The organism is Pelomonas sp. Root1444 (assembly GCF_001426885.1).
Lineage (GTDB): Bacteria > Pseudomonadota > Gammaproteobacteria > Burkholderiales > Burkholderiaceae_C > Pelomonas.
The window spans coordinates 1,321,850-1,375,519 of sequence record NZ_LMFP01000028.1 but is presented as its reverse complement, the minus strand read 5'-3'; the positions used below and the strand labels follow the sequence as shown (position 1 = coordinate 1,375,519).

General features: G+C 69.4%; 59 protein-coding genes (2 of these 59 only partly in view). 25 read left to right on the top strand and 34 right to left on the bottom strand.

Going from position 1 to position 53,670, the window contains the following annotated elements:
- The 5 genes from ASD35_RS23880 to ASD35_RS23860 form a co-directional block, all read right to left on the bottom strand.
- On the bottom strand, window positions 1-102 hold the 5' end (the start) of the coding sequence (locus tag ASD35_RS23880; protein WP_056877394.1) for an EAL and HDOD domain-containing protein. It extends 1,080 nt beyond the left edge of the window; 102 of the gene's 1,182 nt are visible here — the first part of the coding sequence; the start codon lies at window positions 100-102; its stop codon lies beyond the left edge, outside the window.
- A 106-nt stretch (window positions 103-208) separates the two neighbouring features.
- On the bottom strand, window positions 209-1,423 hold the full coding sequence (gene flgL / locus ASD35_RS23875; RefSeq protein ID WP_056877393.1) for a flagellar hook-associated protein FlgL: 1,215 nt from the start codon (window positions 1,421-1,423) through the stop codon (window positions 209-211).
- A 17-nt stretch (window positions 1,424-1,440) separates the two neighbouring features.
- On the bottom strand, window positions 1,441-3,423 hold the full coding sequence (gene flgK / locus ASD35_RS23870) for a flagellar hook-associated protein FlgK (RefSeq protein ID WP_056877392.1): 1,983 nt from the start codon (window positions 3,421-3,423) through the stop codon (window positions 1,441-1,443).
- 11 nt (window positions 3,424-3,434) lie between these two features.
- Complete coding sequence (gene flgJ / locus ASD35_RS23865) at window positions 3,435-4,307, bottom strand: flagellar assembly peptidoglycan hydrolase FlgJ (RefSeq protein WP_056877391.1); 873 nt, start codon at window positions 4,305-4,307, stop codon at window positions 3,435-3,437.
- Window positions 4,307-5,413, bottom strand: coding sequence for a flagellar basal body P-ring protein FlgI (locus ASD35_RS23860; protein WP_056877390.1), 1,107 nt, complete (start codon window positions 5,411-5,413; stop codon window positions 4,307-4,309). Before ASD35_RS23860 ends, flgJ begins: the two co-directional genes overlap by 1 nt.
- 306 nt (window positions 5,414-5,719) lie before the next feature.
- Between ASD35_RS23860 and ASD35_RS23855 the strand changes: the two genes are divergently transcribed.
- From ASD35_RS23855 to ASD35_RS23840, 4 genes are all read left to right on the top strand, one after another.
- Window positions 5,720-6,121 (top strand): hypothetical protein, encoded by a 402-nt coding sequence (locus ASD35_RS23855; RefSeq protein ID WP_056877389.1) that lies wholly within the window; start codon window positions 5,720-5,722, stop codon window positions 6,119-6,121.
- A gap of 204 nt (window positions 6,122-6,325) precedes the next feature.
- Window positions 6,326-7,417: a glycosyltransferase gene (locus tag ASD35_RS23850; protein WP_082580386.1), complete on the top strand. Its 1,092-nt coding sequence runs from the start codon at window positions 6,326-6,328 to the stop codon at window positions 7,415-7,417.
- On the top strand, window positions 7,417-8,340 hold the full coding sequence (locus ASD35_RS23845; protein WP_056877387.1) for a hypothetical protein: 924 nt from the start codon (window positions 7,417-7,419) through the stop codon (window positions 8,338-8,340). Before ASD35_RS23850 ends, ASD35_RS23845 begins: the two co-directional genes overlap by 1 nt.
- Window positions 8,341-8,483: 143 nt before the next feature.
- Entirely contained in the window at window positions 8,484-9,749 is a 1,266-nt protein-coding gene (locus tag ASD35_RS23840) for an amidohydrolase (RefSeq protein ID WP_056877386.1), read from the top strand.
- Window positions 9,750-9,933: 184 nt separating this feature from the next.
- Here ASD35_RS23840 and ASD35_RS23835 read toward each other — a convergent pair whose 3' ends face one another.
- The 8 genes from ASD35_RS23835 to flgB all read right to left on the bottom strand — a co-directional run bounded on the left by ASD35_RS23835 (window position 9,934) and on the right by flgB (window position 15,838).
- Window positions 9,934-10,368 (bottom strand): hypothetical protein, encoded by a 435-nt coding sequence (locus tag ASD35_RS23835; protein WP_056877385.1) that lies wholly within the window; start codon window positions 10,366-10,368, stop codon window positions 9,934-9,936.
- A 264-nt stretch (window positions 10,369-10,632) separates the two neighbouring features.
- Entirely contained in the window at window positions 10,633-11,310 is a 678-nt protein-coding gene (locus ASD35_RS23830) for a flagellar basal body L-ring protein FlgH (protein ID WP_056877384.1), read from the bottom strand.
- Window positions 11,311-11,321: 11 nt separating this feature from the next.
- The gene (gene flgG / locus ASD35_RS23825) at window positions 11,322-12,104 is read right to left on the bottom strand and encodes a flagellar basal-body rod protein FlgG (protein WP_056877383.1); all 783 of its coding nucleotides are present in this window, start codon (window positions 12,102-12,104) and stop codon (window positions 11,322-11,324) included.
- 12 nt (window positions 12,105-12,116) lie between these two features.
- Window positions 12,117-12,848, bottom strand: coding sequence for a flagellar basal-body rod protein FlgF (flgF, locus tag ASD35_RS23820; protein WP_056877382.1), 732 nt, complete (start codon window positions 12,846-12,848; stop codon window positions 12,117-12,119).
- A 22-nt stretch (window positions 12,849-12,870) separates the two neighbouring features.
- Window positions 12,871-14,187 carry a flagellar hook protein FlgE gene (gene flgE / locus ASD35_RS23815; RefSeq protein WP_056877381.1) on the bottom strand — a complete coding sequence of 439 codons (1,317 nt, stop codon included), beginning with the start codon at window positions 14,185-14,187 and terminating at the stop codon, window positions 12,871-12,873.
- A 34-nt stretch (window positions 14,188-14,221) separates the two neighbouring features.
- The gene (locus ASD35_RS23810) at window positions 14,222-14,863 is read right to left on the bottom strand and encodes a flagellar hook assembly protein FlgD (protein ID WP_056877380.1); all 642 of its coding nucleotides are present in this window, start codon (window positions 14,861-14,863) and stop codon (window positions 14,222-14,224) included.
- 131 nt (window positions 14,864-14,994) lie between these two features.
- Window positions 14,995-15,411 (bottom strand): flagellar basal body rod protein FlgC, encoded by a 417-nt coding sequence (gene flgC, locus ASD35_RS23805; RefSeq protein ID WP_056877379.1) that lies wholly within the window; start codon window positions 15,409-15,411, stop codon window positions 14,995-14,997.
- Window positions 15,412-15,424: 13 nt separating this feature from the next.
- Window positions 15,425-15,838 carry a flagellar basal body rod protein FlgB gene (gene flgB, locus ASD35_RS23800; RefSeq protein WP_056877378.1) on the bottom strand — a complete coding sequence of 138 codons (414 nt, stop codon included), beginning with the start codon at window positions 15,836-15,838 and terminating at the stop codon, window positions 15,425-15,427.
- 215 nt (window positions 15,839-16,053) lie between these two features.
- Between flgB and flgA the strand changes: the two genes are divergently transcribed.
- From flgA to ASD35_RS23785, 3 genes are all read left to right on the top strand, one after another.
- Window positions 16,054-16,686, top strand: coding sequence for a flagellar basal body P-ring formation chaperone FlgA (gene flgA / locus ASD35_RS23795; protein ID WP_235538436.1), 633 nt, complete (start codon window positions 16,054-16,056; stop codon window positions 16,684-16,686).
- Window positions 16,687-16,824: 138 nt separating this feature from the next.
- Window positions 16,825-17,154 (top strand): flagellar biosynthesis anti-sigma factor FlgM, encoded by a 330-nt coding sequence (flgM, locus tag ASD35_RS23790; RefSeq protein ID WP_056877376.1) that lies wholly within the window; start codon window positions 16,825-16,827, stop codon window positions 17,152-17,154.
- 4 nt (window positions 17,155-17,158) lie between these two features.
- A complete protein-coding gene (locus tag ASD35_RS23785; protein WP_056877375.1) occupies window positions 17,159-17,548 on the top strand; it encodes a hypothetical protein in 390 nt (129 codons plus the stop codon).
- A 57-nt stretch (window positions 17,549-17,605) separates the two neighbouring features.
- Here ASD35_RS23785 and ASD35_RS23780 read toward each other — a convergent pair whose 3' ends face one another.
- From ASD35_RS23780 to ASD35_RS23760, 5 genes are all read right to left on the bottom strand, one after another.
- Entirely contained in the window at window positions 17,606-18,379 is a 774-nt protein-coding gene (locus ASD35_RS23780) for an SDR family NAD(P)-dependent oxidoreductase (protein WP_056877508.1), read from the bottom strand.
- A 128-nt stretch (window positions 18,380-18,507) separates the two neighbouring features.
- A complete protein-coding gene (locus tag ASD35_RS23775) occupies window positions 18,508-19,092 on the bottom strand; it encodes a TetR/AcrR family transcriptional regulator (RefSeq protein ID WP_056877374.1) in 585 nt (194 codons plus the stop codon).
- A 169-nt stretch (window positions 19,093-19,261) separates the two neighbouring features.
- Complete coding sequence (locus tag ASD35_RS23770) at window positions 19,262-19,693, bottom strand: DUF1841 family protein (protein ID WP_056877373.1); 432 nt, start codon at window positions 19,691-19,693, stop codon at window positions 19,262-19,264.
- Window positions 19,694-19,856: 163 nt separating this feature from the next.
- Window positions 19,857-21,704 carry a glutathione-regulated potassium-efflux system protein KefC gene (gene kefC / locus ASD35_RS23765; protein ID WP_056877372.1) on the bottom strand — a complete coding sequence of 616 codons (1,848 nt, stop codon included), beginning with the start codon at window positions 21,702-21,704 and terminating at the stop codon, window positions 19,857-19,859.
- The gene (locus ASD35_RS23760) at window positions 21,701-22,351 is read right to left on the bottom strand and encodes an NAD(P)H-dependent oxidoreductase (RefSeq protein WP_082580385.1); all 651 of its coding nucleotides are present in this window, start codon (window positions 22,349-22,351) and stop codon (window positions 21,701-21,703) included. The genes kefC and ASD35_RS23760 overlap by 4 nt, the downstream gene beginning before the upstream one ends.
- 50 nt (window positions 22,352-22,401) lie before the next feature.
- Between ASD35_RS23760 and ASD35_RS23755 the strand changes: the two genes are divergently transcribed.
- Together ASD35_RS23755 and ASD35_RS23750 are read left to right on the top strand one after the other, a co-directional pair.
- Window positions 22,402-22,857: a MaoC family dehydratase gene (locus tag ASD35_RS23755; protein WP_056877371.1), complete on the top strand. Its 456-nt coding sequence runs from the start codon at window positions 22,402-22,404 to the stop codon at window positions 22,855-22,857.
- A gap of 54 nt (window positions 22,858-22,911) precedes the next feature.
- On the top strand, window positions 22,912-23,817 hold the full coding sequence (locus ASD35_RS23750; RefSeq protein WP_056877370.1) for a DUF808 domain-containing protein: 906 nt from the start codon (window positions 22,912-22,914) through the stop codon (window positions 23,815-23,817).
- 10 nt (window positions 23,818-23,827) lie between these two features.
- On the opposite strand, the gene ASD35_RS23745 is transcribed toward ASD35_RS23750, so the two are convergent.
- The 5 genes from ASD35_RS23745 to ASD35_RS23725 all read right to left on the bottom strand — a co-directional run bounded on the left by ASD35_RS23745 (window position 23,828) and on the right by ASD35_RS23725 (window position 28,005).
- Window positions 23,828-24,673, bottom strand: coding sequence for a ScpA family protein (locus tag ASD35_RS23745; protein WP_056877369.1), 846 nt, complete (start codon window positions 24,671-24,673; stop codon window positions 23,828-23,830).
- 6 nt (window positions 24,674-24,679) lie between these two features.
- Complete coding sequence (locus tag ASD35_RS23740) at window positions 24,680-24,883, bottom strand: DUF3460 family protein (protein WP_056877368.1); 204 nt, start codon at window positions 24,881-24,883, stop codon at window positions 24,680-24,682.
- 28 nt (window positions 24,884-24,911) lie between these two features.
- Window positions 24,912-25,655: a YoaK family protein gene (locus ASD35_RS23735; protein ID WP_056877367.1), complete on the bottom strand. Its 744-nt coding sequence runs from the start codon at window positions 25,653-25,655 to the stop codon at window positions 24,912-24,914.
- A gap of 58 nt (window positions 25,656-25,713) precedes the next feature.
- Window positions 25,714-27,759: a methionine--tRNA ligase gene (metG, locus tag ASD35_RS23730; RefSeq protein ID WP_056877366.1), complete on the bottom strand. Its 2,046-nt coding sequence runs from the start codon at window positions 27,757-27,759 to the stop codon at window positions 25,714-25,716.
- 63 nt (window positions 27,760-27,822) lie between these two features.
- The gene (locus tag ASD35_RS23725; protein ID WP_056877365.1) at window positions 27,823-28,005 is read right to left on the bottom strand and encodes a hypothetical protein; all 183 of its coding nucleotides are present in this window, start codon (window positions 28,003-28,005) and stop codon (window positions 27,823-27,825) included.
- Between the two features lie 604 nt (window positions 28,006-28,609).
- On the opposite strand from ASD35_RS23725, the gene minC reads away from it, so the two are divergent.
- Genes minC through minE form a run of 3 tightly spaced genes read left to right on the top strand, consistent with a single transcriptional unit; the run spans window position 28,610 to window position 30,553 of the window.
- Window positions 28,610-29,437 carry a septum site-determining protein MinC gene (minC, locus tag ASD35_RS23720; protein ID WP_235538435.1) on the top strand — a complete coding sequence of 276 codons (828 nt, stop codon included), beginning with the start codon at window positions 28,610-28,612 and terminating at the stop codon, window positions 29,435-29,437.
- A gap of 23 nt (window positions 29,438-29,460) precedes the next feature.
- Entirely contained in the window at window positions 29,461-30,276 is an 816-nt protein-coding gene (minD, locus tag ASD35_RS23715; RefSeq protein ID WP_056877363.1) for a septum site-determining protein MinD, read from the top strand.
- Window positions 30,277-30,289: 13 nt separating this feature from the next.
- Window positions 30,290-30,553, top strand: a complete 264-nt coding sequence (gene minE / locus ASD35_RS23710) for a cell division topological specificity factor MinE (protein ID WP_056877362.1) — start codon at window positions 30,290-30,292, stop codon at window positions 30,551-30,553.
- Here minE and ASD35_RS23705 read toward each other — a convergent pair.
- On the bottom strand, window positions 30,550-30,792 hold the full coding sequence (locus ASD35_RS23705) for a VF530 family DNA-binding protein (protein ID WP_056877361.1): 243 nt from the start codon (window positions 30,790-30,792) through the stop codon (window positions 30,550-30,552). The two genes, minE and ASD35_RS23705, sit on opposite strands and share 4 nt — an antisense overlap.
- On the bottom strand, window positions 30,789-31,379 hold the full coding sequence (locus tag ASD35_RS23700) for a lysophospholipid acyltransferase family protein (RefSeq protein ID WP_056877360.1): 591 nt from the start codon (window positions 31,377-31,379) through the stop codon (window positions 30,789-30,791). The genes ASD35_RS23705 and ASD35_RS23700 overlap by 4 nt, the downstream gene beginning before the upstream one ends.
- 233 nt (window positions 31,380-31,612) lie before the next feature.
- On the opposite strand from ASD35_RS23700, the gene ASD35_RS23695 reads away from it, so the two are divergent.
- Window positions 31,613-33,280 (top strand): serine hydrolase, encoded by a 1,668-nt coding sequence (locus ASD35_RS23695; RefSeq protein ID WP_056877359.1) that lies wholly within the window; start codon window positions 31,613-31,615, stop codon window positions 33,278-33,280.
- Between the two features lie 4 nt (window positions 33,281-33,284).
- Here the strand turns inward: ASD35_RS23695 and ASD35_RS23690 are convergent, their stop codons facing one another.
- A complete protein-coding gene (locus ASD35_RS23690) occupies window positions 33,285-33,542 on the bottom strand; it encodes a 2Fe-2S iron-sulfur cluster-binding protein (protein WP_369819236.1) in 258 nt (85 codons plus the stop codon).
- A gap of 14 nt (window positions 33,543-33,556) precedes the next feature.
- Here ASD35_RS23690 and ASD35_RS23685 point away from each other — a divergent pair, with 14 nt between their 5' ends.
- Window positions 33,557-34,078: a M48 family metallopeptidase gene (locus ASD35_RS23685; protein WP_056877357.1), complete on the top strand. Its 522-nt coding sequence runs from the start codon at window positions 33,557-33,559 to the stop codon at window positions 34,076-34,078.
- A gap of 14 nt (window positions 34,079-34,092) precedes the next feature.
- A complete protein-coding gene (locus tag ASD35_RS26820; protein WP_082580411.1) occupies window positions 34,093-35,103 on the top strand; it encodes a tRNA-dihydrouridine synthase in 1,011 nt (336 codons plus the stop codon).
- On the opposite strand, the gene ASD35_RS23675 is transcribed toward ASD35_RS26820, so the two are convergent.
- The 6 genes from ASD35_RS23675 to ASD35_RS27680 all read right to left on the bottom strand — a co-directional run bounded on the left by ASD35_RS23675 (window position 34,998) and on the right by ASD35_RS27680 (window position 40,004).
- Window positions 34,998-35,993 (bottom strand): tripartite tricarboxylate transporter substrate binding protein, encoded by a 996-nt coding sequence (locus ASD35_RS23675; protein ID WP_056877507.1) that lies wholly within the window; start codon window positions 35,991-35,993, stop codon window positions 34,998-35,000. The two genes, ASD35_RS26820 and ASD35_RS23675, sit on opposite strands and share 106 nt — an antisense overlap.
- Window positions 35,994-36,022: 29 nt before the next feature.
- A complete protein-coding gene (gene ligK, locus ASD35_RS23670; RefSeq protein ID WP_056877355.1) occupies window positions 36,023-36,706 on the bottom strand; it encodes a 4-carboxy-4-hydroxy-2-oxoadipate aldolase/oxaloacetate decarboxylase in 684 nt (227 codons plus the stop codon).
- A 1-nt stretch (window position 36,707) separates the two neighbouring features.
- Window positions 36,708-37,736: an amidohydrolase family protein gene (locus ASD35_RS23665; RefSeq protein WP_056877354.1), complete on the bottom strand. Its 1,029-nt coding sequence runs from the start codon at window positions 37,734-37,736 to the stop codon at window positions 36,708-36,710.
- Window positions 37,733-38,449 carry a substrate-binding domain-containing protein gene (locus tag ASD35_RS23660; RefSeq protein ID WP_082580383.1) on the bottom strand — a complete coding sequence of 239 codons (717 nt, stop codon included), beginning with the start codon at window positions 38,447-38,449 and terminating at the stop codon, window positions 37,733-37,735. Before ASD35_RS23660 ends, ASD35_RS23665 begins: the two co-directional genes overlap by 4 nt.
- 125 nt (window positions 38,450-38,574) lie before the next feature.
- Window positions 38,575-39,234, bottom strand: coding sequence for a peroxiredoxin (locus tag ASD35_RS23655; protein ID WP_056877353.1), 660 nt, complete (start codon window positions 39,232-39,234; stop codon window positions 38,575-38,577).
- 80 nt (window positions 39,235-39,314) lie between these two features.
- Complete coding sequence (locus ASD35_RS27680) at window positions 39,315-40,004, bottom strand: hypothetical protein (RefSeq protein ID WP_056877352.1); 690 nt, start codon at window positions 40,002-40,004, stop codon at window positions 39,315-39,317.
- 114 nt (window positions 40,005-40,118) lie between these two features.
- Between ASD35_RS27680 and ASD35_RS23645 the strand changes: the two genes are divergently transcribed.
- The 6 genes from ASD35_RS23645 to ASD35_RS23620 all read left to right on the top strand — a co-directional run bounded on the left by ASD35_RS23645 (window position 40,119) and on the right by ASD35_RS23620 (window position 48,113).
- Window positions 40,119-42,572 carry a winged helix-turn-helix domain-containing protein gene (locus tag ASD35_RS23645; protein WP_056877351.1) on the top strand — a complete coding sequence of 818 codons (2,454 nt, stop codon included), beginning with the start codon at window positions 40,119-40,121 and terminating at the stop codon, window positions 42,570-42,572.
- Between the two features lie 37 nt (window positions 42,573-42,609).
- Entirely contained in the window at window positions 42,610-44,820 is a 2,211-nt protein-coding gene (locus ASD35_RS23640) for an alpha/beta fold hydrolase (RefSeq protein WP_056877350.1), read from the top strand.
- Window positions 44,817-45,161: a translation initiation factor Sui1 gene (locus ASD35_RS23635; protein ID WP_056877349.1), complete on the top strand. Its 345-nt coding sequence runs from the start codon at window positions 44,817-44,819 to the stop codon at window positions 45,159-45,161. The genes ASD35_RS23640 and ASD35_RS23635 overlap by 4 nt, the downstream gene beginning before the upstream one ends.
- Before the next feature lie 76 nt (window positions 45,162-45,237).
- Window positions 45,238-46,026 (top strand): MipA/OmpV family protein, encoded by a 789-nt coding sequence (locus tag ASD35_RS23630; protein ID WP_056877348.1) that lies wholly within the window; start codon window positions 45,238-45,240, stop codon window positions 46,024-46,026.
- Window positions 46,027-46,030: 4 nt separating this feature from the next.
- Entirely contained in the window at window positions 46,031-46,705 is a 675-nt protein-coding gene (locus ASD35_RS23625) for a response regulator transcription factor (RefSeq protein WP_056877347.1), read from the top strand.
- Window positions 46,686-48,113, top strand: a complete 1,428-nt coding sequence (locus tag ASD35_RS23620; protein ID WP_162254514.1) for a HAMP domain-containing sensor histidine kinase — start codon at window positions 46,686-46,688, stop codon at window positions 48,111-48,113. Before ASD35_RS23625 ends, ASD35_RS23620 begins: the two co-directional genes overlap by 20 nt.
- Window positions 48,114-48,150: 37 nt before the next feature.
- Here ASD35_RS23620 and ASD35_RS23615 read toward each other — a convergent pair whose 3' ends face one another.
- On the bottom strand, window positions 48,151-48,645 hold the full coding sequence (locus ASD35_RS23615) for a hypothetical protein (RefSeq protein ID WP_056877345.1): 495 nt from the start codon (window positions 48,643-48,645) through the stop codon (window positions 48,151-48,153).
- A gap of 127 nt (window positions 48,646-48,772) precedes the next feature.
- Here ASD35_RS23615 and dbpA point away from each other — a divergent pair, with 127 nt between their 5' ends.
- The 4 genes from dbpA to ASD35_RS23595 all read left to right on the top strand — a co-directional run bounded on the left by dbpA (window position 48,773) and on the right by ASD35_RS23595 (window position 51,934).
- Window positions 48,773-50,173, top strand: coding sequence for an ATP-dependent RNA helicase DbpA (gene dbpA, locus ASD35_RS23610; protein WP_056877344.1), 1,401 nt, complete (start codon window positions 48,773-48,775; stop codon window positions 50,171-50,173).
- 115 nt (window positions 50,174-50,288) lie between these two features.
- Window positions 50,289-51,164: a hypothetical protein gene (locus ASD35_RS23605; RefSeq protein WP_056877343.1), complete on the top strand. Its 876-nt coding sequence runs from the start codon at window positions 50,289-50,291 to the stop codon at window positions 51,162-51,164.
- A 110-nt stretch (window positions 51,165-51,274) separates the two neighbouring features.
- Complete coding sequence (locus tag ASD35_RS23600) at window positions 51,275-51,496, top strand: hypothetical protein (protein ID WP_056877342.1); 222 nt, start codon at window positions 51,275-51,277, stop codon at window positions 51,494-51,496.
- A 72-nt stretch (window positions 51,497-51,568) separates the two neighbouring features.
- On the top strand, window positions 51,569-51,934 hold the full coding sequence (locus ASD35_RS23595) for a hypothetical protein (RefSeq protein WP_056877341.1): 366 nt from the start codon (window positions 51,569-51,571) through the stop codon (window positions 51,932-51,934).
- Window positions 51,935-51,987: 53 nt separating this feature from the next.
- Here the strand turns inward: ASD35_RS23595 and ASD35_RS23590 are convergent, their stop codons facing one another.
- A protein-coding gene (locus ASD35_RS23590; protein WP_056877340.1) for a glutamine--tRNA ligase/YqeY domain fusion protein crosses the window boundary here: on the bottom strand, window positions 51,988-53,670 show its 3' portion. 87 nt of this gene lie beyond the right edge of the window; the window shows 1,683 of its 1,770 coding nt (coding positions 88-1,770); the start codon falls outside the window, past its right edge; it ends in the stop codon at window positions 51,988-51,990.

Here is a 53,670-nt window from a genome sequence, read left to right as displayed (position 1 = left end):
CGTGCCTGCGATGGCGCGCTGGCGGTCGATGACGGGGGCGTAGCCGAGGGCGATGCCCGGCAGCAGGGCATGGTCGAGGGCGGCGGGGATGTTGTCGGACATGGCGCGGCGCAGGGGCTGGCGGTGAATGCGGCAGTCTGCCACGCCGACCCGGCCCCCAGGGCGGCAAATCGTGACAGGTGCACGCCCGGCGCGCGCCGCGAGACGATCAACCCGAGATGTACTGGAACAGCGACATGCGCTGAACCATCGCGTAGGTCTTGAGCGCCGTGTCGTAGCCGCTCTGCTGGTTCTGGAAGTCCGAGATCGCCTGCACCATGTCGAGGTCTTCGGCAGCGCTCTTCTCCTCGGTGCTGTACTGCTTCAGCGCGGCCAGCCGGGCCTCGGTGCCGTCGAGGTTGTTCAGCCGCTCGCCGACCTGGCTGCGCACGTTCTGCAGGTTGCCCATCACGGCGTCGATGTCGCGCAGGCGGCCGTTGTTGCTTTGCGCGATCTGGGCGCCGCTGCGCAGCGGCGTCTTCAGCTCGGCGACGGCGCGGTCCAGCACGTCGAACACCTTGAGCGAGTTGCTGGCTGGCGCGATGGAGAAGTTGTCGCCGTCCGCCGGCGCGCCGGCGATGCCAACGGCCATGCCGTCGAACTGGATGCTCTGCCCCGGCGTGAACGCGCCGCCGGCCACGCCCGCGCCGGTGTCGGTGTTGGTGACCGCGTAGCTTTGGGCGGGTGCGGTGCCGCTGATGTCGATGCGGTAGTTCTGGCCGGTCAGCAACGGCGGGTTGGTCACGCGGCCGGCATCGATCCAGCCCTTGGAAGGCTGGGTCGGGTCGATGGCGTTGGGATTGGCCTCGGTGACGAAGGTGCCGTTGCCGCTGCGAGCCTCTTCCCAGGCGCTGCGGCCGTCGACCGTGAGCTGGAAGTTGTCGAGATTGCCGGTCTGGATGTTGCCGGCCACGCCGACGTAGGCGACGCCACCGGCCTGGTCCAGGAACGGCGGGCTGGCCGAGCCCTGGCCGGAGAAGACGAAGCCACCGGCGCCGTCCGGCCGGTTGGCGATGGCCAGCAGCTGATCGCGCAGGCCTTGCAGCTTGTTGGCCAGGCCCTTGCGCTCGGCGTCGGAGTAGCTGGCGTTGCCGGCCGAGATCATCGTTTCGCGCGCCTGCTGCAGCAGCTCGTTGGCGTCGCCGAGTGCCGATTCGGCCAGCGTCATGCTGTTGCGGCTGGCTTCCAGCGCGCGCTGGTTGGCTTCGACGCGGCCGATGGAGGCCAGCGCCCGCTCGGCCCGCGCGGCGCCGGTGGGGTCGTCGCTGGCCAGCGCGATGCGCTTGCCGGAGGTGAGCTGCTGCTGGTTGTCCTGCAGCGCGTTCTGGCGCCGCTGCAGGTTGGCGATGGAAGCGTCGAAGAGGTTGGCGGTGGAAAGTCTCATGGGTTGACCTCGGGGGCCTATCGAGCGGCGATGCGCATCAGTTCGTCGAACAGCGCCTGCGCCGTCTGCAACACCTTGGCGGCGGCCTGGTAGTTCTGCTGGAACTGCATCAGCCGCGCCGCTTCCTCGTCCAGGTTGACGCCGGCCTGGCCGGCGCGCGTGGCCTCGGCGTCGGCGGCGACGCTGGTCGACACGCCAGACAGGTAGCCCGCGCTCTGCACGCGCGCGCCGATCTCGCTCATCGTGCTGGCATAGGCGTCGGTGATGGTGGCGCCTGCGGTGATGCTGCCGTCGGGCTGCAGCTGCCGGCCGACGAAGCCCTCGGACTGGATGTTCAGGAAGGCCTTGGCGTTGCCGTTGTTCGTCGCCGTGTAGATCGTCGGGTCCAGCGCGATCCGGTCGCCCTTGCGCGGCACGCCGTTGGTGCGCAGCTCGAAGCCGAGGTCGATGCCGGCCGCCGGCTGGTTGCCGATGGGCTGGCCAGGGCTCCAGATGCCGCTGAGCACGCTGCCGTCCGCCAGCGTCAGCGTGTACTGCAGGTTGGCGGCGTTGGCGGGGTCGGGGTCGCCGAACTCCAGCGTGATGGGCGCGCGGGCCGCGTCGAAGCTGCCGTTGACGGCGTAGACGCTGTCGACGCTGGCGGTGCCGGTGTTGTTGACCGAGGCGGACGCCGTCAGCGGCGACGCCGCGGCCAGGCCGTTCGGGTTGTCGAGCACGCGGCGCATCTCCAGCGCCGCCGAGCCGACCGGCTCGATGAGGAAGCTCTCGCCCACCGCCGGGGCCGAGGGCGCGAAGCTGATCTGGAAGCCGTCCAGCGTGTCGCCGTCGTTGACGGTGCGCACCAGCCCGTCGGACAGCCGCGTCACCTCGTAGCTGCCCGGTGCGCTGGAGGTCAGCTTGTAGCTGCTGGCCTGCAGCTGCCCGGCATTGACGATGCTGGCCTGCACGCCCGAGACGAGGCTGCCGTCGGGGTTGCGCGCGTTGCTGGCGGCCGCCATCACGCGCGGCGCCGCGACGTTGAAGATGTTTCCGCCCTTGCCCGGCGGGTTGGACAGGTTCAGGCCGAGGGCGTTCTGGTCGTTGACGCGCGTGCCGATGGCCGCGGCCAGCTGGCCGAGCATGTTCTTGGCGTCCTGCAGGTCGCTGTTCTGGAAGGCCAGCAGCGCGGCCATGGAGCCGCCGGTCAGCACGCTTTCATCCAGAGCGCGGTTGATATTGCCTTCCTTCAGCGACAACACGGCGCGCTGCGGGTCGTAGCTGTCGGCCGACACCTGCAGCGCCGAGGCCTGGTTGCCCAGCACCAGGCGCTGGCCGCCGCCGATGAAGACGCCGACGGTGTCGTCGTCCGCCGGCAGCGTCGTGACGGCCACGTATTCGCCGAGCTGCGAGATCAGGCGGTCGCGCTGGTCCAGCAGGTCGTTGGGCGTGTGGCCGCTGCCGCGCGTCTTGGAGATCTGGTCGTTGACGTTGGCAATCTGCTGGGCGAGCTGGTTGACGACGGTGACCGAGGCCTTGAGATCGCTGACGACGCCGCTCTGCAGGTCGGTCAGCTGCGCGCCCGCGTTGGCGAAACGCACGGCCATCTCGCTGGCGCGGCCCAGCGCCACCTGGCGGGCCGAGGGATCGCTCGGCCGGCTGGTCACGTCGACCATGGCGTTGAGGAACTGGCTGGCGGCATAGCCCAGGCCTTCGGTGCCGGGCTGGAAGATCTTCTCCATGCGCGACAGCTGCTCGGCGCGCGTCGCATCGGCCGAGGCGGTGGACTTGGAGCTGGCGGCCTCCTTGGTCAGGAACTCGTTGTGCGAGCGCACGACGGTCTGCACGTCCACGCCCTTGCCGAAGAAGCCCGCGCCGGTGTACTGGCCCGGCGAGGTCGTCAGCGTGACCGACTGGCGCGAATAGCCGACCGTGTTCGCATTGGCGATGTTCTGGCCAATGGTCTGCAATGCCGCCTGGTTGGCGAACATCGCGCGGGCGCCGAGGGAAAGCAGGCCGGCCATCTTCTAGGTCCTCAGGCCATCAGCGTGCTTTGGACACGCTGGGTGGTGTGGATGGTCTTGGCGATTTTCTCCGCGTAGGCAGGGTCGGTCGCATAGCCGGCCTGCTGCAGGCCGCGCGCGAAGCCGGCCGCGTTGCCGTTCTGGGCTTGCGCCACGACCTTGGCATAGCGGTCGTTGCTGCCCAGCAGGCGGGCGTAGTCTTTGAAGGCCTCGTCGTAGCTGCCGTAGGCGCGGAACTTGGCCGTCACCTTGACCGCCTGGCCGTTGATGACCTCGGTGGTGCGCACGTCGACGGTCTTGCCCGTCCAGCCGGGCGTGGCCTTGATGCCGAAGATGTTGTGGCTCTTGGTGCCGTCGGTGCCGGTGATCTCGCGCTTGCCCCAGCCGCTCTCGTGCGCGGCCTGCGCGACCATGAAGCTGGCCGGGATGCCGGTGGCCGCGGAGGCCGCCTTGGCCGAGGCGTCGTGCTTCTGGATGAAGCTCTGCACGTGGTTTGGGATGCCCTTGGTGGCCAGCGCCGGCAGCGCCTGGGCCAGCGTCGTCTGGCTGTTCTTCTTGATGTTCTCGGGCGACAGGTCCTGGATGCCCATCTGGCGCTGCAGCTGTTTCTGGATCGCGTCCGACAGCCCGCCGGGCAGGCCGCTCATCTTGCCGGCGAACTGCGTGTCCAGCATCTCGCTGCCAAGCTGCGTGGCGTTGTTGTCCAGCATGCCGCTGGCCAGCGTGGACGCGCGCATGCTCTTCATGACCTCTTGCATGAACAGCGATTCGAACTGCTTGGCCGTCTCGCGGATGCTGGCCTTGGGATCGCGTGCGGCCGAGGCCTTGAGGGCGTCAAGGCTGCCAAGGCTCTGGCCGGAGATGGACTGGAAGGACGAAGACATCAGATCACCTCGAGCTCGGCATTCAAAGCGCCCGCGCTTTTCATCGCCTGCAGGATCGCGAGCAGATCCTGGGGCGTGGCGCCGAGCGAGTTCAGCGCCTTGACGACATCCGACAGGCGCGCACCGGCGGCCAGCTGGATGAGGCTGCCGGGCTCCTGGCGGATGGCGATGTCGGCCTTCTCGGTGACGACCGTCTGGCCGCTGGACAGGGCGTTGGGCTGGCTGATGACGGGCGTGGAGTTGATCGTCACCGACAGGCTGCCGTGTGCCACGGCGCAGGCCGACAGCGTGACGGCCTGGTTCATGACGATGGAGCCGGTGCGGGCATTGATGACGACGCGGGCGGCGGGCGAGGCCATGTCGATGGCGAGGTTCTCGACGTCGGCCAGGAAGCCGACGCGCTCGTCCGGAGTGACGGGGGCGCGCACACGCACCACGCGGCCGTCCAGTGCCTGGGCGGTGCCGTTGCCCTTGGCCTTGTTGATGGCCTGGGCGACGGCACGGGCGGTGGCGAAGTCGCTGCTGTTCAGGTCGAGCTGGATGCTGTCGCCCTGCGCCAGCGGCGTGGGCACGGAGCGCTCGACGAGGGCGCCGCTCGGGATGCGGCCGGCGCTCAGGTGGTTGATCTGCACCTTGGAGCCGCCAGCGGAGGCGCCGGCGCCGCCGACCACCAGGTTGCCCTGGGCGATGGCGTAGACCTGGCCGTCCGCGCCGCGCAGCGGTGTCGCGATCAGCGTGCCGCCGCGCAGGCTCTTGGCATTGCCGATGGACGAGACGTTGATGTCCAGCTGCTGGCCGGGCTGCGCGAAAGGCGGCAGCGAAGCCGTCACCATCACGGCGGCGATGTTGCGCGGCTGCATGGTCACGCCCTGCGGCAGGATGACGCCGAACTGCTGCAGCATGGCCGTCAGGCTCTGGCCGGTGAAAGGCGCCTGGGTCGTCTGGTCGCCGGTGCCGTCCAGCCCCACGACCAGGCCGTAGCCCGTCAACGGGTTGGATCGCACGCCGGCGACGGACGCGACTTCCTTGATGCGGGCGGCTTGCGCCGGTGCAACCGGGGCCAGCACGACGGCCAGGGCGAGGAGGAGGGCTTGCAGGTACTTCACTCGACCGATTCTGCGGATGCTTGAGCCCGTCAAGCCGCTGAAAAGGGCGGGGAGCGCCCGGCTTTTCGAAGCCGTGGGCGGCCGGTCCGGTGGAGGGATGGCATTTTTCACGACTCATTGCGCGTGAACCGCTTGCTCGCAGGGATTCGGCTGGCGCGCCGGCCTGGGGGTTTGCGACGCAACGCGCCAAGAGTCTGGTCACGCTGTAAGGACGGGGCCGCCCGCCCGACCACTGGCCACCTGTGAAGCACTGAGGCGCCCAGTCGGCACAGCGACCCTTTCCATCCCCCACTCTTGGAGACCGAAATGAAGACACGCCTTTCTCTGCTGCCCCTCGTGCTGGCCACGGCCCTGTCCGCCATCGCCCTGCCTGCGACCGCCCAGAACCTGACTCGCGAGCAGGTGAAGATGGACCGCGACAGCTTCTTGGCGCTGATGCGCTGGGACGAGTTGACCGGCATGTGGGTGCTGAAGTCCGGCATGGAGCCGCCCAAGGGCGTCATGTCGCGCGCCGAGGTGCTGGCCATGCGCGACCAGTTCCTGCGCATGAACGTCTACGACGATTCCGTCGGCACCTGGGTGCCGCTGAAGGCGCCGCGCGAGATGAGCACGCTGACGCGCGAGCAGGTCAACATGGAGACGCAGCGCTTCCTGATGATGTACCGCTACGACGAGTCACGTAGCGAGTGGGTCAGCCGCGCACGCTGACCGGGGGCTCAAGCGCCGCCCCCGGTCGGGGCGGGGAGCGCCCCGACAGCGCGCAGCAAGCTCACTGACGCGGCTGCTGCCATGCTGTGATCCCCCAGGCGCGGGCAGGGTTTGCACCACCCTGGGGCATTTGACAGGTTTCGGAATGTGTCAACCGGTAAAGTTTTGTTTGCCGCCTTGACGCCTCGCCTGCCGAAATTTGCCATGCCCCCTCCCTTCGACCCGTTGACCCTGGTCCACGTCGTGTTCTCTTCGCGCATCGCAGGGGGTGAAAGCCACTGCATCGACCTGGCCAACGCGCAGGCCGCGCTGGGGTACCGCGTCCACGTCATTGGCTCGGCCGGCTCGGCAGTCGCCGGCGCCCTGGCCGCGGAGGTGCACTTTCACGGCCTGAAGCTGCCGCTGCTGCGCGGCTGGCGTGTGGCGGCGCTGGCGCGTCGGCTCGGCGCCGACGTCTGCCACGGCCACCTCGGCCCGGCCTGCAAGGCGGTGGCTCACGCCCGCAGCGCCACCCGCATCGGTACGCTGCATGTCGGTTACAAGGCCCACCACCATGCACGGCTGGACGGCCTGGTCTGCGTGAACCGGGCCCAGCAAGATGGGTTGCCCACGGGCGGTGCGCTCGCCAGCGTCATCTACAACTGGGCGCCGGAGCGCGCCCCCGCGGCCACCGCCCGCCCCAGCGACCTGCGCGTGGAGCTGGGCCTGGCGCCGGAACAGCTGCTGGTCGGCAGCGTGGGCCGCCTGCACGCCAGCAAGGGCATGGACTTGCTGATCCAGGGGTTCAAGGCCCACGCGCCGGCCGATGCCGTACTGGCCATCCTGGGCGAGGGGCCGGACGAGTCGCAGCTCAAGGCGCTGGCCGCCGGCGACGCGCGGGTCCGCCTGCTGGGCTACCGCACGGACGTCGACCAGGCGCTGAAATCCTTCGACCTGTTCGTGTCGCCGTCGCGGGAGGAGGCCTTCCCGCTGGCCATCCTGGAAGCCATGCGTGCCGGGCGGCCGGTGTTGTCCACCGCCACGCAGGGCCCGCGGGAGATGCTGGCCGGCCAGCCGGCGCGCCTTGTGGCCGTTGGCGATGCCCAACTGCTGGGCTGCGCCATCGCCGAGGAACTGGCGCGGCTGCGCGCCCTGCCGCCGCAGCAGCGCGGCGTGAGTTACGCGACCGCTGCCTACGATCGCACCAACGCCGTGGCCCGCACGCTGGGCTTCTACCGCGACGTGATGCTTCACCGTGCCGCGCTGTTGCAACACGCAGAGGAACCGGACGAGGCCTACGCCGCCCAGCAGCTCTGATGTTCAAAAGGCCGCGCACCGACTTCTGGCAGGTCGGCATCGTTCCCGTCCCCGTCGCAGACCTGGATGCGCGCACGCTGAGCGCGGCGCGAGACCGCATCACCTGGCTGCCGGACGCCGGCCCCTGGCGCTACCTGGCCGACCCCTTCGGCCTGGTGCGCGCAGACGCGCTGCATGTCTTCGTCGAGGCCTACGACTACCGCGTCAAGCGCGCCACCATCGAGCGCCATGAGTTCACGCTGGCCGACCTGCACTGGCGCGGCCAGGCGACGGTGCTGGACAAGCCCTTCCACCTGTCGTTCCCGCAGGTCTTCGAGCACGACGGCGAGGCCTGGATGGTGCCGGAGAGCTACCAGGCCGGCGAGATCGCCCTCTACCGCGCGGCCGACGCCTCGCTGAACCACTGGGAGCGCGAGTGTGCGCTGCTGACGGGCCTGCCCGGAGCCGACGCCGCGCTGATCGAGCACGGCGGTCGCTGGTGGATGTTCTACACGCTGGTCGGCCCCGGCGCGCGCGACCAGCGCGAGCTGCACATCGCCCATGCTCCCGTGCTGAGGGGCCCCTGGACGCCGTTGGCCGGCAACCCGGTGCGCGTGAACCGCGACGGCGCCCGGCCGGCCGGCCGGCCCTTCGTCGGCCGCGACGGCGTGCTGACGCTGCCGGTGCAGGACAGTTCCACCGGCTACGGCGGCGCCACCCGGCTGTTGCGCTTCCCTCTGCTGACGCCGCAACGCGTGGAGATCGAGGTGGGCATCGAGCGCCTGACCGGCGACCTGGCCAGCGACGGCCACACGGCCGGCCTGCACACCGTCAACGGCTGCGGCGACGCGCTCACGCTGATCGACGTGAAACGCATCGACCGCTCGCGCGGGCGGCAGTGGCTGGACATGAAGCGCCGCTGGAGGCGGCTGACGGGCAGGTAGCCGCGCAGGCGCCACGGCTTGGGTGAATAGGAAGGTGACCGGCGTCACGGCCTGGCCCCATTCGAAACGTCGGTTACGGCGGCTGTTGGCCGGCCGACACGCGCGGGCTCACAGCCGAGCCGTCGAGGTCTACCATCGGCCGCATGAGCCCGCAGCCTTCCCTCAGCGACAGAATCGCCGCGCTGACGGCGGCCCTGGAGTCGCAAGTCATTGCCTGGCGGCGCGACCTGCACGCGCATCCGGAGCTGGGCAACCGCGAGTTCCGCACCGCCTCCATCGTGGCCGAGCACCTGCGGTCGCTGGGCTTCGACGAGGTCAAGACCGGCGTCGCCCACACCGGCGTCGTCGGGCTGCTCAAGGGTGGCAAGCCGGGTGGCGTGGTGGCGCTTCGCGCCGACATGGACGGCCTGCCCGTCACCGAGGAGGTGGAGCTGCCGTTCGCGTCCAAGGCCCGGGCGGTCTGGAACGGCGAGGAGGTGGGCGTCATGCACGCTTGCGGGCACGACTGCCACGTCGCCATCCTGATGGGCGTGGCCAGCATCCTGGCCAGCCTGCGCGCCGACATCCCGGGCAGCATCAAGTTCCTGTTCCAGCCCGCCGAGGAGATGCCGCCCGAAGGCGAGGAGGGCGGCGCGGCGCTGATGATCAAGGAAGGCGCGCTGGAGAACCCGACGCCGCAGGCCATCTTCGGCCTGCATGTCACGTCGCGCCAGCCGGCCGGCGTCATCGGCTACCGGCCGGGGCCGACGATGGCCAGCTCCGACAAGCTCAAGATCACCGTGCAGGGCAAGCAGACGCATGGCGCCGCGCCCTGGCTGGGCATCGACCCCATCGTCACGTCGGCGCAGATCGTGCTGGGGCTGCAGACCATCGTCAGCCGCACGCTGGACCTGAACCGCGAGCCGGCCGTCGTCACCATCGGCGCCATCAAGGGCGGCGTGCGCGAGAACATCATCCCGGACTCGGTGGAGATGCGCGGCACCATCCGCAGCTTCGACGAGGGCATGCGCGACGCCATCCACGAGCGCATCACGACGCTGGCCGAAGGCATCTCCGCGGCGTCGCGCGCGAGTTGCAAGGTGTGCATCACGAAGAACTACCCGGTGACGCGCAACGACCCGGTGCTGACCGAGCAGATGGTGCCCACGCTGACGCGCGTGGCCAGCACCGGCCCGCGGCCGATGGGCATCGAGGTCGTGCCCAAGGCCACCGGCGCGGAGGACTTCTCGTTCTTTCAGCGGCTGATCCCGGGCCTGTTCTTCTTCGTCGGCGTGACGCCGCCGGACATAGAGCCGACCAAGGCGTACTCCAACCACTCGCCGCGCTTCGTCGTGGACGAGCGCGGGCTAGAGGTGGGGGTCAGGGCCTTGGCCAACCTGGCCGTGGACTACCTGGCCAGCAAGGCTTGATCAATTCCGTAGGTTTGGGTGGGCCTTGGGAACCTCAACATGGACATCGCCCGTCAACGGTGGGGTCGTAACCTACCGAGCTACGTCCCGTCGGTCGAGTTCGAGGCAACTGCCATCGACAACACAATGGTCAGGCCGCGACCGTCTGATTGAGCCAACGAGCCTTCGCGAAAGTCGGGGCGATTCAGGGTGCTTCTTGCGAGGCGCCGTGATCACGCAAGCGTCTCAGTTTGGTGAGCGTCTCGGCCGTCTTTTCATCCTTGTCAGGCGAATTCCACAGCCACGTCCTTGATCCCCCGCAGCTGCCTACATGACGATCTTCTGCAATGAAGAAGAGATACGTTTGACCGGGACTCAGGGCAATGTCGTGAACTTCCGACGTGGAGTAAACGTCATCTCGGTTGTCCGCGAGGCGTTTGAAGGACTCTAAAACTACGTACTTGGCACGGTATTTGGCATCGTACCGCCGCTCCTCACCTTCCTTCTTCACCTCGGTGACGCGAACAATCATCACTTCTTGAGCGCGCTGAAATTGTCTCTCCAGGGTCATCGAAATGCACATGGCCGAAGCGATGCCCTGCTGTAGAAATAGAACCAAAGCAACCGCGATGTATTTCATTGGGTGGGCAACGCGTAAATTCAGCCGAGCAGCCAGCGGGGTTGGCGCTGGTCTGCCGCAATGAACGGTAAAACCGCCGCATTGAAGTGCCTCAGACCCGCCTTGCTGACCGGACTTTGCCGAGCAGCGATGCCGGTCGCCGCATCGTAGCCGCGAAGTGTTGACCGGTCCTGGCGGCCAACTGCCGCCCCGCACTGCGCACTGAACCGCGCAATGGCAATGGCTGCACAGAGGGCACTTTTTGAGCGTGCCCGCGCCGCCCGCTCAGCTCGGCGCCAGGTTCAGGAAGAAGCGCGACAGCCAGCCGACCGCGTGAGCATCTGCGGCGGCGCCGCGGCCGCGCTGCTCGATGCGCACATTGGCGACCGACGTCGATGCGACGGCATTGCCCTGGCCGATGGAGCGCGGGTCGACCTGGCCGGAGAAGCGCAGCACGTCGACATTGCGGTTCACGCCGATCTGCTTCTCGCCGCTGATCATCAGGTGCCCGTTGGGCAGCACGGCGGTGACGACTGCCGTGATGGCGCCGGTGAACTCGTTGGTGTTTTGGTTGCTGCCCTTGCCCTTGTTGTCGTTGGCCGACGTCGCCTCGGCGGTCGCGCGGGCGAAGGCCTTGGGCGAGATGCCGGGCACCGCGGCGATGCCGGCCGACAGGCTGCCGGTCTTGCTCAGCTCGCTGGTGCTGGTCTGGGAGGCGGAGACGCGCTCGGTGATGCTGATCGTCAGCGTGTCGCCGACCAGGCGGGCGCGGTGGTCCTCGAACAGCGGGCGGTAGCTGGCGGCCTGGTAGATGCCGCCGTTGGTGGGCGCCATGGGCTGCACCGGCGGCAGGTTAACGACCGGCGTGTGCGCCAGCTCGACCTGGGGCTCGGGGTAGGGCGTGGCGCAGCCGGCGAGCAGGGCGGTGGCGGCAAAGGAGGCAAGGAGGGCGAAGTACTTCATGACGCGTCTCTTCAGATCTGGGCGAGCTTCTGCAGCATCTGGTCCGACGTCTGCACGGCCTTGGAGTTCAGCTCGTAGGCGCGCTGGGTCTGGATCATCTGCACCAGCTCCTCGACGACGTTGACGTTGGAGGTTTCGACGAAGCCCTGCTGCAGCGCGCCGATGCCGTTGTTGTTGGGCGCGCCGGTGTTGGGCGTGCCGCTGGAGGCCGTCTCGGCGAACAGGTTCTGGCCCTTGGGGTCCAGGCCGGCCGGGTTCACGAAGGTGGCGAGCTGCAGCTGGCCCACCGTCTGCGGCGTGGCCTGGCCGGGCAGCGTGACGCTGACGGTGCCGTCGTTGCCGATGGTCAGGCTCTGCGCGTTGTTCGGGATCGTGATGCCGGGCAGCAGCGTGTAGCCGTTGCTGGTGACCATCTGCCCGTTGGCGTTGAGCTGGAAGCTGCCGTCGCGGGTGTAGTTGGTCGTGCCGTCGGGCATCTGGATCTGGAAGAAGCCGTCGCCCTTGATGGCCATGTCCAGGTTGTTGCTGGTCTGCTGCAGGTTGCCCTGCGTGTAGATGCGCGCGGTGGCCACCGGCCGCACGCCCAGGCCGACCTGCAGGCCGGTGGGCAGCGTGGTCTGCTCGGTGCTGTTGGCGCCGCTCTGGCGCATGTTCTGGTAGATCAGGTCCTCGAAGACCGCGTGCGAACGCTTGTAGCCGTTGGTGGCCACGTTGGCGAGGTTGTGGGAGATGTTGTCCAGCTGGGTCTGCTGGGCTTCCATGCCGGTCTTGGCAATCCAGAGCGAGCGCATCATGGCGGTGTTTCCTTAAGTGCTGCCAAGCAGCTTGGCCGATTGCTGGCCCTGGGTCTGGGCGATCTGCAGCAGCTTCATCTGCTGCTCGAATTGGCGGCCCGCGGCGATCATGGCGACCATGGTTTCGACGGGGCTGACGTTGGAGCCTTCCAGCGCGCCGTCCTGCAGGCGCGCGGCGGGGTCGGCCGGGAGGTCGCCCTCGGCGGCGCGGAACAGGCCGTCCTCGCCGCGCGTCAGCGCCTGTGTCGTCTCGGGCGTGACGAGCTTGAGGCGGCCCACCGTCGTCGGGCGCTGGTTGGGCTGCTTGGCGCTGATGGTGCCGTCGCTGCCGATGGCCACCTCGCTGTTGGGCGGCACGTTGATCGGGCCGCCGTCGCCCAGCACTGGCAGGCCGTTGCGCATGACCAGCAGGCCCTCGGCATTCACGTCCAGCGAGCCGGCGCGGGTGTAGGCCTCGGTGCCGTCCAGCCCCTGCACGGCCAGCCAGGACTTGCCCTGCATGGCCACGTCGAGGTTGCGGCCGGTGGGCGTGAGCGGCCCCTGCGCGTCGTTGTAGCCGATGGTGGTTTCCAGCGCGAAGGCGCGCGTGGAGGCGCCGTCGCCGCGCACCGGCACGGCGCGGAAGGCCTGCAGCTCGGCGCGGAAGCCGTTGGTCGTGACGTTGGCGAGGTTGTGCGAGAGCACGTCCTGCCGCTGCATGGCCGCCTTCGCGCCGGCCATCGAGAGGTAGATCATGCGGTCCATCGCCTGTCCTCGCGTTCAGCGGTTAGCGCAGGTTCACGATCGTCTGCAGGACCTGGTCCTGCGTCTTGATCGTCTGCGCATTGGCCTGGTAGGCACGCTGCGCCGTCACCATGTTGACCAGCTCGGCGGTCAGGTCAACGTTGCTTTCTTCAAGCGCGCCCGATTGCAGCGCGCCCATGTTGCCGTCGCCCGGCACGCCCACCACCGCGTCGCCCGAGTTGACGGTGCGGATCCAGACGTTGCCGCCCATGGTCTGCAGGCCCTGCGGGTTGCGGAAGCTGGCGAGCTCGACCTGGCCGGCCGGCTTGCTCTGGCCGTTGGAATAGCGCGCCTGCACGATGCCGTTGTTGGCGACCTGGATGCCGGTCAGCTGGCCCGGGGCATAGCCGTCCTGGGTCAGGTTGGTCACGGCGAAGCTGCTGCCGTTCTCGCTCGCGCCGGTCATGTCCAGCTGGATGTTGGGAATCGCCAGCGTCGTATTGCCGCGGGCGCTGGTGCCGGCCGGGATGTTCATCGAGACTGGCGTGGTCGGGCTGCTCGGCGCGCCGCCGCTGGGCGGGAAGGTGAGCGTCGTGAACGGTGTCGTGGGGTTGCCGAAAGCGTCCATCGCAATGGGGGCGCCGGCCGAGTCGGTGTCGAATGGCGTGCCGTTGGCGGTGGCGTAGACGTTCCAGGTGTCGCTGCCATCTGCGGCGGGGATGGCCTTCTGGAAGTAGAAGGTCACGGCCACGTCCTGGCCCTTGGCGTCGTAGACGGTCATCGACGTCGCGTTGTTGTAGGTCGCGCTGTCCGACAGGTCCAGGCCCGTGCCGGTGCCCCCGGCCGGCGCGGTGGTTTTCAGGCGTGAGTCGAGGTTGAACTCCATCTTCACTTCCGACGTGACTGCAGGCGGGATGCCGCCGGTGGGCAGCTGCAGCGGTTGCGCGGTGCCAGGCTGGATGACACCTGCGCCGTTGGCCGGGTAGCCCATCAGCTTGAGGCCGTCGTTGTTGACGACGAAGCCGTCCTTGCTGACCTTGAACTGGCCGTTGCGGCTGTAGCGGGTGGGGTTCACGCCGTCGCTGACCTGGAAGAAGCCGCCGCCGTTGATGGCGAGGTCCATTGGGTTCTCGGTCGTCGTGATGTTGCCCTGCGTGAACTGCTGGGCCACGGCCTGCAGCGAGGTGCCGATGCCGATCTGGTTCTGCCCCGCGCCGTTCAGCGCGGCCGCGTAGACGTCGGAGAACTCGGCCCGCGAACTCTTGGCGCCGTAGGTGCCGGAGTTGGCGATGTTGTTGCCGATGACGTCGAGGTTCTTGGACGCGGCGTTGAGCCCGGAAAGGCCTTGCTGGAAGCTCATGGGGAGTCCTTGCTGTCGTGCAGGGTGAAGAAGTTCAGTTGACGGCCGAGACCGTCGTGTAGTCGACCGGGCCGAGGCGCTCAAGCTGCAGCTTCAGGCTGCCGCCATCGCTGTAGACGGCCTCGACCTTGTCATGGGCGTAGGTGGTGGACGGCACGGCGGCCGTGCCGTTGGTGGCGGTGATGCGGTACTTGACCTCCGCCCCTTCGGCGGCGAAGGCGCCGGCCTTCCACGTGAAGGTCTGGCGGCCGGAGCCCTGGGCGCCGAGCTGCTGGGTGTCGATGACATTGCCGGCGGCGCCGAGGATCTCCAGCTTGACGTTCTTGGCCGCGCCGTCGAGCTCGTAGCTGCCCTCGGCCTCGCCGCCGACGACCTGGATCTTGTCGCTGGGCACGCTGACCTCGCGGCCCACCAGCGAGATGGACTGCAGCGCCTGCATCTGGCCCAGCTGGCCACCCAGGCTCTTGATGCTGGTGTCCAGCGTCGACAGGCTGGTGACCTGCTGGATCTGCGCCATCTGGCTGGTCACCTGGGCGTTGTCCATCGGGTTGAGCGGGTCCTGGTTGTTCATCTGGGCGACGAGCAGCTTCAGGAAGCGGTCCTGCGTCTCGGCGGCGTTCTTGGCCGAGGTGGTCGGCGTGCCCGTCGTGCTGCCGTTGAGTGCGGTGATGTCCATGGCTCAGTCCTTGTTGGCAAATTGCGGCGCCGCAGGCTGCCGCGACGTCCAGCGGCAGCCGCGGAACCGGCTTTGCCGGGCCGCTGGGTGCGCCCCCTTGAGGGGGAGGCGCGAAGCGCTTCGGGGGTGGGTCATGACTGACCCAGTTGGAGGGTCTTGAGCAGCAGGCTCTTGGCCGTGCTCATCACCTCGATGTTGTTTTGGTAGGAGCGCGAGGCGGAGATCATGTTGACCATCTCCTCCACCGTGTTCACGTTGGAATAGGTCACATAACCCTCGGCATCGGCCTGCGGGTGCTTCGGGTCGTGCACGCGACGGCCAGGCGTCTGGTCTTCGCTGATGTTGGTCACGCGCACGCCGGCGTTGCCGCTGTCGTTGCCCGCGCCCATCAGGGCGGTCTGGAAGACCACTTGCCGCGCCTTGTAGGCCTGGCCGTCCGGACCGGCCACGGTGTCGGCGTTGGCCAGGTTGCTGGCCACCACGTTGAGGCGCTGGCTCTGCGCGCTGACCGCGCTGCCGGCGACATTGAAGATCTGGAACATCGACATGGTCTAGCCCTCCTCAGCCCTGGTTGTGCGACTTCATCGCGTCGAGCTGCGTGCGCACCGAGCCGCTGATGAAGCGCAGGGTGGCTTCGTACTTCACCGAGTTGTCGGCAAAGCTCGCGCGCTCGCGGTCCATGTCGACGCCGTTGCTGTCCAGGCTGGTCTGGGACTGCAGGGCGTACTCCTTGCCGCTCTCGCCCCGTGCACCGGCCAGCGGCGCGATGTGGCCGCGCTGCGTGGTGGCCATGGCGCCGGGCGTGCCGACCTCGCCGGTGGCCTCGCGCAGCGCCTTGGCGAAATTCATTTCGCGCGCCTGGTAGCCCGGCGTGTCGGCATTGGCGATGTTGCTGGCGAGCAGGCGCTGGCGCTCCGCCCGCAGCGTGAGCGCCTGGGTCTGGAAGTTCAGCGTGTCGGTGAGTCGGTTCAACATCTGTGGCCCCTCTTTCGGGGTGGTGAAGCCGGAATGGCTCCTTGCACAAATTGTCTGAACCGGGCCGGAAAACATGAGCGGGAATAGCGGTGGCAAAGCCGGTCAATTCCGATCTAGGGCCGCCCGCGCCGTCTCTAGAGTGACGGCCCATGCTGTGTCGAATTGCGCTCCTGTTGTGCGGTCTGCTGACCGGGCTTGCTGCCCAGGCCCAGACCGTGCTTGAACCCGCCCTCATCGAGCGGGTGCGCCAGCTTGCTGAGACCGCCGCCCGTGCCACGGCACCGTCCGGCACCCGCGTGGCCGTCGAGATCGGCCAGCTGGACGCGCGGCTGCGGCTGGCCCCCTGCCAGCAGGTCCAACCCTATCTGCCGCCCGGCATGTCGGCCTGGGGCCGCAGCCGCATCGGCCTGCGCTGCACCGACGGCGTGGCGCGCTGGAACGTGACGCTGCCGGTGCGCGTGTCGGTTTACGGCCGCGTCGTCGTCGCCAACGCCCCGCTGCCGGCCGGTGTGAATTTGTCTCAAGAACAGCTGGCGATGGCCGATATCGACATCGCGGCCGAACCCGGCGCTGTCTTCACCGACGCTGCGCTGCTGATCGGGCGCACGCTGGCCCGCCCGCTCGCCGCGGCCGAGGCCGTGCGGGCGCCTGCATTGAAGTCGCGCCAATGGTTTGCCGCCGGCGAGACCGTGCAGGTGCGGGTCGCCGGTGAGGGTTTTGCCATCGCCTCCGAGGCGCAGGCCCTCAGCGCTGGCATCGAGGGCCAGGATGTCAGGGTGCGTTTCGAAAGCGGCCGCACCGCCAGCGGCCGGGCCGTCGGCGAGCGCCGCGTGGAGCTGCTGCTGTGAGCAAACTGCCACGAAACGCCGAAGCAGGCCGTAAAAACCTGCCAAATCCCACTCAAGTTCCTAGGCCCGGGGCCGATACAAGGGGAAACTCCCCCTGCAATGCCCCAGCGGGGCCCACCCCGCACCCTGGAGAAGCTCATGAAAATCGGTAACAGCCCTGACGGCAGCGCCAGCCCCACGAAGGCCGAGCAACGCCCGGCCGCCCGCAAGCCGGACGCCGCGGTCACGACCGACACGGTTCGCCAGACCGCATCCGCCCCGGCGCCGAGCGCCCAGGTGGCCATTTCCAGCGCCGCCCAGCTGGCTGCCAATGCCGGTCCCGACGACGGCAGCTTCGATGCCGCCAAGGTCGCCCGCATCACGCAGGCCATCTCCGAGGGCAAGTTCACGGTCAACGCCAATGCGATTGCGGACAAGCTGGTCGCGAATGCGCAAGAATTGCTCAGCGCGCGCGCCAACAAGCACTAATCCGATGACAGCCACCGTCTCGCTCACCGTCCTCAGCCCCGAACTCGAGCAGCCGCTGCTGGCCGTGGAGGCCGCGCTGAATCTCCTGGGCGACGCCCTGGCCCGCCGCGATGCCGCCGCCATCGAGCTGCATTCGGCCGACCTGCACCAACACCTGGCCCGCGCGGTGCAAAGCTTCACCGAAGCCGCCCGCACCGGCGCCGTGCCCGCGGCGCTGCGCAACCGCCTGGTGCGCGCCGGCGGCCTGCTCGCCGCCCAGCGCGAGACGCTCGCCCGCGGCAATGCCTCGCTGGACCGTGCACTGGACGTGCTGATCCCCAGCGAGCCCACCGGCCTCTACGGCGCCGGCGGCAAGGCCGAGCGCCGCAGCGTCGGCGGCAGCTACCAGGCCTGATCCGTCACGCTGAACGAGAAGCCACCTCGCGAGGTGGCTTTTTTGTGCCTGCGCGCGTCAGTTGCGGCCGGCCATGACGCCGCCGTCGACATCCCACACCACGCCCGTGACCCAGCCCGCCTGCTCCGACAACAGGAAGGCGATGACGCTGGCGACATCCTGCGGTTGGCCGACGCGGCCCAGCGGATGGAAGGCGTCGAAGCTGCGCAGCGTCGGCTCCACCTGGTCCCTGGCGAGGAAGCTTTCGTAGATCGGCGTTGCCACGACGGCGGGCGCCACCGCGTTGACGCGGATGCGGTGCGGCGCGAGCTCCATCGCCAGGTGCTGGGTCAGCGCATGCAGGCCTGCCTTGGCCATCGAATAGGCCGACGAAGGCGTGGCCGCGATGGCCTGCCTGGCCCACATCGAGCCGATGTTGACGATGGCGCCCGGGCGCTGGGCCTCCACCCACAGGCGCGCCACGGCCTGGGTGAGGAAGAAGCTGGCACGGTTGAGGGCGTGGTAGGCGTCATAGTCGGCCGGCTCGTGCGCCAGGAAGGGCTTGGGGACGAACACGCCGGCCGCGTTGACGAACAGGTCGACGTCCCGATGCGGGCCATGCAGCGCGTCGGTGACCGTCGCGAAGCCGGCGGGCGTCGTGATGTCGGCCGTGATCGCCGCCAGCCGGTCTGGGGCCGCCACCGCATCGGCCAAGACCTGCAGCTTGGCCGCGCTGCGCCCGACCACCACCACCTGGGCGCCCCGTTCAAGCAGATCAGCCGCCATTTGCGCACCGATGCCGCCACCACCGCCAATGAGCAGGAGCTTGCGGCCTGCGAAGTCATGGGTCATGAAAATCTCCTTCAAACTACCTACCAATTGGTAGGTTTCGCGAGCGGACTGAGCCCGTGACGGCACCCCCGCTCGCGCGGGTGCCCGGGGAATGTCGGGATGGATGGCGGTGGTGCGACCGGCCTAAGTCAATGCCAGCAGAGGTCCAGCATCGCGGTGCCCACGGCGGTCGGGCGCTGGTCGTCCGCCAGGCCGCGGCCCACCACCATCGCGCCTTCCAGAGCGCAGAGGTAGGCCCGAGCGAGTGCCTCGGACTCGGCGCGTGGGCCCAGCCCGCCCTCGCGGCGGCCCAGCGCGAAGCTGTCGCTCAGCCAGCGCAGATTGACGTCGAAGAAGCGTGCCACCTCGTCCCGCACACCTTGCGGCAGGTCATGCGCCTCCGCCCCCAGCATGCCGCAGACGCAGAGCCGGCGCTCGCGCGCAAAGGTGCGGTCGAACAGCTCGGCATACGCCGCCAGCCGGTCACGGGCCCGCGCATGGGCGCCCTCGATGCGCAACAACTCTTCGCGGAAGCGATGCGTGTAGCGCTGCACCACCATGGCGGCCAGATCGGCCTTGGTGGCGAAGTGATGATGCACGCTGGGCTTCTTGATGCCGATCAGCTGCGCCACGTCGTCATACGAGAAGCCGTTGTAGCCTTGCAGCTGCAGCAGGCTCTCGGCGGCATCGACCACCCGTTCCGCGGCGGGGCTCAATTCGGAGAAGTGCTTCATGGCAGACCGGCAAGCCGGCACTGAGGTTCGATGGCATCAATTTACCTACCTATTGGTAGGTTCGTCAAGCGATCGGCCTCAACTCATTTCTGCGTTTCGCATTACCCCGGGGACCCACCGGACTCGCCCGCGTTCAGCAACGCGAGGCTGGGCGAGGGGCTGTTTAGCCTCAGGTGGTGGCCTTGCGGCGCACCGCGTCGAGGTAGGCGTGACCGTCCGGCGGCAGGCCGCTGCGCTGCGAGGCCCAGATCATCTCTCCCAGGGCGTCCATCGCGGTGTGGTGGGCTTCATGGCGCGAATTGCGCTTGGCAGCGAGCAGGTCGATGGCCTGGCGGATGCCTGAGGGCTGGTCGATGGCATGCTGCTCGGTGATCGTCAGGTGCATGGACAGGTGCAGGAAGGGGTTGGTGCGACCTTCCTCCACCGTGTAGACCTTCTCCAGCGCCGCGGCCTCGTCGGCCAGCTCGGCGTGGTATTCCGGGTGCTCCGCGATCCAGTCCGCCGCCAGTGCCTCCATCGGGATCAGCGGCGCGCCGTCGCGCCACTTGCGGTAGGTGGCGCAGAAGAAGCGCCGGACTTCGAGCTGGGACGGGGCAAACATGTCGCGATTGTCTCAGCCTGCTTGTCTCAGCCTGCATGCGGCAGCTGACCGGTCGCCAGTCAGCGAACGGCTCGGCGCGTCAACATCCGAGCGACTGCGCGCGCCTCACCACTTCGGTAAGCAGCGCTGCACGCCCGCTGGTCTGGCGCTTCGGGCGCTGCCCTCACGCCGCCGGTCCTGCGTCCGGCCGATCCCAGCCGGTGCGCTGGGCGCGGCGGTGCGCCTCCTCGGCCTCGCGCTCGGCCGCCATCTGCTGCTCGAACTGCTGGCGGCCCAGCTTGGCGGCGGCGATCAGCGCGTTCTCGTCGCCCTGCAGCGGCACCATGCGGCCGAGCACCTCGATGTTGTGGCGCCGAAAGCGCATGGCCTGGCGTCGCGCGGCATGGGGCTCCATGCCGGTCAGCTCCAGCACGCTGCGCGCGCTCATCAGCGCCGAGTCGAAGGTCTCGCGCTCGATGTGGCGCACGCCGGCTTCATGCAGCTGGTAGTAGTGCTGCACGTTGCGGGCGCGTGCGACGACGGTCAGCTGCGGGAAGTGCTCGCGCGCCAGCTCGGCAATCTCCACGCTCTGGCCGATGTCGTCGATGGCGATGACCAGGATGCGCGCCGTCGCCGCGCCCGCGGTCTTGAGCATGTCCAGCCGCGTCGCGTCGCCGTAGTAAACGGTCCAGCCGAAGCGGCGCAGGCTCTCGATGGCCTCGGAGTCGTGGTCCAGCACGGTGGCCTCGATGCCATTGGAGCGCAGCATGCGGGCGACGACCTGACCGTAGCGGCCGCTGCCGGCAATGATGATGGGCGCGGGCGGCGGGGGTGGCGCCTCGCCGCGCTTCCTGGCAGCGCGGCGCGCGAGCTTCTGTGACATCAGGCGGTCGCCGCCCGTCAGCAGCAGCGGCGTCAGCGCCAGCGACAGCGCGACGGACGCGACCAGCGCCGAGTTCTGCGCCGCGTTGATCATGCCTTCGCTCTGCGCGAGCTGGAACACGACGAAGCCGAACTCGCCGCCTTGGGCCAGCAGGATGACGAAGGCGGGCCGCTCGACCAGCGGAATCTTCATCGCCTTGGCCATCGTGGCCAGCACGAGGATCTTGCAGGCCAGCAGCGCCGTGACCAGCAGCACGACGAGGCCCGGCTGGGCGGCCACGGCCTTCAGGTCCAGACCCATGCCGACGGCGATGAAGAACAGGCCCAGCAGCAGCCCCTTGAAGGGCTCCAGGTCGGTCTCCAGCTCGCGGCGGTACTCGCTCTCGGCGAGCAGCACGCCGGCCAGGAAGGCGCCCAGGGCCATGGACAGGCCGACCAACTGCATCAGCGCCGCGGTCCCCAGCACCAGCAGCAGCGCCGCGGCGGTGAAGATCTCGGGCGTCTTGCTGTGCGCGATCCAGCGCAGCGCCGGGCGCAGCAGCAGGCGGCCGCCGAAGATGATGACGACGATGGCGCCGATGGCCTTGGCCGCCGCCAGCCAGGTCTTGCCGTCGCCGTCGTCATGCGCGCCGCTGACCGCCAGGATGGGCACGAGGGCCAGCACCGGGATGGCGGCGATGTCCTGCAGCAGCGCGACCGACAGGATGCTCTCGCCCGCTGTTGTGCGGCCGAGGTTGCGCTCAGCCATCACGGCCAGCGCGACGGCCGTGGACGACATGGCTAGCCCCAGGCTGACGACGACCGTCAGGCGCCACGGGTAGCCCAGGCACAGCCCCACCACGGCCAGCGCCGCCGCGCAGCCCAGCAGCTGCACGCTGCCCCAGCCGAAGATGGGCCGGCGCATGGCCCACAGCCGCTTGGGCTCCAGTTCCAGGCCGACGAGGAACAGCATCAGCACGACGCCCAGTTCCGCCACCTCGGGGATGGCGGTGGACTCGGGAATCAGCCCCAGCACGGCCGGCCCGATGAGCACGCCGGCGACGAGGTAGCCGAGGATGGAGCCCAGCCGCAGCCAGCGCGCCAGCGGCACGGCCAGCACCGCGGCGGCGAGAAAGACCAGGGGCAGTTGCAGCCAGGCGCCGTGGCTCATTCCGCGGCTCCCAAGGGCGAGAACAACGGCGGCCGCTCGTCCAGCGCCACCGCCTCCTCGTCGCCCACCTCCGGCGCCGCGAGGGCCCGGCACCACTCGGGGTAGTGCAGCAGCCGCTTCACGAACAGTGCGGCATGGGCGGCGATCTCTTCGTCGGTCGCGCGGTGGGCGGCGTGCAGGATCTGGGGCGGCAGGTAGTGCATGCCGCAGGTCTTGGCTGATTGTTCGTAGGGCAGCAGGAAGGCCTCGATGGGGTGGTGGTTGTGGCCGCCCGGCGCATAGGCCTCAGCGCCGCCGCCGGTGGAGCCGACCAGCCAGAAATCCTTGCCGTGCAAGGCCGTGCCGCCGGGGCCGTAGGCCCAGCCCAGGCGCGGCACTTCGTCCAGCCAGAGCTTCTGCAGCGCCGGCATGCTGTACCAGTAGATGGGGTGCAGCATGACGACAAGCCGCGCGGCTTCGAGGGCGCGCTGCTCGGCGTCGATGTGGATGTGGAAGTCCGGGTAGAGGCGGTAGAGGTCGCGCAGCTCCACCCGCCCGGCGGCGGGCGAGGCCCGCAGTGCGTCGAGCACGCTGCGGGTCGCATGGGAGCCGGCCAGGTCGGGGTGGGCGGCGAGGACGAGGATGTCGCGGGGGGTACTGTCAGGCATGGTCGGCTAGGTTACCGTGCCTGCACGACAGCTTTGCCGCAGCCCACCCCATGCGCATCTTCGAGACCCTCGCCGATCTTCAAGCCCTGATCGGCCAGCCCCTGGGCCACAGTGACTGGATCACCGTCGATCAATCCCGCGTCAATGCCTTCGCCGAGGCGACCGAGGACCGCCAGTGGATCCACGTCGACCCCGAGCGCGCCAGAACCGGGCCTTTCGGCGGGCCCATCGTGCACGGCTTCCTGACGCTGTCGCTGATCCCGTATTTCTTCGAGACCGGCTTCTCGGTGCGCGAGACGCGCATGGTCGTCAACTACGGCCTGAACAAGGTGCGCTTCACCGCGCCGGTGCCGGTGGGCAGCCGGCTGCGCGCGGCTTTCAAGCTGCTGGCGCTGGACGACGTGGCGGGCGGCGCGAAGCAGCTGACGGTGGAGGTGGCCATCGAGGCCGAGGGCGCGGCCAAGCCGGTCTGCGTGGCCGAGAGCCTGGCCCGTCATTACCGCTAGACCGGGCGGAGCCGGATAGCATCGCGGCCGTTCTCCACGACCGCACCGCGCCCCATGGCCTCCAGCCTGCTTGTTCTTCTCGACGACATCGCCACCATCCTCGACGACGTGGCGACCATGACCAAGGTCGCCGCCAAGAAGACCGCCGGCGTGCTGGGCGACGACCTGGCGCTGAACGCGCAGCAGGTCACCGGCGTCAACGCCGACCGGGAGTTGCCGGTGGTGTGGGCGGTGGCGCGCGGCTCGCTGCTGAACAAGGCCATCCTCGTGCCGGCGGCGCTGGCGATCGCGGCCTTCGCGCCCTGGGCCATCACGCCGCTGCTGATGATCGGCGGCGCCTTCCTGTGCTTCGAGGGCTTCGAGAAGCTGGCGCACAAGTTCCTGCACAGCGCGGAGGAGGACAAGGCGCACCACGAAGAGCTGGTCAAGGCGATCGCCGACCCGCAGGTGGACATGGCGACCTTCGAGCGCGACAAGGTCAAGGGCGCGGTGCGCACCGACTTCATCCTGTCGGCCGAGATCATCGTGATCTCGCTGGGCACGGTGGCCGGCGCGTCGTTCCAGAGCCAGTTGGCCGTGCTGGTGGTCGTGTCGCTGGTGATGACGGTTGGCGTCTATGGCCTGGTGGCCGGCATCGTGAAGATGGACGACGCGGGCCTGTGGCTGTCCCGGCGCAGCGGTGCGGCAACCCGGGCCGTGGGCCGTGGCCTGCTGGCGGCGGCGCCGCGGCTGATGAAGGCGCTGTCGGTGCTGGGCACCGCCGCGATGTTCCTCGTCGGTGGCGGCATCCTCGTGCACGGCATTGGGCCACTGCACCATGCCATCGTGCATCTGTCCGAAGGCAAGGCCTGGCTGGTGGCGGCGGTGCTGGAGAACGGCGCCAATGCGCTGGTGGGTGTTGCGGCCGGCGCGCTGGTGCTGGCCGGCGTGATGACGGTGCAGAAGCTGCGCGGGAAGTGATCCGAAGAGATCAGTTGGCCGAGTAGGCCAGCCGCACGTAGATCGGCGCAAACGCCTCGGCCTGCGTGATCTCCAGCAGGCGCTCTTTGGCCAACTCCAGCATCGCGATGAAGGTGACGACGAGCACGGCCTGGCCGCGCGTCACGTCGAACAAGGCCTCGAACTCGACGAAGCGCTGACCCTGCAGCCGGCGCAGCACGATGCTCATGTGCTCGCGCACCGACAGCTGCTCGCGGCTGATCTTGTGGTGCTGGTTGAGCTTGGCGCGCTTGAGGATGTCCAGCCAGGCCTCCCGCAGGTCGTTGGTGTCGACATCGGGGAAGCGCGGCGTCAGCGATTGCTCGATGTGGACCTGGGCGCGCAGGAAGTCGCGGCCCAGCTGCGGCAGGCGGTCCAGGCGCGCGGCGGCCAGCTTCATCTGCTCGTACTCAAGCAACCGGCGCACCAGCTCGGCCCGCGGGTCTTCGGCCTCCTTGCCGTCCTCGCTCTTCTTGGGCGGCAGCAGCATGCGCGACTTGATCTCGATCAGCATCGCGGCCATCAGCAGGTACTCGCTGGCCAGCTCCAGGTTGTGGCGGCGGATCTGCTCGACATAGCTCAGGTACTGGCGCGTCACGTCGGCCAGCGGGATGTCGAGGATGTTGAAGTTCTGCTTGCGGATCAGGTACAGCAGCAGGTCCAGCGGGCCCTGGAAGGCTTCGAGGAAGACCTCCAGTGCATCCGGCGGGATGTAGAGGTCCAGCGGCATCTGGAACAGCGGCTCGCCATACAGGCGGGCCACCGCGACCGCATCGACGACCTCGGGCAGCCCCGAGTCGGCGGATGCCGCCTGGCTGGCTTCGTCAGCCACGGCCATCAAGGCTTACTTGCCGGAAGTCTGATAGACGTAGGGCTGCTGGGGCACCTTGGCTTCGTTGAAGCCGGCCTGGGCGCTGCGGTCCTGCTCCTTGTCCCACAGCAGGGCGCGGCCGGCGCGCTGCTCGGCTTCCAGCGTCGGGCGCTGGGCCTTGAGCTGCTCGATGAAGGCGGTGACTTCGGACTTGTAGGGCTTCCAGAACAGCGGCATGGTGGTCTCGCAAACGAATCCGCCGATTTTAGTCGGTGGGTCGGGCGCGCAGCCGGTCGAGGTCGTCGAACGCCGGCACGGCGCCGAGGAAGGCGAGCAGTGCGGCCAAGGGCAGCGTCGCCGCGTAGCCCAGGGCCTTGAAGGCCCAGGCGCCCGTCACGCCGCCCACCGCGAACGCCAGCAGCAGGCCGGCCAGCAGGCGCAGCTTGGCGGCATTGCCTTGCACCGGCGTGCCGCCCAGGCTGTAGAGGAAGCGGCCGATCTCGATGCCGATGTCGGTGACGATGCCGGTCACATGGGTGGTGCGGATCTCGGCGCGCGAGACCTTGGTGATCAGCGCGTTCTGCAGGCCCATCGTGAAGCACAGCACCGCCACGGCCGCCGGGATGAACACCGCCTGCAGGCCCGCCAGCCAGGCGCCCATCAGGCCGAAGACGATCAGGCAGGCGGCTTCCAGCAGCAGCGGCAGCGCGAAGATGCTGTGCGCCTGGCGCTGCCGGCCGAAGTTGACGAGCAGCGAGGTGCAGGCGGCGCCGGCGCCGAAGGCCAGCAGCGCGCCCGCCGCCGTGGCCAGCGCCTGAGGCTGGCCGAGCACGATGCCGTCGGCCGCGGCCGAGACCATGCCGGTCATGTGCGAGGTGTACTGCTGCACGGCCAGGAAGCCGCCGGCATTGGTCGCGCCGGCCACGAAGGCCAACATCCAGCCCAGGTGGGCGTTGCCCTCGGCGGTGCGTTCTATGGCCAGCAGTCGGCGCGCGTAGTCGGTGGGCATGGCGGCTCGGGTCATCAGGCGGCGGAGGCCCCGATTTTGGGGCGGTCCGTCGCGCGCTTCAGCGAACTCGCATGCCTGGCTGGGCACCGTCGTGGGGCTCGAGAACGAAGATGCCGGGGGTGGATTTCTCATCGGCATGGCTGGCAGCAAGGACCATGCCTTCGCTGACGCCGAATTTCATCTTGCGCGGCGCGAGGTTGGCGACCAGCACCGTCAGCTTGCCTTCCAGGTCCTCGGGCCTGTAGGCCGACTTGATGCCGCTGAAGACGTTGCGCATGCGGCCCTCGCCGGCGTCCAGCGTCAGCCGCAGCAGCTTGTCGGAGCCCTCGACGTGCTCCGCCTTGACGATCCTGGCGATGCGCAGGTCGACCTTGGCGAAGTCGTCGATCTTGATTTCGGGGGCGATGTCCTCGCCGCCCGGCACCACCTTGGGCGCTGGCGGCGCTTCGAACAGCTGCTCGACCTTGGCGATGTCGACGCGCTGCATCAGGTGCTGGTAGCCGCCGATCTGGTGGGCGCCCAGCGCGCGGGCGCTGTCGGTCCATTGCAGCGGTTCGATCTTCAGGAAGGCCTCGACGTGTGCGGCCAGTGCCGGCAGTACGGGCTTCAGGTAGATCGTCAGCAGCCGGAAAGCCTCGATGCAGACGCTGCAGACGTCGTGCAGTGCGGCGTCCATGCCGTCCTGCTTGGCCAGCTCCCAGGGCTTGTGCTGGTCGACGAACTCGTTGACCTTGTCGGCCAGCGCCATGATCTCGCGCAGCGCCTTGCCGAATTCGCGCGTCTCGTACAGCTCGGCGATCGCGGCGCTGTGCGCGCGCAGCGTGTCCAGCAGCGTGCGGCCTTCGACGCCGAGGTCGCCGCTCAGCCTGCCGTCGAAGCGCTTGCTCAGGAAGCCGGCGGCGCGCGAAGCGATGTTGATGTACTTGCCGACCAGGTCGCTGTTGACGCGGGCCGCGAAGTCTTCGGGGTTGAAGTCGATGTCCTCGACCTTGGCGTTGAGCTTGGCGGCGATGTAGTAGCGCAGCCATTCGGCGTTCAGGCCGAGGCTGAGGTACTTCAGCGGGTCCAGGCCGGTGCCGCGGCTCTTGCTCATCTTCTCGCCGCCGTTGACGGTCATGAAGCCGTGCACGAAGACGTGGTCGGGCGTCTTGCGCCCGCTGAAGTGCAGCATGGCGGGCCAGAACAGCGTGTGGAAGTAGGTGATGTCCTTGCCGATGAAGTGCACCTGCTCCACCGACGGGTCCGCCATGAAGGCGTCGAAGTCCTTGCCGGTCTTGCCGAAGTAGTTCTTCAGCGACGCGAGGTAGCCGACGGGCGCGTCCAGCCAGACGTAGAAGTACTTGCCCGGCGCGTCGGGGATCTCGATGCCGAAGTAGGGCGCGTCGCGGCTGATGTCCCAGTCGCTGAGCTTGTTGGCGCCGTCCTCGTCGGTCGCGAACCATTCGCGGATCTTGTTCAACACCTCGGACTGCAGGCGGCCGGGCGTCTGCGTCCACTGCTCGAGGAACTCGACGCAGCGCGGGTCGCTCAACTTGAAGAAGAAATGCTCGCTGGTCTTGAGCACCGGCGTCGCGCCGGACAGCACCGAGTACGGGTTCTTCAGCTCGGTGGGCGCGTAGACGGCGCCGCAGACTTCGCAGGAGTCGCCGTACTGGTCCTTCGCACCGCATTTGGGGCATTCGCCCTTGATGAAGCGGTCCGGCAGGAACATCGCCTTGTCGGGGTCGAAGAACTGCTCGATGGTCTTGGTCTCGATCAGCTCGTTGCGGCGCAGCGCGAGGTAGACGGCCTTGGACAACTCGTGGTTCTCCGGCCCGTCGGTCGAATGCCAGTTGTCGAAGCTGATGTGAAAGCCGTCAAGGTACTGCTTGCGGCCCGCCGCTATGGCCGCGACGAAGTCCTGCGGCGTCTTGCCGGCCTTCTCGGCCGCGATCATGATCGGCGCGCCGTGGGCGTCGTCCGCGCAGACGAAGTGCACCTCGGAGCCCGCCATGCGCTGGAAGCGCACCCAGATGTCGGCCTGCGTGTACTCCATGATGTGGCCGATGTGGAAACCGGCGTTCGCATAGGGCAGGGCGGTGGTGACGAAGAGCTGGCGGGGCATGGGCGCGGCGAAACGGGGCTGGCGGACGGTGGGGCGGGCGAAAGCGCGGGCGAAAGGCGGATTCTAGGTTTGCGGCTCGGTGGGGTTGACCGGTTCCGCGGCGGCGTCGCCATCGCCCGCGGGCTCGTCGGGTGACGCCGGGTCATCGGGTTTGCCGCTGAGCTTGCGCTGGCGCTTCTCTTCGGCCTTGCGCTTCTTGGCCAGCTCGCGCTGGCGTTTCTCGTAGCTGTAGTTGGGGGTAGCCAAATGGACTCTCCTTCAAGGGATGGGGCGAGCCCAATGTAGCTTGCGCCGGCACCGTGAGCGCCCCCAAGTTGGAGCCGAAACCTCCACGGCGCATCAAGGATCTCGCTTAAGTCACTGATTCGTAACACTTCCTCAAGCTATCCACCGACTCTGTGGAAAACTTTGTGGAGAACCGCCCTCCATCGCCGCCAAGCCCTTGTGCGATGCGGCTCTGCTTAGGTTGCCCGTTTTTTGAGCAACGGCCGCCTGCCTATATGAATCAACAACTTAGGCGAAGGTCGCCGCGCCAGGCGGCGACGTGGAGGCTCAGGGTCCAAAAGACTTGACGCCTGCCAGAGATGGGGATAAGTCAAGCCGCGGCGAGCGGTTGTCGCAGGTCTGGATGACGGGGAAGCCCGGCTTGTCCCCGCCAACTGTGGACAAGTCTGTGGGCCGGCTGACGACAGCGACGCTAAGTGGTTGATTGGCTGCCGCCGGCGCTGCACTGCCCGTTTTTGAGGCGGTAGCAGCGCGACGCTTGGGGGCTGTCCCCAACCAGGCGGTTCGGACGCGACGGCTAAACTCGCGCCCTTTTGACGAGGCGGCGCGGCAGCAGATGGCGGATTTGACGAGGGACAGCGGTGGGCGCAGGGGCGCCGCACGCGCCGGCACGTTCGAGCTGAAATCGCGCCGCTTCAGCCTGCTGGGCCTGGTGCTGCACAGCGCCGACATGGCCGAGATCGCCGCCGACTGGGCGGCCCGTGCCGGCCAGGGCGGTTTCGAGCATGAACCCGTCGTCGTCGACCTGTCGCTGGTGCCGCGTGCACAGGCTGCCGCGGCCGCGCCGGCCGAAGGCCAGGCGCCGCTGGCGCTCGACGGCCCCGCACCCGTTGACCTGCGTGCCATCGTCCAGATGCTGCGCGCCAGCCAGCTGCAGCCGGTGGCCGTGGCCGGGGCGACGGCGGAGGAACTGGCACTGGCGCACGAACTGGGCCTGGCCGATGCGGCCGACGAGCCCGCCGCCGAGCGAGCCGTGCCTGTGGTGCCTAACGAGACCGTGCGCGAAGTGGTGCGCGAGATCACCGTCGAGAAGATCATCGAAAAACCGGCCGCGCCGGTGCCCACGCTGATCGTCGACAAGCCGCTGCGCTCGGGCCAGCAGGTCTATGCCAAGGGCGGCGACCTGGTGGTCCTGGCGGTGGTCAGCCACGGCGCCGAGGTCATTGCGGACGGCAGCATCCACATCTACGCGCCGCTGCGCGGCAAGGCGATCGCCGGTGCGCGCGGCGACACCGCGGCGCGCATCTACACGCAAAGCCTCGAAGCCGAGCTGCTGGCGATCGCCGGCATCTACCGCACCGCCGAGAACCCGCTGCCCGCCGATGTGGCAGGCAAGCCGGCCCAGGTCTATCTACACGGCGAGAAGCTGCTGCTGCAGCCGCTGCAGGCATGAATCAAGAAGCAAGGAAAGAGCGAATGACCAAGATCGTCGTTGTCACCTCGGGCAAGGGCGGGGTCGGCAAGACCACCACCAGCGCGAGCTTCGCCACCGGCCTCGCGATGCGCGGCTTCAAGACCTGCGTCATCGACTTCGACGTCGGCCTGCGCAACCTCGACCTCATCATGGGCGTCGAGCGCCGCGTGGTGTACGACCTGATCAACGTCGTCAACGAAGAGATCAAGCTCACGCAGGCCCTCATCAAGGACAAGCAGCTCGACAAGCTCTACATCCTGGCCGCGTCTCAAACGCGCGACAAGGATGCGCTGAAGCAAGAGGGCGTGGAGCGCGTGCTGGAAGAGCTCAAGGCGATGGAGTTCGACTACATCGTCTGCGACTCGCCGGCCGGCATCGAGACCGGCGCGCTGATGGCCATGCACTACGCCGACGAAGCGCTGGTCGTCACCAACCCCGAGGTCTCCTCGGTGCGCGACAGCGATCGCATCCTCGGCATGCTGTCCAGCAAGACCAAGCGTGCCATCGAGGGCGGCGAGCCGGTCAAGGAGCATCTGCTCATCACGCGCTACAACCCGAATCGCGTCGAGGGCGGCCAGATGCTGAGCCTGGACGACATCCACGAGATCCTGCGCACGCCGCTGATCGGCGTCATCCCCGAGAGCGAGAGCGTGCTGCAGGCCTCCAACCAGGGCACGCCGGCCATCCATCTGCAGGGCACCGACGTGGCCGAGGCCTACAAGGACGTCGTCGCCCGCTTCCTCGGCGAGGACAAGCCCATGCGCTTCACCGAAGCCGTGAAGCCGAGCTGGTTCAAGCGCGTCTTCGGCGGCAAGTGAAGGGGGCCTTGCAATGGGATTCCTGAACTTCTTCCTCGGCGAAAAGAAGAGCTCGGCCAGCGTCGCCAAGGAGCGGCTGCAGCTCATCCTCGCGCACGAGCGCAATGGCCGCAGCAGCAGCCCCGACTACCTGCCGCAACTGCAGCGCGAGCTGGTGGCCGTCATCAGCAAGTACGTGTCCATCAACCCCGACGACATCAAGGTGCACATGGAGCGCCAGGGCGACCTGGAGGTGCTGGAAGTGAAGATCGAACTCCCGGAGCCCGGCGGCCGCTAAGCCGATGGCCTGCCGGCGCGGGCTTGCTCGCGCCGCATGAACAGGTACAGGCTCTCCACCTTGGCGCGAGCCCACGGCGTCTTGCGCAGGAACTTCAGGCTCGACGCCACGCTGGGGTCGATGCGAAAGCACTTGATGTCGATGCGCTGGCCGAGCTCGGCCCAGCCGAAATAGGCGACCAGCTCGGTCACGATGGCCTCGAGCGTGAGGCCGTGCAGGGGATCCTTGGCGCCGTTCATTCGTGGGTGAACTGGTCGGAGTTCTTGCCCTTGAACTGGGCGTAGTAGCGCTTGATCGCGGCCATGTCGGCGTCCACGTCGCCGGTCGGCCTGAACAGCGGGCCCAGGCCGACGAGCTTGCGCGGATAGTCCATGTGCGCCATGACGATGGGCAGCTTGGCCGTGACGGCGATCCAGTAGAAGCCCGTCTTCCAGTAGATGGTCTTGCTGCGCGTGCCCTCGGGCGGCACGATGAGCTGCACCGGGCCGTCGGCATTCACCAGCGCCTCGGCCGAAGCCGCCACCAGGTTGTTGGACTTGCTGCGGTCCACCGGGATGCCGCCCAGCCAGCGCATCAGGCCGCCGAACGGGAACTTGAAGATCGATGCCTTGCCGATCCAGTAGGGCGTGAGTCGCAAGGCAAACGACGCGAACAGCGTGTAGGGCAGGTCCCAGTTGCTGGTGTGCGGCGCGGCGATGAAGACGCTTTTGCGTGCCTCGGGTGGCAGTTCGCCCTGGACGGTCCAGCCGGCGAGCTTGAGCCAGGCCAGTGACACGCCGCGCAGCACGGTGCTGAGGCCGGGTGTCGTGAAGATGGTGCGGTGCATGGCCGCGATTGTCCCGTCGAGCGGGCCTGCCTCAAACTGAGGCAACGCAAGAAAAGCCTTGTTGCGCCAAGCACTTGTCGCTTTCGCCCGCAGGCTGTTCACGGCCTTGTCCACAGGCGCTGTGGATGGCGGTATGCCGCCCATGCCTTCGTTCGTGCAGTCTGTCGCAAGCCGATTGGTGCGGCCGGGGCCGGCCGCGAAGCTGCGCGCCGTCACTTCTTCAGGCTCGCACCATGCGCCATCCACAGATTCCCGTCGCCGTCCTGCTGGCCTTGCTGATGGGTTCGGCCCAGGCCGGGCAGCCTGCCACGCCCGCCGCCATGGCCGCCTACGCGGACCAGCTGCTCGACGAGCAGAAGATCGCCCGCGACGGCCCCGGTGTCACCGTGCTCGTCGCCCGCGGCGAGCAGCTGCTCTACAAGGGCGCACGCGGCATGGCCAGCATCGAACTGGGCGTGCCCATGCAGCCCGACCAGCTGATGCGCATCGGCTCGGTCACCAAGCAGTTCGCGGCCGCGGCGCTGCTCAAGCAGATCGACGCGGGCCAGGCGCGGTTCGACGACCCGCTGTCCAAGTACCTGCCCGACTATCCCAACGGCAGCAAGATCACGCTGCTGCAACTGCTCAACCACACCTCCGGCGTGAAGAGCTACACCGGCATCCCGGGCTACATGCGCAACCAGATCCGGCGCGACTTGAGCACGGCGGAACTGATCAATGAATTCAAGGACCAGCCGGTCGACTTCGCGCCGGGCGAGAAATGGGCCTACAACAACTCCGGCTACGTGTTGCTGGGGGCCGTCGTGGAGGCCATCGCTGGCAAGCCCTGGCACCAGAGCATCGACGAGCTGCTGCTCAAACCCGCGCGGATCACGAGCGTCCACTACCAGGCCAGCGACAAGCTGTTCCAGGGCATGGCCCAGGGCTACACGCTCAACGGCCAGCGCGAGGTGGCGCCTGCCGGCCTGCTGAGCATGACCCAGCCGCATGCGGCCGGCGCGCTGATCGCGAACACCGAAGGCCTGTGGCGCTGGAACCAGGCGCTGCATGGCGGCAAGCTCATCAGCCAGGCGAGCTACCAGCGCATGACCACACCGGAAGGTCCTGCCAAGGCGCATCACTATGGCTTTGGCATCGGCACTGACGTGCTGCGCGACCAGCTCGTGCTGGCTCACAACGGCGGCATCCACGGTTTTGGGTCGCTGCTGAACTACCTGCCCAAGAGCCAGATCACCATTGTCATTCTGCGCAACAGCGACGCCCCCGGCTTCGCGACGGGCCTGGTGGCGCGCAAGCTTGCGGCCTTTGCCATCGGCGAGCCCTTCGCCGAGCACAAGCCCGTGGCGGTGCCGGTCGAGCAGCTCGCGGGCGCCGAGGGCGTCTATACCCGCGAGGACAAGCGGTCGCGCACGCTGCGGTTGAAGGACGGCGTTCTGCAAAGCCAGCGTGCCGGCGGCGCCGCCGCGGCGCTGATCCCGCTCGGGCAGGACCACTTCGCTTTCCCTGATTCCATCAACGAGCTGCGGCTTGAACGTGCGGCCGACGGCAAGGTCGCCGGCATGCGGGTGTTCAACAACGGCGAGAAGGAGGGCGAGCGTTGGACGCGCAGCGGCGAGCTACCGCCCGAGCCCGCCTTCATCACGCTCGACCCGGCGCAAATGCAGGCTTTGGTGGGCGACTACAGCTCGCCGCAGTTTTCCATCAAGGTCTTCATCGACGACAAAGGCCGCCTGCAGGGTCAGGCGCCAGGCCAGCCGGCGTTTGAACTGATGGCCGCCTCCGCTCGCCAAATCCATGTGCCGCAGGTCGCGGCGCAGCTGGACTTCAGCCCCGAGGAGGGCAAGGCCGCCTCGGTGACGCTGAACCAGGGCGGCAACAAGCTCGTGATGACGAGGAAGTGATGGCTCAGGCCCGTTGCAGCGTCACATCGCTGCGCGGGCAGGCAACGCAGGGCAGGATGCAGCCCTCGGCCTTCTCCTCGGCCGAGAGCCCCGGCCAAGGGATGCTGTGCTCGATGCGCCCCTCGATCAGATGTGAAAGGCAGGTGCGGCAGGTGCCGTTGCGGCACGACCAGGGCAGGGCGAGCCCGGCCGCCAGGCCGGCGAGCAGCAGGGGCTGGTCGGCGGCACAGTCGAAAATGGCACCTTGCGGCTCCAGCCGCACCTTGAATCTTGCCGATGACATCGCCCCATCTTGCCAGCCCCTCGCTGGCCGCCCGCTATCTGGCCGGTTATCCGCCCGAACTGATCGCCCAGGCCGACGCCATGTACCGTGAAGGCCGCCTGGCCGACCACCTGGCACGGCGCTACGCCGAGCTGCACGAGGTGCGCAGCGACACGGCGCTGTTCGACTACGTGCAGGCGCTCAAGGCCCGCCACCTGCGCAACGCGCCGCCGCTGAACTTCGTCGGCTACGACGCCAAGCTGCGCGTGCTGCAGCAGGCGCTGGGCACCCACACCCGCCGCACCCAGGTCCAGGGTGCCAAGCTCAAGACCCGCCGCGAGATCCGCGTGGCCACGCTGTTCAAGGAGGCGCCGGCCGCGCTGCTGCACATGATCGTCGTGCACGAGCTGGCGCACCTCCGCGAGCTGGAGCACAACAAGGCCTTCTACCAGCTGTGCCAGCACATGGAGCCGGACTATTTCCAGCTCGAGTTCGACCTGCGGCTCTATCTCATGGCCATGGAGCACCCGCAGTGATCCTGTTGGCGCCCATGGAGGGCCTGCTCGACCACATCCTGCGCGACGTGCTCACGCGCGTGGGCGGCGTCGACCGCTGCGTGTCCGAGTTCATCCGCGTGACCGACCAGTTGCTGCCCAAGCGCGTGTTCACGCGCATCGTGCCGGAGCTGAGGAACGGCGGCCGCACGGCGGCGGGTGTGCCGGTGCATCCGCAGCTGCTGGGCTCCGACGTGAACTGCCTGGCCGAGAACGCCGGGCGGCTGGCGGAGCTCAAGCCTGAGGGGATCGACCTCAACTTCGGCTGCCCGGCCAAGTGCGTGAACCGCCACCGCGGCGGCGCGGTGCTGCTGGACGAGCCGGAGCTGATCCACGAGATCGTGTCCGCCGTGCGCCGCGCGGTGCCGCCCGAGGTGATGGTGTCGGCCAAGATGCGCCTGGGCTACATGGATGACAGCCGCACGCTGGACGTGGCGCGTGCCATCCACGCGGCCGGCGCTCACGAGATCGTCGTGCATGCCCGCACCAAGGCCGATGGCTACAAGCCGCCGGCCTACTGGGAGCGCATCGCCGCCGTGCGCGAGGCCGTGCCCATCACCCTCATCGCCAACGGCGAGATCTGGACGGTGGAGCACGCCCAACTGGCGCGCGAGCGCAGCGGCTGCGAGCACCTGATGCTGGGCCGCGGCATGGTGGCCGACCCGGGCCTGGCCTTGCGCGTTGCGGGCCAGCGCAGCACGCCCCTGCCGTGGGGCGAGCTGCTGCCGTTGATGCAGGTCTTCTTCGACCAGGTCCGCGGCCATGTCGCTGCCAGGCACCAGGGCGGGCGGCTCAAGCAGTGGCTGCACTACCTGAAGCGCGCCTATCCCGAGGCCGAGGCGGCCTATGCCGAGCTGCGCACCGTCAATGCGGCCGACGAGCTGGCGGCGCGATTGTTCGGTCAGTCCAGCGACACCTTGGCGCGCCGCACGACCTCGGCGTACTTGGCCGACTCGGCCGCGATGAAGGCGGTGAACTGCTCGCGCGTGGTGGGGAACGGGTCGTAGCCCAGCGTGACGTAGCGCTCGCGGATGTCGGGCTCGGCCAGCGCGGCCTGGATGTCCTGGTGCAGCTTGTCGGTCACCGCCTTGGGCAGGCCGCGCGGCGCGGCGATGCTCGTCCAGCCGCTGATCTCGTAGCCCTCCGGGCCGCGCGACTCGAACACCGTCGGCACGTCCGGAAACGCCGGCTGGCGCGTGGGCGCCGTGATGGCGATGAACTTCAGCTTGCCCGCGCGCTGCAGCGCACCTGCCGTGGCCATGGTGCCGAGTGCGAACTTCAGCTCGCCGCTGGCCACACCGCTGTAGAGCAGCGAGGTCTCCTTGTAGACGACGTGCTGCATCTGCGTGCCGCTCATGGCCTCCAGCAGGGCCGTGCCCAGGTGCACCGGGTTGCCGACCGACCAGGAGCCGTAGTTCAGCTGGCCGGGGTGGGCGCGCGCATCGTCCAGGATGTCGCCGACCGTCTTGTAAGGGCTGTTGGCCGCCACGGTGACGAAGAAATAGGCGCGGAACAACGGCGCCAGCGGCTCGAAGTCGCGCGCCGGGTCGTAGGGCAGCTTCTTGAACAAATGCGAATAGGCCGCCAGGTGGACGTTGTCCAGCTGGATCAGGTCGGTGCCGTCCGTGGCGCCGCGCTTGAAGGCGTCGATGGCGATGAAGCCGTTGGCACCGGGACGGTTCTCGACGATGACCGGCTGGCCCCAGCGGCGCTGCAGCTTCTCGGCCACCAGGCGCAGCACCGTCTCCGGCCCCGAGCCCGGCGGGAAGGGCGTGAGGATGCGCACCGGCTTGGTCGGGAAGTCCGCGGCGCAGGCCGGGCCGGCCAGCGCGAACGCGGCCAGCCCCGCCGCCAGGCGGCCCAGCGCGTCACGGCGCGGCAACTTTGTCTCCAGCATCGTCGTCTCCATGGGGTGTTGGTCCTGATTCAGTCGATGTAGCGCAGCCCCGCCTTCGCGAGCGGCTCGCGCATCTTGTACATGTCCAGCCCCAGCACGCCGGAGGCCAGGGTCTCGCGCTTGGCGCCTTCGAGGGCTTCGCGGGCGGCCGCGGCCTCCAGCGTCTGCGCGGCGCGAGCGGCCGGCACGCAGACGACGCCGTCGTCGTCCGCGACGATGACATCGCCCGGCGTCACCCAGGCGCCGGCGCAGACGACGGGGATGTTGACCGAGCCCAGCGTGGCCTTGATCGTGCCCTTGGATGAGACGTAGCGGCTCCACACCGGGAAGCCCATCTCGCCCAGCGTCTTCACGTCGCGCACGCCGGCGTCGATGACCAGGGCGCGCGCGCCGCGGGCCTGGAAGGACGTGGCCAGCAGGTCGCCGAAATAGCCGTCGCTGCACTCGGCCGTCACCGCCGCGACGACGATGTCGCCGGGTCGGATCTGCTCCGCTGCGACATGCATCATCCAGTTGTCGCCCGGCTGCAGCAGTACCGTGACGGCCGTGCCCGACACCTGCGCGCCGCTGTAGATCGGCCGCATGTAGGGCTTCATCAGGCCGACACGGCCCATGGCCTCGTGCACGGTGGCCGAGCCATAACGGGCCAAGCCATCGGCGGCGCCTCGCTCGGCGCGGGAGATGTTGCGGTAGACGACGCCCAGTTCGTACATCTCAGAGCCCCTTGGCTTTAAGTTGCGCATCCAGGCGCGGGAAGACGCGGCGGGCATTGCCCTCGTAGACCTGGTAGCGCTCCTCGTCCGTGAGATTGGCGGTGGCCTCGATGTAGCGCTTGGTGTCGTCGTAGTGGTGGCCGGTCTCCGGGTCCACGCCGCGCACGGCGCCGATCATCTCGCTGGCGAACAGGATGTTCTTCACCGGGATCACCTTGGTCAGCAGGTCGATGCCGGGCTGGTGGTACACGCAGGTGTCGAAGAAGATGTTGTTCAACAGGTGATCCTGCAGCAGCGGCTTCTTCAGCTCCTGCGCCAGCCCGCGAAAGCGCCCCCAGTGGTAGGGCACGGCGCCGCCGCCGTGCGGGATCAGGAACTTCAGCGTCGGGAAGTCCTTGAACAGGTCGCTGGTCAGGCACTGCATGAAGGCCGTCGTGTCGGCGTTCAGGTAGTGCGCGCCGGTGGTGTGGAAGCAGGCGTTGCAGCTGGTCGACACATGGATCATGGCCGGGATGTCGTACTCGACCATCTTCTCGTAGACGGGGTACCAGTGCCGGTCCGACAGCGGCGGCGCGGTCCAGTGGCCGCCGGACGGGTCGGGGTTCAGGTTCAGGCCCACGTTGCCGTACTGCTCCACGCACTTGACCAGCTCGGGGATGCAGGTCGCCGGGTCCACGCCGGGCGACTGCGGCAGCATGGCCGCAGGCACGAAGTGCTCGGGGAAGAGCTGGGCGACGCGGTGGCAGAGTTCGTTGCAGATGGCGGCCCAGGCGGCCGAGGTCTGGAAGTCGCCGATGTGGTGGGCCATGAAGCTGGCGCGCGGGCTGAAGATGGTCAGGTCCGAACCGCGCTGCCTCATCAGCTTGAGCTGGTTGGTCGCTATGGTCTCGCGGATCTCGTCGTCGCTGATCTTCAGGTCGGCGGGCGAGGGCGCTCGCGTCGGGTCCTTCAGGCCGGCGATCTGCAGGTCGCGCCAGGCGCCCAGAGCGGCCGGGGCCGTCGTGTAGTGGCCGTGGACGTCGATGATCATGGCTTGGTCTTTCTGATGAATTGGGCGGCGGGTGCGTCCATGTCATGGGCGCGCTTCAGCGCGGCGGTGCCGGCCTGGGTCAGGAAATCCAGCAGCGCCTGCGCCTCATCGGGCTGGGCGCTGCGCGTGCCGACGGCGCCGGCGAAAGTGGTGACGATCTCCAGCCCGGGCGGCATGCCGCCGAGCAGCGTCAGGCCCGGCAGGCCCTGCAGTTCGCTGAATTGCTGGAAGCCGATCTCCGCCTCGCCGGCGGCGACCAGCTGGCCCACGGGCACGCCCGGCCGGGCCTGGACGAGGCGGCCTTTCAACGTGTCGGCCAGGCCCCAGCGCTCGAAGACCTGCAGCAGCGCGCGGCCGCTGGGGCCGGTGGAGTAGCCGATGCTGCGTGCGGCCAGCAGGCAGCGGCGCAGCGCGGCCTCGCTGCTCACGTCGGGCGGCGGCGTGCCGTCACGCACGGCAATGGCCACGCGCGAATCGGCCACCGGCCGCGGCGCGTGCACCAGGCCCTGCGCCGCCAGCGCGGCGAGCGCGTCGTCGGCCAGCACGACGACGTCGAAGGCCTCGCCTGCCTGCACGCGCTTCGCTGCGTCAACGCCGCCGACCGACTCCAGCCTCACGGCGGCGCCGCCGGCCTGCTCGTGCGCCCGCGCCAGCGCGGCCAGCAGCGGCTGGGTGGCCATGGACGACAGCAGCGTGATCTCGGCGCGGGGCATGGGGCGGGCGGAAAGGAACTGCCCGCATTCTTCTGAGCCGCAACCAGCCCAACAAGTTCTGGCTGGCGCTAGCTGCTATTCACTACCGGCATGGTGAAGCTGCCGGTGCCCAGCCGTCGTGGAGGTCAGCCCGGCTGCTTGGTGATGCGCAGGTAGGGCTTGGGCGCCTTCCAGCCCCGCGGGAACAGCGTCTTCGCGTCCTCGTCGCTGACCGAGCCGGCGATGATGACGTCGTCGCCCTGCTGCCAGTTCGCCGGCGTGGCGACCTTGTGCTTGGCGGTCAGCTGGATGCTGTCCAGCACGCGCAGGATCTCGTCGAAGTTGCGGCCCGTCGTCATCGGATAGGTCAGCATCAGCTTGATGCGCTTGTCCGGCCCGACGATGAAGACCGAGCGCACGGTGGCGTTGGTCGCCGCGGTACGGCCCTCGGACGTGCCCTCGATGTCGGCCGGCAGCATGTTGTAGAGCTTGGCGACCTTCAAATCGTGGTCGCCGATCATGGGGTACCTGGGCAGGTGGCCCTGGGTCTCCTCGATGTCCAGGGCCCACTTGTGGTGGTTCTCGACCGGGTCCACCGACAGCCCGATCAACTTGGCATGGCGCTTGGTGAATTCAGGCTCGATCTTGGCCATGTAGCCCAGCTCGGTCGTGCACACCGGCGTGAAGTCCTTGGGGTGCGAGAACAGCACGGCCCAGCTGTCGCCGATCCAGTCGTGGAACCTGATCTCGCCTTGCGTGGTCTGGGCGGTGAAGTCGGGGGCGATGTCGTTGATGCGCAGGGACATGGTGGCTCTCCTTGGGGCGGGGGGATGAATGATAGGAAGGTAGCAAGCGCCTCGCGTGAATGTGCTTGCTTGAAAAGCTTCTAAGCCAGGCTGGGCACTTCGGCGACGACGGCGGCCCAGATCTGCGGCCCCGCGGCGCTGCGCGCAATGGGCAGCAACCGCCCCCACTGGGCCGGCGTGCACACTGTCTTGAGCGAGTGCACGAAGACGCGCGTGGCGCCGGCGGGCGAGTTCTTGGTGCTGCCGAAGGCCGCCAGCGAGGCCACGCCGTGGGCGATGAAGGCATCGAACCCGCCGTGGGCCATGCCGGCCGACACGCACCACTCGGCGAACAGGCCGGCCTTGCCTTCCTGGGGCAGGCGGGCGACGAGGGGCATCATGACGTCCTCCTCGTGCAGCAGGTGGGCCTCGGCGCAGGCGCGGTATGGGCCCCAGGCGGCGCGCAGCGCGGCGGCGCCCTGGGGGAGGGCCCGAGTCACGGCATCCTGCAGCTGGTGCTCGTCGACATGCTCGGCGCGGAACAGCGCGGCGTTGACGGCACCGTCGAAGTACAGGTCAAGCATGTTCGTGATGCCGCCGCCGGCACCGTCGACGCCGTCCTCCATGGCGGCATGCACGGCGATGGCGCCGACATAGCCCTGCCAGGCGCTGGCAAAGCCGGCCACGTCGCCGGCCTCGACCAGCGGTGCCAGCACCTTGGCGAGGTCGTTGCGCAGCACCTCGTGGTAGTTGCGCATGACGGCGGGGACGGAGACTTCGGGTTCGGTCATGACGGGCTCCTTGATGGGGTGAGCGAATGCTCGCGGCAGCGGCCATCGAACGGTTGTTCAACGTTGTTAAAGCTGACGCCGCCAGGGCTTAAGCTGCCGGCCCGTGAGACACCCATGACCGGCGCCGCCCCCTCATCCCCCACCGGCCCCGCGCTGCGGTTCGGCGCTGGCGGCCGCTTCGAGCTGCGGCCGGCCGAGCACCGCCTGCTGGTGGATGGCGCGCCCAGCGCGCTGGGCGGGCGGGCGCTGGACCTGCTCTTCGCGCTGACCGAGCGCCCAGGCGAGCTGCGCACCAAGGGCGAATTGATCGAGCGCGTCTGGCCCGGCCTCGTCGTCGAGGAGGGCAATCTGCGCGTGCAGGTCAACGGCCTGCGCCGCCTGCTCGGCGAGGACAGCATCGCCACCGTGCCGGGGCGCGGCTACCGCTTCACGGCGGCCCTGCACGACGAAGCCGCAGCGCCGGCCCGGGCGCCGGTGGCCCCTTCGTCGAAGGCGCTGTTCGGCCGCGATGCCGACCTCGCCCGGCTGCAGGCCGCGCTGGCCGGCACGGGCTGCGTCACGCTGGTCGGCACGGCCGGCGTCGGCAAGAGCAGCCTGGCCCGTGTCGCCGCGGCGGGCCGGCAAGGCGGTGGCGCCTGGGTCGACCTGGCCACGCTGACGCAGGAGGCGCAGGTCGCCGAGGCCATCGCCCGCGCCCTCGGCGGCCAGCTGGGCGGGGGCGACCCGCTGCCCCAGGTGCTGGAGCTGCTGCCCGCGCACGGCGAGCCCTTGCTGGTGCTGGACAACGCCGAGCACCTGGCCGCCGGCTGCGCGCGCTGGGCCGCCGAACTGGAGAGCCGCCTGACGCTGCTCGTCACCAGCCAGCTGCCACTGGGCGTGCCGGGCGAGCGCCTGCTGCGCCTGGAGCCGCTGCCGGTGGGCGACGGTGTCGACGGCCGCGACGCCGGCGAGGGCGCACTGGCGCTGCTGGTCGCCCGCATCCGCGCCGTGGACGCTCGCTTCGATGTGTCCGCCAGGTCGCTGCCCCTGCTCGCCGCGCTGTGCCGCCAGCTCGACGGCCTGCCGCTGGCGCTGGAACTGGCCGCCGCGCGCGTGCCGCTGATGGGCCTGCAGGCGGTGCACGACGCGCTGGCCGAGCGTTTCGCGCTGCTGTCGCGGGGCCGGCGCGATTCGCCGGCGCGACACCGCAACCTGCTGGACGCGCTGGACTGGAGCTACGGCCTGCTGGCGCCTGCCGAGCAGAGCCTCTTCCGCGCGCTGGGCGTGTTTGCGGGCGGCTTCACGCTGGAGCTGGCCGCCACGCTGAGCGGCGACGAGCACGTCAGCCGCTGGGACATCGTCGACGGGCTGGCCGCGCTGGTGGAGCGGTCCCTGGTGAGCGTCAACGGCGAGGACCCGCCGCGCTACCGGCTGCTGGAGACCATGCGTGCCCATGCGCTGGCCAAGCTCGGCGACGACGAGCGCCATTCCGCGCGGCGCCGCCACGCCGCCGCGGTGCTGGCGCTGATCACCCCGAGCGATGACGCGCAGCTCTGGCTGGCCGACATGGAGAACGTGCGCGAGGCCTTCCTGTGGGCGCGCGCCAACGACCTGGCCACGGCCGCGCAGATCGGCGCCCGCGCGGCCCGCGTCATGGTCTTCACCGTCTGGCGTCATGAAGTGACGGACTGGCTGCTGTCGCTGCAACCCGCCATCGAGGCGCACGGCGGCGGCCTGCCGCCTCAGGTGCGGGCGCTGTTCTGGTCCATGACGGCCTATCTGCTGGGCATCCGCGTCGACCCCCGCGCCGTGGCCGCAGCCCGCCTGGCCGTGGCGCTGTGGCGGCCGCTGGGCAACCCGACCGAGCTGCAGATCGCCGCCGCCCATTGGGTGCGCGCCTTCACCGAACCGGTGCCGGAGCTGGACGAGGCCTGTGCGCTGCTCAGCCAGCTCACCGACGGCGACGACACGCCGCAGGCCCAGCTGCGCCTGAACGGGGCACTGGCCGTCGCGGCGCGCATCCGCGGCGATACCCAGGCCCTGCTGGCCTGCATGGAGCGCGAGCAGCTCGCCGCACGCGAACTCGGCCTGCAGCAGCGCGTGCAGGTGGCCGAGAACAACATCTGCCTCACGCTGGTGCGGCTGGGCCGGTTTGCCGAGGGCGCCGAGCGCACGCGGGCGCTGCTGCAAAGCATCGACCCCGACGGCAGCGGCCGCAATGGCAGCCTGCCGTGGGTGCTGAACGCGCTCGTCGAAGCGCTGGTCGGCCTCGGCCGGCTGGACGAGGCCGCGGCGCTGGTGCCGCGTTCACTGGCCGCCGGCCGACGCTTCGGCACGACGGTGGCGTGGCTGGGCATCCTGCCGCTGCTGGCGGAGCAGCGCCGCGTCGAGGCCGCCGGCCGGCTGGCCGGCTATGTGCGCCGACTCTGGACGGCCAACGACACGGCGCTGGACCCGCGCGAGCTGCAGGCGCTCACCTGCGCCACCGAGGCCGCTCAAGCCCTGCTGGGCCGCGACCTTGCCGCCGCGCTGGCCGCCGAGGGGCGCGGCCTGAGCGACGAAGCGGCCGCGGCACTGGCCGGCGCCTGACGCGGCGGCCGCGCGTCGCGCGGCTAGCATGTCGGCGATGAAGATCCTCATGACCTTGCTGGCCTGCGCCTGCGCCACGAGCGCCGCCCTGGCCCAGCCCCCCGCGCTCAGCCTCGAACGCATCACCGCCGACCCTCCGCTCGCCGGCCGCCTGCCGCGCCAGGCGGAGGTGTCGCCGGGCGGGCAGTGGGTGAGCTTTCTGCGACCGTCGCAGGCCGACAGCGAAGTGCTGGAACTGTGGGCCCAGCCCGCGGCCGGCGGCGCGCCGCGCAAGCTGGTCGCCGCGGCCGACCTGCTGGGCGGCGCCGAGCAGAAGCTCAGCGAAGCCGAGAAGATGGCGCTGGAGCGCCAGCGCATCAACCAGCGCGGCATCACCGGCTACCAGTGGTGCGGCAGCGACGACAGCGCGCTGCTGTTCCCGCTCTCGGGCGACCTCTACCTGGTGCGCCTGGCGGCGGACGGCGTACGGGCCACCCGGCTGGCGCTGGAGGGCGGCGCGCCCAAGCTGGAGCCGCGCTGCGCGCCCGACGGCCGGAGCCTGGCCTATGTGCAGGGCGGCAACCTCTTCGTGCTGCCGCTGACTGCGGGTGCCAAGCCGCGCCCGTTGACGGCCGATGGCAGCGAGACGCTCAGCTGGGGCGTGGCCGAATTCATCGCCGCCGAGGAGTTGTCGCGCCAGCGCGGCTACTGGTGGAGCAAGGACGGCAAGTCGCTGCTGGCCCTGCGCGTGGACGAGGCCGGCGTCGGCTTGAAGACCCGCGCGCAGATCTACGCCGACCGCACCGCCATGACCCAGCAGCGCTACCCCGCGGCCGGCGCGGCGAACGCCAAGGTCAGCGCCTTCGTCATCGACGCATCGACCGGCCGGCAGCGCGCGCTGCCACTGCCGGCCAGCGCCGAGTACATCGCCCGGGCCGGCTGGTTTGCCGACGGCACGCCCTGGCTGCAGTGGCTCACGCGCGACCAGACACGCCTCACGCTGACCGAGTTCAAGGCGGGCGCCGGGCGCGACATCACCGTCGAGACCGACCCCGCCTGGGTGGAGGTGCATGACGACCTCATCGAGACGCCGCGCGGCCTGCTCTGGTCCAGCGAGGCCAGTGGCCGCCGCCAGCTCGTGCTGGTCGACCGCGCCAGCGGCGCGCGCACGCCGCTGACGCAGTTGCCCGAGGCGGTGGACCAGGCGGTCTGCGCCAATGCGCAGAACGTGGTCTTCACCGCCGCCGGCGACCGCGGCAAGAGCCAGGAGCTGTACAGCGCGCCGCTGGCCGGCGGCGCGGCGCAGATGCTGCCGGGCGCGGCCAACCGGCAATGGCGCACCGCCAAGGCCGACAGCGCCTGCGCCCGCCTGCTCGTCACCCGCGCCGCCTGGGGCCAGCCGTCGCGGCTGGAGCTGCGCAGCCTGGGCCAGGACGGCGCCATCGCGCTGGCCGGCGACGCGCCCGACCCGCAGCTGCGCCAGTACACCAACCTGCCGCTGGCGCTGGACCTCACCGCCGCCGACGGCCGCACGCCGCTGAACGCCTTCTTCTTCGCCGCCCAGGACGGTCGCCCGGGCAAGCACCCCGTCATCGTGCTGGCCTATGGCGGCCCCGGCACCGCCACGGTGACCTGGGGCTGGGGCCGCGACATGCCGCTGATCGCCTACTGGCAGCAGCGCGGCTACGGCGTGCTGATGCTGGACACGCGCGGCATGGCCCACCGCGACCGCGACCTCACGCGGGCGCATCACCAGGCCTTCGGCAAGGTCGAGGTCGACGACCTGTTCGCCGCCGTGCGCCAACTGCCCGGCCGTGTGCCGGGCGTGGACGCGGCGCGCATCGGCTTCTTCGGCTGGAGCTACGGTGGCTTCCTGGGTGCGCGCGCGGTGTTGGACGCCGACACGCCCTTCGCCGCCGCCGTCGCGGTGGCGCCGGTGACCGATTGGACGCTTTATGACACCGCCTACACGGAGCGTTATCTCGGCATGCCCCAGGATGGGAAGGCGGCGACGTATGCGAGTGCCAACCTGCCGTCGCGCGCCGGCCTGTTGAGCAAGCCGCTGCTGCTCGTGCACGGCACGGCGGACGACAACGTGCTGTTCGAGCACACGCTGCGCCTCGTGGAAGCCCTGCAGACCGCCGGCAAGACCTTCGACCTGCAGATCTACCCCGGCAAGGCCCACGGCATCGCCGGCCGTGCGGCCCGGCTGCACCTCTATCGCACGATGGACGCCTTCTTCGACCGGCACCTGAAGGCCGCGCCATGACGCTGGTCTATTCCACCGACGTCGGCCGTGTCTGCCCCGGCTGCGGCCAGCCGCAGGCGCAGTGCACCTGCAAGGCCAAGGTGCGCCCGGCGGGCGACGGCATCGTGCGCGTGCGCCGCGAGACGGCCGGCCGCAAGGGCAAGGGCGTCACCGCCGTGCACGGCCTGCCGCTGGACGACGCGGCGCTGGCGGCGCTGGCCAAGCAGCTCAAGGCCGCCTGCGGGAGCGGCGGCACGGCCAAGGACGGCGTCATCGAGATCCAGGGCGACCATCTCGACAAGGTCGTCGCCTGGCTGCAGGCGCGGCCCGAAGGCTGGGCGGTCAAGCGCGCTGGTGGCTGACCCACCCGGCGGCCCGGTAAGTCGCCGGTAATGCCGCCCGCTGGACGATGCAGCTCCGATCTGTTCTGGAGCTTTCGTGAAGAACCTCGTTGCCTTTGCCTGCACCACCCTCATGGCTGCATTGATCCCCACCACCTCCTGGTCGCAGCAGAGCGCGCCGGGCGGCGCCGCGCCCGAGACGTCCCGCTGGGCCGTGGGGTTGGGCGCCTCGTCCCGCCAGCTCGCCTACGCGGGCGTGGAGCGCAAGAACCGGGCGATACCGCTGCTCTATTTCGAGAACCGCTGGTTGCGCTTCGCTGGTGTGGGCGCCGAGATCAAGCTGCTGAACCCGGGCTTCGGCGAGGCGCAGCGCGTGACCGGCGGCCTGCGCGTCAAGTACGAGGACGAGGGTTTCGAGGCGGACGATGCCCCGCGGCTTGCCGGCATGGATGAACGCAAGGCCAGCATCTGGGGCGGGGCCACCGCCACCTGGCACAACCCGGTGGCGCAGCTGAGCGCGGAATGGGTGGCCGACCTGTCCGGCCACAGCAAAGGGCAGAAGCTGCTGCTCCAGGCGGAGCGCCGCTTCGGCTGGGGCAGCGTCAGCCTCACGCCGCGCGTGCAACTGCAGTGGCTCGACCGGAAGTACGTCGACTACTACTTCGGCGTGCGCGCCCATGAGGCGACGCTGGCCCGGCCCGCCCATGCCGGCCAAGCCGCGATGGCGCTGGAAGCCGGCGTGCGCGTGGACTACGCGCTCACCGCCAGACATGCTGTCTTCCTGGACGTGAGCGGCACGCGCCTGCCCGGCGAGATCACGCTCAGCCCCCTCGTCGACCGCAAGACCACCTCCCGCGCCGCCATCGGCTACCTCTACCGCTTCTGAGCCCATGAACCGCATCGCCCTCGTGGAAGACCATGCCCGCCTGGCCGAACTGGTGCGCCAGGCGCTGCAGGCGGCCGGCATCCCGACCGACGTCTTCCATTCGATGGAGACGGCTTGGGGCGCGATGCGCGACATCCCCTACGGCGCCCTGGTCATCGACCGCGGGCTGCCGGATGGCGACGGGCTGACGCTGGTGAAGCGGCTGCGCGCTGCCAACCTGGCCACGCCCTGCCTGATGCTCACCGCCCGCGATGCGCTGCATGACCGTGTGGAGGGCCTGGATTCGGGCGCGGACGACTACCTCGCCAAGCCCTTTCCGATGGAAGAACTGGTGGCGCGGACGCGGGCGCTGATGCGCCGGCCGGCACAGCTGCTGGCCGACCTGCCGAGCTGGGGAGACATCCAGCTCCACCGGGGCGAGGGGCGGTTGTCCTGTGGCCCGGAGTCGGTGACGCTGGCGCCTGCCGAGCTGCAGATCATGCTGAGCCTGATGCAGCACGCCGGCCGCACGCTGCGTCGCAGCGCGCTGGAGGCGGCAGCCTGGGGCCTGTCCGAGGCGGTCACCCCCAATGCGCTGGATGTCGCCCTGCACCGGCTGCGGCGCAAGCTGCTCGCCGTGGGTTCACGGCTGCAGATCGCGAACGTCAGGAATCACGGCTATGCGCTTCGGGACAACTAGCCTGCGCCGGCGCTTGCTCTGGGTGTTCATCGCCGGCGTGGCGCTGAGCGCCGGCCTCGTGGCACTGGGCGTGCTGGTGTTGGCGGAGCCGTTCAACCAGTACATGCTGCGCAGCGGCGTCCAGAGCTATGCCGAGGCCATCGCCCACAAGGTGCGGTTCGACGCCCAGGGCCGCCCCGTCGGCCTGGACGACCAGATCGGCCCCTGGCTCTTCGACAGCCTGAGCCAGGAGGTCATGCTGCGCATCGTCGACGAGGAGGGACGCGTCGGCTTCGCGCCGGATCCCCGGCCGCAGCCGCAACCTTTGGCGCCGGGCGGCGAACGCTTCGACCCGGACCGGCGCCACTTCGTGGTGACCCGCGACGGCGTCGCCATGCACGCCGCCACCGTCCCGCTGGAGCACTCGGGACGGCGCTGGTACGCCCAGTTCGCGGCCAGCGACCGCCTCGTGCTGCGCATGCGCAATTCGGTCGGCCTGCCCGCGCTGCGCCAGGGCATCCTGGCGACCTGCGCCGTCTTCCTGCTGGTCTTCCTGATCACCATCCACGTCACGCTGCGGCGTGCGCTGGCGCCGTTGAGCGCCGCCTCGGCGGCCGCGCGGCGCATCACGCCGAGGACGCTGGACGAGCGGCTGGACGAGGCCGTGCAGCCGATCGAGATCCGCCCCATGGTGCAGGCCTTCAACGCGGCGCTGGACCGCCTGCAGCACGGCTTCCAGGTCCAGCAGGCATTCCTGGCCAGCGCCGCGCACGAGCTCAAGACGCCGCTGGCGCTCATCCGCGTGCAGGTGGAGATGGGGCCTGACGACGAGCGGCGGCGCTTCCTGCTGGCGGACGTGGACCGCATGGCGCGCCAGGTGCAGCAATTGCTGATGCTGGCGGAAGTCAGCGAGCCGCAGAACTACCGCATCGAACCCATAGACCCGCGCGCGACGGTGCAGGAGGCCTTCGACTTCATGGCCCGCGTGGCCGGGCGTTACGGCGTCCATCTCGGCCTGCGCATCGAGGACGACGTGCGCCAGTGGATGGCCGACCGCGGGGCGCTGTTCACGCTGCTGAAGAACCTGCTGGAGAACGCCATCCAGCACAGCCCTGCCGGCGGCGTGGTCGCGCTGACGGTGAGGCCCGGCGGCTTCCAGGTGAGCGATGAAGGCCCGGGCGTCAAGCCCGAGCACCTGGGGCGGATCTTCGAGCGCTTCTGGCGTGCCCCCGGCGGCAGCGGCGAGGGGGCGGGCCTGGGGCTGGCCATCTGCGCCGAGATCGCGACGGCGCATGCATGGCGCATGCAGGCGCGCTCGCCCGGCTGCGGGCTGGAGGTCACGGTCCATGTCGGCGAAGCCGCCCCGCGCAGCGCGGTCTGTGGCGAGGGCGAGGGGCAGGTCCCCGCCCCGACGGCGCGCGCCGCCTGACGGGTCTGCGGTCGGCCGCAGCGCTGCTATTGGCCGGTCAGTTGGGAGGCAGGCCCTGGCGGGAGCGTTCCCGCGCCATGTAGTTGTTGTGCGCCAGGTCGCGCTCGCGCTGCTGGCGGGCTTCTCGGGTCTCCCAGTCGCCGCAGCTGAAGTACGAGCCGCTGAACAACCAGCCGGTGAGGCTGGAGCCATCGACCGCGCGCGCCTCGCCACCGGTGCAGACCATGGCGGCCTTGGAGCTGCTTTCCTGCATCAGCACCTCCTGCACCAGCATCGACCGCGACAGCAGCACCGTGGCCGGCATGGCCAGCGCCAGCGCCACGCCGCCGGCGACGACGCCCTTGGCCCAGCGCGGCAGGCCCTCGGCGGCGGCGGGTGTCGGCGCAAGCGGGCGCTCGGCCGCGCGCGGGACCGCCGCCTGCGCCACCGGGCGCGCCACCGTGCGGTCCGTGCCGGACAGCAGCCGCCGGCGCGCCGAGGTGGGCGGGTCGATGGGTTGCGTGGCCGGGAAGGAGTCGGGCGTGGTGGGCATGCGAGCAGGGCGTTAGGCGCGGCGCGAATGCTAGTGAGCGGGGCGGCGCGCAACGGTGACCAAATGCAAGCCACGGCCGGTTGCGGCGCCGCGGCGAGAAGGAAGTCACAGCCTCGACAATCGGGTGATGACCGATCAAGCCTTTTCCACCCTGCCGCTGAGCCCCGCCATGCTGGCCAACCTCGACCAGCTGGGCTACGCGCAGATGACGCCCATCCAGGCCGCCAGCCTGCCGCTGGCCCTCGCCGGCCGCGATGTCATCGGCGAGGCGCAGACCGGCTCCGGCAAGACGGCCGCCTTCGCCATCGCGCTGCTGCACCGGCTGGACGCCACCCTGGCGCGCGTGCAGGCGCTGGTGCTGTGCCCCACGCGCGAGCTGGCCGAGCAGGTCACGCAGGAGATCCGCCGCCTGGCGCGCGCGGCCGACAACATCAAGGTGCTGAGCCTGTGCGGCGGCAGCCCGATGAAGCCGCAGATGGAGAGCCTGTCCTGCGGCGCCCACATCGCCGTCGGCACGCCCGGCCGCCTCATCGACCACCTGGAGCGCGACACGCTGGACCTGTCGGCACTCAATACGCTGGTGCTGGACGAGGCGGACCGCATGCTGGACATGGGCTTCCTGGACGACATCAAGACCATTGCCAAGCGGGCGCCTGCCAACCGGCAGACGCTGCTGTTCTCCGCCACCTTCCCCGAGGGCGTGACCGAGATCGCCGCGAAGTTCATGCGCGAACCCCAGACCGTCAAGGTGGCGGGTTCGGCCAGTGCCGCCGCATCCACCATCCGCCAGATCGCCTTCGAGGTGACGGACGACCAGCGCCTGGATGCCGTGCCGCGCCTGCTGCGCGCCTTTCGTCCGGAATCGACCATCGCCTTCTGCAACACCAAGCAGCAATGCCGCGACCTGGAGGCCGTGCTGGCCGCGCAGGGCTTCATCGCGCTGGCGCTGCACGGCGACCTGGAGCAGCGCGACCGCGACCAGGTGCTGATCCAGTTCGCCAACCGCAGCGCCTCCGTGCTGGTGGCCACTGACGTGGCCGCGCGCGGCCTGGACATCGCCAACCTGGCCTGCGTCATCAATGTCGACATCAGCGCCGACGTCGAGCAGCACGTGCACCGCATCGGCCGCACGGGCCGGGCGGGGGCCGAAGGCCTGGCGCTGAGCCTGGCCAGCCTGGACGAGATGGGCCGTATCGGCCGCATCGAGCAGCTGCAGGGCGAGGAATTCAAGTGGCAGCCGCTGGACGGCCAGCAGGATGCGCCCGGCGGCCCGCTGTTGCCGGCCATGGACACGCTGCAGATCCTCGGCGGCCGCAAGGAGAAGATCCGCCCCGGCGACATCCTCGGCGCGCTGACCGGCGAGGCCGGCTTTGCCGGTGCGCAGATCGGCAAGATCAATGTCACTGACTTCCACAGTTATGTGGCGGTGCAGCGTGACATCGCCGCCGAGGCGGTGCGGCGCCTGTCGGTCGGCAAGCTCAAGGGCCGCAAAGTCAAGGTGAGAAGGCTGGCCGACCTCGCCGACTGAAGGCCGACGTGGGCAGCCGCGCGCCGGCCGTCTAACGCCACGATTCACCGTATGACGTCTTCCGGGACGCCCTGGCCGGGGCTACATTGACCCCGTGTCTTCTGGGGTTCCACTCATGCTGCAAAGACGCGGCCTGTTGATGGGAATGGCGGCGCTCGGGACAGGACCGGCCTGGGCGCAGGATCTCGTCGTCACGCTGCGGGCGCCCGACAGCACGAAGGATGCGCGCAACAGCTATGTGCGCGACGCCGTCCAGCTGGCGCTGGACAAGACGCGCGCCAGCGACGGCTCCTACCGGCTGCAGCTGTCGGTGCCGATGAACAAGCGCCGTGCCTTGCTGGAGGCGGCCAGCCAGACGGCATCGAACTTCCTCGTCGTCACGGGGCCGGAGGCGGGGCGGGCTGCGGGCTTGGCGCCGGTGCTCTTTCCCATCCACCTGGGCGTGAACGGCTACCGCGTCTGCTTCGTGCATGCGCCGCGCCAGGCGGCCGTGCGCGCCGCCGGCAGCCTGGAGGCGGTGGCGCGGCTGCGCCATGTGCAGGGGCGCGACTGGCCGGACGTGGCCATCCTGCGCGCCAACGGCTTTGCGGTCACCGAGGTCAACAGCTACGAGTCGTTGTTCCAGCTCGTCGAAGTGGGCCGCGCCGACCTGTTCTGCCGCAGCGTGCTGGAGGTCGGCGAGGAACTGCGCGCCCATGCCGGCGTGGCGGGCCTGGCGCTGGACGACAGCCTGCTGCTGGCCTACGAGCTGCCGCAATATCTCTACACCCACCCGGCCAACAAGGCGGCCATCGACCGCATCGCCCGCGGCCTGCGCCGGGCCTTCGCCGACGGCTCGCTGCAGGCCCTGCTGCGCCGCTACCTGCAGCCGTCGCTGGCCGCGCTGAAGCTACCGCAGCGGCGTCTGTTCACGCTGGTGACGCCGCCGGCCGCCGTCGTCGAGATGAACGACAAGCCCTTTCAAATCGACCCCCGCCGCATCGAGCCGTGACATCTTGGCGCCGCACCCGCTGGTTGCGGGGGTGAGCGGCGGCGGGCGCGACCTTTTCACGCGCAAGCCCCCGAGACGGCGCCTAGTCTGCTTGCAAGACGAGGTGCCCCATGAACTCACGCCCCATGCCCTTGAGCGACGACTACGAACTGCGGTTCGAATCCCTGTTCCAGGCCGGCCGCGCGCTGGCCTTCCCCTGCAATGCGCAGGGCGGGGTCAGCCTGGATGCGCTCAGCGACCGGGCGCGGCAGAACTACCTGTTCGCCCGCGCGGTGGTGGGGCGGGAGTACGCGATGCCGATCGTGCTGCGGTGTGGCGGGGCGAGGGATTGATGCTGCTGGCACGCCCGCTGTGGCGAGCGCAGCCGCTTGCGAAAATGGCGTCTCGCCCGAAGCGATCAGTGCATGAACGACGAACCGCAGCAGCCCCGCCGCATTCTGCACATGCTCTCGCAAGCGTGCGGCACGGCGATTGCGAGCCTGGCGATCACGTTGCTGTCCAGTTGCGTCCCACGGACAGTCGAGCTCGTCTATCCAGGCTCAACGGACTGCCACAGCGGCTGCCAATTCGTTGCAGGTGGATGGCCGTTTGCCTACGTCGTCGACGCTCACGGTTTGTCGCCAAGCGGGTCGGCCGACCTTCTCGGCGCGGTGTTAGGCAACGACCTGTTGCGGGTGGATCAGCTGCTGATGACGCTGGTCTTCTGGGCTGGCGTCCACCTTGCCTTGACGTTCGCGCGTCGAAGACGAAGCATGGCCAAGGCGGCTTAGCGAAATGCGTCGGTCTGCTCGCGTCACGACATGGTCAACAAGCGTAGACCGCCTCACTTCGCAAAGCTGTCCTTCAAACCCGTGATCTTGTTGAACACCGGCCGGTCGGCGCGGTGGTCGACGCGATCGGTGACGAAATAGCCGTGGCGCTCGAACTGCCAGCGCTGGTCCGCCGCAGCGCCGGCCAGTGAGGGCTCGACGAAGCCCTGCACGACGCGCAGGGAATTCGGGTTCAGGAACTCGATGAAGTCGCGGCCGCCGGCGTCCGGCTGGGCTTCGGCGAACAGCCGCTCGTACAGGCGCACTTCGGCCGCGACGGCTTCGTGCGCGCCCACCCAGCCGATGACGCCCTTGACCTTGACCGAGTCCGCGCCCGGCGTGCCACTCTTGGTGTCCGGGACGACCGTGGCCAGCACGGCGGTGACCTTGCCGTCGGCGTCCTTCTCGGCGCCGGTGCACTCGATGACGTAGCCGGCCTTCAGCCGCACCTTGTTGCCCGGGAAGAGCCTGAAGTAGCCCTTGACCGGCGTCTCCATGAAGTCCTCGGCCTCGATCCACAGCTCGGGGCCGAAGCTGAAGCGGCGCAGACCCAGCTCGGGCTTGTGCGGATGCGCCGCGACTTCGCAGGGCTCGCGGTGGTCGACGCTGCCGAAGACCTCGGCGTAATTCGTCAGCTTCAGCTTGAGCGGCTGCAGCACGGCGAAGGCACGCGGCGCCTGGGGCTCCAGGTCGGCGCGCAGCGCCTGGTCGAGCACGGTGTCGTCGATCCAGGCGTTCTGCTTGCTGGCGCCCGTGGCCTCGACCATCGCGCGGAGGCTCTCGGGCGTGAAGCCGCGGCGGCGCAGGCCCACCAGCGTCGGCATGCGCGGGTCATCCCAGCCGCTGACGTGTTTCTCTTCCACCAGCTGGCGCAGCTTGCGCTTGCTGGTGACGACGTAGTTCAGGTTCAGGCGGCCGAACTCGATCTGCTGCGGCAGGGGGCGGGCGAGCAGGCCGAGGTCGGCGAGCTGGTTGAGCAGCCAGTCGTAGAAGGGCCGCTGGTCCTCGAACTCCAGCGTGCAGATGCTGTGCGTGATGCGCTCCAGCGCGTCCTCGATGGGGTGCGCGTAGGTGTACATCGGGTAGATGCACCACTTCGCTCCGGTCGCGTGGTGTTCCGCATGCTTGATGCGGTAGAGCGTCGGGTCGCGCAGGTTGATGTTGGGCGAGTCCATGGCTATCTTGGCGCGCAGCACCATCGCGCCGTCGGCGTGCTGGCCGTCGCGCATTTCCCGGAACCGCGCCAGGTTCTCGGCCGGCGTGCGGCCGCGGAAGGGGCTGTCGACGCCGGGCCGGCCGAAGTCGCCGCGGTTGGCGCGCATTTCATCGGCGCTTTGCTCATCCACATAGGCGTGGCCGGCGTTGATGAGCGCCTCGGCGGCGGCGTACATGAAGTCGAAGTAGCTGCTGGCCTCGAACAGGTTGTCGCCCCAGCTCCAGCCCAGCCACTGCACCATCTCCTTGATGGCGTTGACGTACTCCAGCTCCTCCTTCTCGGGATTGGTGTCGTCGAAGCGCAGGTGGCAGGCGCCGCCGTAGTCGCGCGCCAGGCCGAAGTTCAGGCAGATGCTCTTGGCATGGCCGATGTGCAGGTAGCCGTTGGGCTCGGGCGGGAAGCGGGTGCGGATGCGCGCCTCGTCCAGCGGCCCGGCGGCATGGTGGGCCGCGTCGCCCGGCGTGCCGGCGAAGTGGCGGCC

Bases quoted from the DNA above. Each gene is read 5' to 3' on its own strand.
- ASD35_RS23700 (WP_056877360.1), bottom strand. From the start codon at position 31,379: ATGCACCGCACCATCTTCACGACACCCGGCCTCAGCACCGTGCTGCGC.
- flgG (WP_056877383.1), bottom strand. From the start codon at position 12,104: ATGATGCGCTCGCTCTGGATTGCCAAGACCGGCATGGAAGCCCAGCAG.
- ASD35_RS23830 (WP_056877384.1), bottom strand. From the start codon at position 11,310: ATGAAGTACTTCGCCCTCCTTGCCTCCTTTGCCGCCACCGCCCTGCTC.
- ASD35_RS23840 (WP_056877386.1), top strand. From the start codon at position 8,484: ATGAGCCCGCAGCCTTCCCTCAGCGACAGAATCGCCGCGCTGACGGCG.
- ASD35_RS23705 (WP_056877361.1), bottom strand. From the start codon at position 30,792: ATGAACGGCGCCAAGGATCCCCTGCACGGCCTCACGCTCGAGGCCATC.
- ASD35_RS23665 (WP_056877354.1), bottom strand. From the start codon at position 37,736: ATGATCATCGACGTCCACGGCCACTACACGACGGCCCCGGCCGCTCTG.
- ASD35_RS23740 (WP_056877368.1), bottom strand. From the start codon at position 24,883: ATGCCGCTGTTCTGGAAGCCCTACAAGTCCGAAGTCACCGCCTTCATC.
- ASD35_RS23695 (WP_056877359.1), top strand. From the start codon at position 31,613: ATGCGCCATCCACAGATTCCCGTCGCCGTCCTGCTGGCCTTGCTGATG.
- ASD35_RS23750 (WP_056877370.1), top strand. From the start codon at position 22,912: ATGGCCTCCAGCCTGCTTGTTCTTCTCGACGACATCGCCACCATCCTC.
- ASD35_RS23810 (WP_056877380.1), bottom strand. From the start codon at position 14,863: ATGGACATCACCGCACTCAACGGCAGCACGACGGGCACGCCGACCACC.
- minE (WP_056877362.1), top strand. From the start codon at position 30,290: ATGGGATTCCTGAACTTCTTCCTCGGCGAAAAGAAGAGCTCGGCCAGC.
- flgM (WP_056877376.1), top strand. From the start codon at position 16,825: ATGAAAATCGGTAACAGCCCTGACGGCAGCGCCAGCCCCACGAAGGCC.
- kefC (WP_056877372.1), bottom strand. From the start codon at position 21,704: ATGAGCCACGGCGCCTGGCTGCAACTGCCCCTGGTCTTTCTCGCCGCC.
- flgC (WP_056877379.1), bottom strand. From the start codon at position 15,411: ATGTCGATGTTCCAGATCTTCAATGTCGCCGGCAGCGCGGTCAGCGCG.
- ASD35_RS23675 (WP_056877507.1), bottom strand. From the start codon at position 35,993: ATGCTGGAGACAAAGTTGCCGCGCCGTGACGCGCTGGGCCGCCTGGCG.
- minD (WP_056877363.1), top strand. From the start codon at position 29,461: ATGACCAAGATCGTCGTTGTCACCTCGGGCAAGGGCGGGGTCGGCAAG.
- ASD35_RS23785 (WP_056877375.1), top strand. From the start codon at position 17,159: ATGACAGCCACCGTCTCGCTCACCGTCCTCAGCCCCGAACTCGAGCAG.
- ASD35_RS23635 (WP_056877349.1), top strand. From the start codon at position 44,817: ATGACGCTGGTCTATTCCACCGACGTCGGCCGTGTCTGCCCCGGCTGC.
- ASD35_RS23625 (WP_056877347.1), top strand. From the start codon at position 46,031: ATGAACCGCATCGCCCTCGTGGAAGACCATGCCCGCCTGGCCGAACTG.
- ASD35_RS23685 (WP_056877357.1), top strand. From the start codon at position 33,557: ATGACATCGCCCCATCTTGCCAGCCCCTCGCTGGCCGCCCGCTATCTG.
- ASD35_RS23835 (WP_056877385.1), bottom strand. From the start codon at position 10,368: ATGAAATACATCGCGGTTGCTTTGGTTCTATTTCTACAGCAGGGCATC.
- ASD35_RS23605 (WP_056877343.1), top strand. From the start codon at position 50,289: ATGCTGCAAAGACGCGGCCTGTTGATGGGAATGGCGGCGCTCGGGACA.
- ASD35_RS23735 (WP_056877367.1), bottom strand. From the start codon at position 25,655: ATGCCCACCGACTACGCGCGCCGACTGCTGGCCATAGAACGCACCGCC.
- metG (WP_056877366.1), bottom strand. From the start codon at position 27,759: ATGCCCCGCCAGCTCTTCGTCACCACCGCCCTGCCCTATGCGAACGCC.
- ASD35_RS23595 (WP_056877341.1), top strand. From the start codon at position 51,569: ATGAACGACGAACCGCAGCAGCCCCGCCGCATTCTGCACATGCTCTCG.
- ASD35_RS23745 (WP_056877369.1), bottom strand. From the start codon at position 24,673: ATGGCCGTGGCTGACGAAGCCAGCCAGGCGGCATCCGCCGACTCGGGG.
- ligK (WP_056877355.1), bottom strand. From the start codon at position 36,706: ATGTACGAACTGGGCGTCGTCTACCGCAACATCTCCCGCGCCGAGCGA.
- ASD35_RS23755 (WP_056877371.1), top strand. From the start codon at position 22,402: ATGCGCATCTTCGAGACCCTCGCCGATCTTCAAGCCCTGATCGGCCAG.
- flgE (WP_056877381.1), bottom strand. From the start codon at position 14,187: ATGAGCTTCCAGCAAGGCCTTTCCGGGCTCAACGCCGCGTCCAAGAAC.
- ASD35_RS23620 (WP_162254514.1), top strand. From the start codon at position 46,686: ATGCGCTTCGGGACAACTAGCCTGCGCCGGCGCTTGCTCTGGGTGTTC.
- ASD35_RS23845 (WP_056877387.1), top strand. From the start codon at position 7,417: ATGTTCAAAAGGCCGCGCACCGACTTCTGGCAGGTCGGCATCGTTCCC.
- ASD35_RS23645 (WP_056877351.1), top strand. From the start codon at position 40,119: ATGACCGGCGCCGCCCCCTCATCCCCCACCGGCCCCGCGCTGCGGTTC.
- ASD35_RS23760 (WP_082580385.1), bottom strand. From the start codon at position 22,351: ATGCCTGACAGTACCCCCCGCGACATCCTCGTCCTCGCCGCCCACCCC.
- dbpA (WP_056877344.1), top strand. From the start codon at position 48,773: ATGACCGATCAAGCCTTTTCCACCCTGCCGCTGAGCCCCGCCATGCTG.
- ASD35_RS23640 (WP_056877350.1), top strand. From the start codon at position 42,610: ATGAAGATCCTCATGACCTTGCTGGCCTGCGCCTGCGCCACGAGCGCC.
- ASD35_RS23850 (WP_082580386.1), top strand. From the start codon at position 6,326: ATGCCCCCTCCCTTCGACCCGTTGACCCTGGTCCACGTCGTGTTCTCT.
- ASD35_RS26820 (WP_082580411.1), top strand. From the start codon at position 34,093: ATGGAGGGCCTGCTCGACCACATCCTGCGCGACGTGCTCACGCGCGTG.
- flgJ (WP_056877391.1), bottom strand. From the start codon at position 4,307: ATGTCTTCGTCCTTCCAGTCCATCTCCGGCCAGAGCCTTGGCAGCCTT.
- flgB (WP_056877378.1), bottom strand. From the start codon at position 15,838: ATGTTGAACCGACTCACCGACACGCTGAACTTCCAGACCCAGGCGCTC.
- flgK (WP_056877392.1), bottom strand. From the start codon at position 3,423: ATGGCCGGCCTGCTTTCCCTCGGCGCCCGCGCGATGTTCGCCAACCAG.
- ASD35_RS23775 (WP_056877374.1), bottom strand. From the start codon at position 19,092: ATGAAGCACTTCTCCGAATTGAGCCCCGCCGCGGAACGGGTGGTCGAT.
- ASD35_RS23770 (WP_056877373.1), bottom strand. From the start codon at position 19,693: ATGTTTGCCCCGTCCCAGCTCGAAGTCCGGCGCTTCTTCTGCGCCACC.
- flgL (WP_056877393.1), bottom strand. From the start codon at position 1,423: ATGAGACTTTCCACCGCCAACCTCTTCGACGCTTCCATCGCCAACCTG.
- ASD35_RS23600 (WP_056877342.1), top strand. From the start codon at position 51,275: ATGAACTCACGCCCCATGCCCTTGAGCGACGACTACGAACTGCGGTTC.
- ASD35_RS23655 (WP_056877353.1), bottom strand. From the start codon at position 39,234: ATGTCCCTGCGCATCAACGACATCGCCCCCGACTTCACCGCCCAGACC.
- ASD35_RS23780 (WP_056877508.1), bottom strand. From the start codon at position 18,379: ATGACCCATGACTTCGCAGGCCGCAAGCTCCTGCTCATTGGCGGTGGT.
- ASD35_RS23855 (WP_056877389.1), top strand. From the start codon at position 5,720: ATGAAGACACGCCTTTCTCTGCTGCCCCTCGTGCTGGCCACGGCCCTG.
- ASD35_RS23660 (WP_082580383.1), bottom strand. From the start codon at position 38,449: ATGCCCCGCGCCGAGATCACGCTGCTGTCGTCCATGGCCACCCAGCCG.
- flgF (WP_056877382.1), bottom strand. From the start codon at position 12,848: ATGGACCGCATGATCTACCTCTCGATGGCCGGCGCGAAGGCGGCCATG.
- ASD35_RS23615 (WP_056877345.1), bottom strand. From the start codon at position 48,645: ATGCCCACCACGCCCGACTCCTTCCCGGCCACGCAACCCATCGACCCG.
- ASD35_RS27680 (WP_056877352.1), bottom strand. From the start codon at position 40,004: ATGACCGAACCCGAAGTCTCCGTCCCCGCCGTCATGCGCAACTACCAC.